Raw genomic sequence first — 56,665 nt, forward strand, 5'->3', positions numbered from 1 at the left:
GAACGGGTCGGCGCTGAACCGCTCGCTCTCCGTGTCGCTGTCATCGAGGCCGTCCAGCTCGGCGTTGCTGGCGCCGTCGGTACTGCCGTCGAGGGTCTCGGTGGGCACGAACATGGGGGTGCGTGAGCGGGCGGATAGGTAGGTGTCGAAGAGGGTGTCCATGATGCCGCGCAGTTCCGGGGTGACCTCGGCCCGCAGCGGGTAGAGCCCGTTGCGCAGCAGCCCGAACGTCAGCGTGCTTTTCGCCTCGGTCACGTCCCAACTGGGGGCGGTGCCGTCGGGGTCGAGGCGGGCCTGCCATTCCATCGCCTGCGCCCGGAGTACGTCGGGCGCGAAGCGGATGCCCGCCCCGGGGAGCCCGGCGGTTTCCGGGGTGATGGCTCCGGTGGCGGTGGCGACGAGGGCGCGCTCAACCCGGTCGAGGTCATCCGGCAGGACCTTTCCCTGCAGAGCGGTGAGGGTGCTGGCGATGATCTCGGCCGATTCCACCCCGAGTTCCCCGCTGGTCAGGCCGTCGGCGATGACCGGGTACCGCGCCGGGACGGGCAGGCCCAGCGGGGTACGTTCCACCGCGGTCTCACCGAGTTTCAGGCGACGTTTGGCTTCGCGGCCCGAGATGCCGGCAAGCTGGGTGATGAACTCGACCCGGTTGCGGCATCCGTTTCGGTACGCCAGCGACCCACTGCCAAGGTCGATTTCGGCGCGCACACCGATGTCGGTGGTGGCGCGTAGCCTGGTCCCATCGACCTTGCGGCCGAGCCCCTCCAACGCCGCGAGAACCGCAACAGCTTCAGCATCGTCGAGGTGACCGAACCGCACATCGTCAAACGCTGCCGCCAGAATGGTACCGGCCTGAGCCACCGCTTCAACGCGAGAACCTTGCGGCATCGAACCGGCTGTGGCGGGCGGGGCGGTGAGGGTCATGGCGTCGGTGCCTCCTTCACCCACAAGTATAGCCGAAATCGATCCCAAAGGCGAGTAAATCTCAGTCAAATACAGACAAAAGTTCAGAAGTTTCTTCCCACCGGCGCGAGCGAGTAAACGGTTGCTTCACGAGCGCCGAAGTAACCGTTCACCCGCTCTCGCGAGGACGGCGCAGACGGTCCTGCCGCGCGCTCTCCGCATGGCCTCCATCGAGGCGCTCAGAGATTACCCGCCCCGTCAAAGAGTTCGGGGTTGGAGGCTCGCAGAGCATCTGCGCTCTGGACGGGGTCGGCCGCGAGCACCAGCGCGACAATCTGGGCATCCGTCGCAACGAACGTGCTCGTTGAGCTGAATCTGAAGATCAGATTCGGCTCGCCTCCGTCTGGCTCTTCGGCGTACACCCGATCCAGACGTACGACGGTGCTCGACGCGCGGGCACCTCCGTCGCGCGCAAGCGGGGCCGGCAGAATGTCGGTGACGACGAAGGCTGCCGGGCCGAGTACGGCACCGTCGTTATCGATCGCATTCTGAAACTTGGGTTGCCAATCGGTGGTGATGTAATCGGAATTCGCCGCAAACCACTCGGCCGGGGCGACGCTGTAGTTGTCGAGCCGACTGCTGTCCAGAACCTCTTCGGTGAGAATGCGCAGGGCGGCCGGCAAGGCTTCCCTGGCATCGTCCTCGGTGAAGCCGAATTCGGCCAGGGTCTCGAAGTCGGTCTTGGTGGAGTCGTAGACGGCTGCCTCAGCGGTGGGGCTGATCGTGGTGTGGCAGTAGGTGCCGAACTCGTCGGTCACGTCTTCCAGGCCGACCACGTCGCCGTAGTCCAGGGCGAGTTCGGAACTGCAGCCTGCGCGTGCGGCGGCAGTCGGCTGCGCGGTCTGCTCAGCAGGTGTGGCATCCGTTTCGTCGTTCGTGACGGCGGCGCACCCGCCGAGTCCGGCCAAGAGAATACCGGACACAGCGATTGCCAGTGCAGACCGGCTGATTCCGCGAACCGTTCTGCCGGATCGTGCTTCGCTGAACTCCTCGTGCATGCTGTACTTATTATTGCGCCCCCCCGAGAGGTCTTTGTCCTACCGTACGGGAAGAGTTCGCCACGATTCGCCGGTACCCCGGTGCTGATCTCGAGGCAGGCCGCAGCGCAAAGTCTCGAGGATTGCTAGATTCAAGTATGCGAGAACTCCAGGCGCGAATCATCGCGGAACTCAACGTCTCACCCACCATCGACCCGGCCGCCGAAGTACGCCGCCGGGTGAAATTCCTCAAGGAATATCTCAAGCACACGGGTGCCCAGGGGCTCGTGCTCGGCATCAGCGGCGGCCAGGACTCTACCTTGGCCGGTCGGCTGTCTGCACTGGCCGTCGACGAACTCACCGCAGAGGGGCATCCGGCCACTTTTGTCGCCGTGCGCCTGCCCTACGCGGTGCAGCGCGACGAAGCGGATGCCCAACTCGCGTTGGAATTCATCCGCCCGCCCTCGCAGGCCACCTTCAACATTGAGCTCGCCGTTGACGGGTTCGAGAGCGAATTTTTGGCGAGCCTCGACGTGGCCATGACCGACTTCACCAAGGGCAACGTCAAGGCCCGCTCCCGCATGATCGCCCAGTATGCGGTGGCCGGCCAGCTCGGCCTGCTCGTGGTCGGAACCGACCATGCGGCAGAGGCCGTCACCGGCTTCTTCACCAAGTACGGCGACGGCGGAACCGACATTCTGCCGCTCACCGGACTCACCAAGCGCCAGGGCCGCGCCCTGCTGATGGAGCTGGGTGCGCCCGAACAGCTCTACCTGAAGGACCCCACCGCTGACCTGCTCGACCACACTCCCGGCCAGACCGACGAGGCCAATCTCGGTCTGCAGTACGAGCACATCGACGATTTCCTGGAGGGTCAGCCCGTCGACGACGAGGTGGCCGAGGCCATCGAGGCGCGCTACCTCAGCACCGAGCACAAGCGACGGGTGCCGGCCTCACTGTTTGATGAGTGGTGGCAGTAGGCCCAACATAAGAAACGAGCCGGTCAGCGCTGGGAAGCGCCGACCGGCTCGTTTCTTGTGTCGCGACTACAGGGTCGGGGCCGCCGAGGAACGCGTGAGTGGGTCGGTGCCGCGAACCTCGAGCTTGTTGACGTCGTCGAGCAGACGCTGGGTTTCCGCCCCGGCGTCCGACGCGGATGCCGGCGTGCGATTGACGGCTGCCGGGGTGAGCGGCGCGACCCGCACGGGCGCCGGTGCCGAATCGGCGGCGTTGTACTGGTCGTGGTGCTGCTGCGCCACCCACGCTTCCTGTTCGGCGAGCAGGCTCTTCTCGGTGGAGGAGTTCTGCGACTTCCAGCGATCGAGATCCCCCTGGAAGATCTTGCGGGCGCGAGCCGGCTTGTTCTGCCACTCGACCAGGCGGTCACGAAACTCGACCAGGGCCGGTTCCAACTGGTAGCCGAAGGTAGCTGAGGTGCGCTTGAGCTCGTAGAGCTCGTGAGCAGCCCAGTTGGCGGCAATTCCCGATCCGCGAATCGGCAGCAACCGCACCTGAATGTCGGCCTGGCCGACCGCCCGGTCGCTCATGACCTGCTCCTGCGGTGTCAGCGAATTCCAGACGGATGCCTCGGTCGCGGCATCGACGAGGGTCGCGATCGCGGCTACTTTGATCTCGCGATCTCGCTGGGTGATGAGCCGTTTGACGGCCCCGCGCGAGATCAACGCGGCCAGCACGCTGGCAATGACGATTGCGCCGATGAACACGACCGCGGTAAAAACCATCGGTTGGGTGCTCACGTCGGTAAACCAGGCTACGAAGTTATTCCACCATTCCATGTGCTGGATTTTATCCGCGCCGACCCCTGTTTTCGGGGATCAGACGCGGCGTGCCCCCAACCCACTCTCTGGAACACGTAGCCTCGTCACCGGAAGCAGTCCACAGCGTCGTCGATGCGACAGAACACACCGAGTTCGCGCGTGCGGGTCGCGAAGACGACGCGCCTGGCGCTGTACCGGTCGCCGTCAGCGCCGCTGATATCAGCACCGCCTTTATCGGCACTGGCCTCGCGTTCGATATAGCCGACGACAGCGCCGACCGGGTCGACGATGCGCCACAGCCCGTCGCGCACGAGGACGAACCGGCGGCCACGCACTGCTGGAAATGCTGAGTGAGTAACGGGTGCGATGAGAGTGGTCATGAGTGCTCCTTACGTACTGGTTCAGCGGTAACCCGGCCGGCCGCGGGTGTTTCTCTTACCGTATGGGCGACCACCGACATGCGCTTTCGGCGAACAGACGGCCAGAGTGCCGGATCAACCTGTGGCTGCGGCGGGGGAGGAGATAGGGTGGACAGGTGCAAACTTTTGTGGTCGCAGGTGGATGTTTCTGGTGTCTCGATGCTGTGTATCGGGTGCTACGTGGAGTGAGCGACGTGGTCTCGGGGTATACCGGCGGCTCGACCGCCAACCCGAGCTACGAAGCGGTCTGCACCGGGCGCACCGGGCATGCCGAAGCCGTTGCCGTGACCTTCGACCCCGACGTCATTCCGGCCAGCGTCATTCTTGACGTGTTCTTCACACTGCATGACCCCACCCAGCTCAACCGTCAGGGCAACGACGTCGGAACCCAGTACCGGTCGGCCATGTTCTACACCGACGACGCGCAGAAGCAGCTGTTTGAAACGGCCCGCGACCGGGCGACCGAATGGTGGGGCTCCGGCATCACGACCACGATCGAGCCACTCGGCGACTACCACGAGGCCGAGGACTACCACCAGGACTTCTTCAACAAGAACCCCGGGCAGGGCTACTGCATGGCCGTCGCCGTGCCGAAGGTCAACAAGATCCGCAAGTCGTACTCCCAATACCTGGTCAGCTAGCCTCTCCTCCCCAATCGGTGAATAGCTGAATTCTCCACGGATTTCCGCGGATTCAGTCGGGTCGTCGTTTCGGGCGGCACACTCACTGTGTGCGACCCGGGTTCAACGAAGACTGGCACGAGTTGTTGTTCCCGGGTCGTGTGCGCCGGCGGTTCGCATGGCGCCGAGAGTGTGCGTGTTCACGCGATCACCGTGCCGGGAGAAACTATGAGCGACAGCATCACAATATCCGGCGTTATTGGCACCGTTCCCCACCTGACCTTCGGCAAGAACGGGACCCCGATCACCTCCTTTCGGCTGGCCTCCCGCCAGAGCCACCGTGACAAGGCCAAAGACGAATGGATCGTCGACGAAAGCTGCTGGTATTCCGTGACGACCTTTCGACAGCTGGCCACGAATGCGGGAAAATCGCTCAGCAAGGGCGAGCACGTTGTCGTCACCGGACGGCTGGTCATTCGCCAATGGAACAACGCCGAAAAATCTGGGACGTCCGTTGAGATCATTGCTGATTCTGTCGGCCACGACCTCGCCTGGTACACCACGACGCCGGTGCGCAGCGGGGTACCGGCCCGTGACGCCGCGGACCAGACCGAGCCGGAACCGGTCGAATCCTTCGCATCGGCCGATTCGGCCACGGCATATGAGACCGATCCTGGCCCCATCGACCGGTCCGGAGACGGGTTTGTCCCCGTCGACACCGATGCCGATCAGGACGCGTATGCCCGTTTAGACTCGTAGCATCGTCCACGCGCGTGGACCGGGGGAGGCAGTTCGTGAGCGTGGCACAATCAGCACGGCAGAATATGACCGTGAGAACAGCGCGGTGGTCTGCACGCCGCCCGCGGTACACACTGGCAGTGGTTGGGGCCGTGCTGCTGGTCGGAGTCAGCCTGACCGCGTGCACCGGTGCCCCGGCCGAACCCCCGACCAGCGGCACGGCGCCGGCCAGTTCCTCAGCGCCGGAGCCGTCGGCAACTCCGGTGCGAGACCCGGTACTGCTGCCCGACGGCACCGCGTCCGAGAACCTCGTCTACTTCAACTTTCTCGCTGCCGCTGTCACCAAGGTCAACCCCAGCGCTGACGGGCGCGCCTACATCGACGCGCTCGTGGCCGGCGGGTTCGACCGAACAGCCATGGAAGTGTCCTTCGATCGAACCCAGGCCGACCTGGCCGCCGACTCGATCCATTTCTCGGTGCGATTCAATGGCGAATGCCTGATTGGGCAGATCGGGCCGGCCAGTGACGGTTTCCACAGCGTGGTCGCACCGATTCTGTCGACTGGTTTGTGTCTCGTCGGGTCCACCCGGCAAATAGACTGGTAAATATTATGGCCGAATTTATTTACTCAATGGTCCGCGCTCGCAAGGCGATCGGCGAAAAGCTGATTCTTGACGACGTCACCATGTCCTTTTTTCCCGGTGCCAAGATCGGTGTGGTCGGCCCGAACGGTGCCGGAAAGTCCACGATCCTCAAGATCATGGCGGGCCTGGACACCCCCAGCAACGGTGAGGCGAGACTCTCGCCGGGCTACACCGTCGGCATCCTCATGCAGGAGCCGCAGCTCGACGAGAGCAAGACCGTGCTGGAGAACGTGCAGGAAGGCGTCGGCCCGATCAAGGCCAAGGTCGATCGCTTCAATGAGATCAGCCTCGCCCTCGGCGAACCCGACGCCGACTTCGATACCCTCCTCGCCGAAATGGGCGTGCTGCAGGAAGCTATCGATGCAGCCGATGCCTGGGACCTCGACTCCCAGCTCGAACAGGCCATGGATGCCCTGCGCACCCCGCCGGGCGACTCCGAGGTCTCCAACCTCTCCGGTGGTGAGAAGCGCCGGGTGGCGCTGACCAAGCTGCTGCTGCAGAAGCCCGACCTGCTCCTTCTCGACGAGCCCACTAACCACCTCGACGCCGAGAGCGTGCTTTGGCTCGAGCAGCACCTCGCCAAGTACCCGGGCGCCGTGCTCGCCGTCACTCACGACCGGTACTTCCTCGACCACGTTGCTGAGTGGATCGCCGAGATCGACCGCGGACACCTGTACCCGTACGAGGGCAACTACTCGACCTACCTCGAGAAGAAGCAGGAGCGTCTGCTCGTGCAGGGCAAGAAAGACGCGAAGCTGTCACGTCGTCTCGCCGACGAGCTTGAGTGGGTGCGTTCCAACGCCAAGGGCCGTCAGGTGAAGTCGAAGGCCCGCCTGGCCCGCTACGAAGAGATGGTCACCGCCGCCGAAAGCACCCGCAAGCTCGACTTCGAAGAAATCGTGATTCCGGTCGGCCCGCGCCTCGGCGCGCAGGTCATCGATGCGAGCAAGTTGGAGAAGGGCTTCGACGGGCGCATGCTCATCGAGAATCTCAGCTTCACGCTGCCGCGCAACGGTATCGTCGGCATCATCGGCCCGAACGGCGTAGGAAAGACCACCCTGTTCAAGACCATCGTCGGCAAGGAACCGCTCGACGGCGGCGAACTGCGAATCGGTGAGACGGTGGATATCTCCTACGTCGACCAGGACCGCGGCGGCATCGACCCGAACAAAACCCTGTGGGAGGTCGTCTCTGACGGCCAGGACTACATCCAGGTCGGCAAGACCGAGATACCCTCGCGCGCCTACGTTTCGACCTTCGGTTTCAAGGGCCCCGACCAGCAGAAGAAGGCCGGTGTGCTCTCCGGTGGTGAGCGCAACCGCCTGAACCTGGCGCTCACCCTCAAGCAGGGCGGCAACCTGCTGCTCCTCGACGAGCCCACTAACGACCTCGACGTCGAAACGCTCGGTTCGCTCGAGAACGCGCTGCTCGAATTTCCCGGTTGCGCCGTGGTGATCACTCACGACCGGTGGTTCCTCGACCGGGTGGCCACGCACATCCTCTCGTACGAGGGCACCGACGACAACCCGGCCAACTGGTACTGGTTCGAGGGCAACTTCGAGTCGTATGAACAGAACAAGATCGAGCGGCTCGGACCGGATGCGGCCAAGCCGCATCGTTCCGCCTACCGCAAGCTCACCCGCGACTAACAAAAAAATAGGGAGACCGTGTGAAGCTGCACGTACCGATTCGCCTGCGGTGGTCCGACCTCGACGCGTACGGTCACGTCAACAATTCTGAGATGCTGCGCCTGCTCGAGGAGGCGCGCATCCTGGCTTTCTGGGTGACCGAAGACGACGGTGCGATCGGCGCGAGCACGGCCGTGCTCGATGGACGCCCGGGTGCGGCAACGCTCACGCTGATCGCACGGCAGGAGATCGAGTATCTGGCGCCCGTGCCGTACCTGCGTCAGCCGCTGGACGTGCGACTCTGGCTGGGCAAACTCGGCGGCGCCAGCCTCGACGTCTGCTACGAGGTGTGCAGCCCCGACGGCGTGACACCCGAGATTCTGTACGCGCGGGCGAACACCACGATTGTGCTCGTTGATGCGGCGAGCGAACGCCCCCGCCGCATCAACGACACCGAACGCGCCGCGTGGACTCCATACCTCGACGCGCCGATCGAGTTCGCCCGACGCTGACAATTCCCCGACTGAGCGGCCCGAGTTGCCGCGAAACCGGGTAGTACTGAACCGAACACGCGTCCGTCGCGTGTTAAGCCGGGGAGGTAGTCATGGCTGATGAGCGTGCCGAACTTCTGCAAGCCCTGCACGACGAACACGCGCCGCTCCTGTGGCGCTATGTTGTGCGGTTGACGCACGATCCGGCCTTTGCCGACGACGTCGTGCAGGAGACGCTCCTGCGCGCCTGGCGACGCCCCCGCCTGCTCGACCAGACCGAGGTGTCAGCTCGGGCCTGGCTGTTCACGGTGGCCCGCAACCTGGTGATCGACGATCGCCGCTCGGCCAGGGCCCGCCACGAGATCCCCACCGATCAGCTGCCCGAGGTACCCACCGACGACCAGACCGATGCCCTGCTCGACGCCTGGCTGGTCGCGGATGCCCTGCACGATCTCTCACCCGACCACCGGGCGGTCATTGTCTGCGCGTACTATCGAGGCCAGTCCGTGGCTGAGACCGCGCGGGACCTGGTTATTCCCGAAGGCACCGTGAAGTCCAGGCTGCACTACGGCCTGCGAGCCCTGCGGCTCGCACTGCAAGAGCGAGGAGTGACGGAGCGATGAACACTCCAGCAGATCTGTACGCCGACTGGGACGGCGCCTACGTGCTCGGCGCCCTGTCACCGGCCGACCGCCGCGACTACGAACGTCACCTCAACGACTGTGTCGCCTGCAGCCAGGCGGTCGCTCATCTCGTGGGTCTTCCGGGGCTGCTGGCCCAGGTGCCGCTCGATCAGGCCCTGCAACTGGACCAGCCCGTTGATTCCCGAGCGGATGCCGCTCCCTCCGCCACCCTGCTGCCTCGCCTCGTGCAGGCGGCCAGGGCGCACACCCGGCGCGCCCGCCTGCTCGCCGCTGGCGCGGTCGTGGCGGCCGCCGCGATCGCGGCATCCGCTGCCCTCGTCCTGCCGGGCTGGCTCGATCAGCCCGGTCAGAGCATCACCGAACCCGCCGTCGCCATGACCGCTGTGGTTCCCAGCCCGCTCACGGCCTCGTTTCGCCTGACCGGCGAGGACTGGGGCACGCGCATCGACGCGAACTGCAGCTATGCGCGCGGCGGCGACGATTTCGGCGCTCAGCCCTACGCCCTGTTCGTGACCGACCGGGACGGCCAGGAGACCATCGTGGCCAGCTGGATCTCCGGTCCCGGCAGCACCATCAGCGCGGCCGGTACCACGAGCGTGTCCGAAAACGACATCGCCAGCGTGGATATTCGTTGGATGCCCGACGAGAAGGTGCTGCTCGAATCCAAACCCAGCTGGTAGCGCTGCTACTCGAGAACGATGGGCACGCGCAGCATGCCCTCCTGCGCTACGGTAGCCAAGAGCAGGCCGTCGCGGCTGAAGATGCTGCCCGTGGCCAGGCCGCGGCCACCCTGCGCGCTCGGTGAATCCTGCACGTAGAGCAGCCACTCGTCGACCCGACCGAACCGGTGCCACCACATGGCGTGATCCAGGCTGGCAACTTTGAGACCGGGAGTCGCCCAGGCCACTCCGTGCCGGCGCATGATCGGTTCCATGATCGAGTAGTCGCTCGCGTAGGCCAGGGCTGAGCGGTGCAGGTCGGGGTCGTCGGGCAGCGGTAAGAACGTCTTCATCCACACGGCCTGGCGCGAGGTGTGCTCACCGTTGACCTTGAGAAAGATTGGCGAGGGAACGTGCCGCATGTCGAAGGGCCGCTCGTTGGCCCAATAACGCGCTACCGAGTGGTCGATGTGGGCCAGCGCTTCGGATGCCGTCGGCAGGCTTTCCGGATCGGGGATATCTTTCGGCATCTCCAGGTGATGCTCCAAGCCCTCATCGGCGTCCTGGAAGGAGGCGATCATCGACAGGATCGGCACGCCGTCTTGATAGCACTGCGTGCGGCGGGTGGAGAAGGAGCGGCCGTCGTGAATGCGTTCGACCGAAAAAGTAATCGGCTGGTTGACATCACCGGGGCGCAGAAAGTAGCCGTGCATCGAGTGCACGTGGCGTTCGTCGGGCACGGTGCGCATCGCAGCGACGAGGGACTGGGCCAGCACCTGCCCGCCGAATACGCGGCCGAGCGGCATCCACTGGGACGGCCCGGTGAAGATGTCCTCGCTGGTGCGTGCACCGGTGTCGGTCAGATCGAGGACGGCCAGAAGGCTTTCCGTGGGCTTGTGCATGCTGTCTCCTCGGGCAAGTTCGCGTTCGCGGCATGCGGTCGTGGCGCATCTTGGTAGTTTAGAAGATGATGAGCCAGTCATTCACTCTTACCGATTCCCAGTCCCTCAGCGATCTGATCGTGTTTCTCTCACGATCCGGCCGCGTTCTCGACGGTTCCGTGCGCCTCATGGCGTCCGACGGCGTTCTGGCGGTGTACACCGCCATTTTCTATCCGCGCGGTTTGCTCGACGCGAGCCCGACCGTGCTCGGCCTGCGCACCTTCGCCCTGACCGAGCCGGTTGACCTCGACAAGGTCGTGCCGGTGCGGTCGCTGCTGGAACGCCTCAAACGCCTGGAGTCCACCGCGCGCGACCTGAGCCTCCCGGTTATCGTGTCCGTCCCGCTCGAGGTGAACACTGTGACCTGGGCTGGCATCTCCCCGCCGAAGGGCGGCTGGGAACCACACGGCCAGACTCCGGCGTCGCACCTTGAAACCGCCGCTCGGGAGGGCATCGACGAGGTTGCCGCCGCCGTGCCGGAGGGCACCGGCGAGCTGATCGTGGAACGCGTGCGCTCCGAAGTGTGGGGCCGTCAGGTTGACGGGCTCGAATTCGTACCGACCGGGGCCGGTTTCGCGGCGTTCAGCCTGGGCTTTCTCTCCGATGACGAACCCGTGCAGCTGTTCGAGTCGGGCCTGTGGACCCGCCTCAGCACGAGTCGTGGCCACGTTCTGGTGCGGCGCAAGCCATGGATGCTCAAGGCCTGACCGGCTTCACAACGGCAGCGTCGGTGGCGAGCAGGGCCGCCCAGACATCCGCTCGAGCCGGAAACGACCCCAGGTCGCGGGCGAGCAGCTGCTCAGCCTGTCGAATGCGGGTGCGCACCGTGTGGCGGTGTACCCCGAGCTGCGCGGCGGCCTCACCGAAGTGTCCGTTGCACACGAGCCACGCCCGCACGGTAGCCAGCAGCTCGCTGCCGTGTGCCTGATCGTGCGCCATCACCGGCGCGAGGGTGGAGAGGCCGACCTCGCGGGCATCCGTTCTGGCCAGCAGGGCCAGTACGCCCTGCCGGGCGACGATACTGAAATCGGTCACGCCCGGTGCGCTCTCCCGTGCCCGGGCCAGCGCCTGATGGGCCTGATCGAGGGCGCGAGGTAGCTGGTGGTAACCCGTCGGCTCCGACAGGCCTGCGTGCAGTTCGAACAGTGCGCACAGATTTAAGAGGATGCCGTTGGCCGCGCGGTCGAGACACAGCACCACGGTGTCGTCTTGGCGGGCGAAGAAGAGCTGCCCGGGGGAATCGTCGACGCGTAGTTCCAGGTACTCGGTGATCGCATCCCGGCGAATGGCCGGCACATCCACGACGGCGACCAGCACCGGTGGGTCAGGGAGCGCGCCCCACATTTGTCTGGAGATCTGGTCGACCAGGGTCTGGTCCCCGGCGAGCAGGGTGTTCAGCAGGCCGGTGCGCAGCAGCCCCTGGGCACGATCCAGGGCATTGTTCTGCTCGAGGGCGAGACCGGCCAGGGCAATCACGCTCGTCACCACCTCAGTGCTGGCCTGGTCCAGGGCGAGTGCGCCACCGAGGGCGAGTACACCGCGCAGGTGGTCGTGGCCGCCGAGGGTCTGCAGGGTAAGGGTTTCACCGCCAGCGTCAACGGTGCTGCTGGACCGCTGACCGCGGGCGAGCAGTCGCCGGGCTTCCTGCTGCACGGTGGCGAGGGCTGTGGGGGCCGCGGCGAACGTGGCGCGGGGAAACACCCGATCCAGGGTTCCGCTCGCATCGAACAGGGCCACCCAATGGCCGAGCTGGGCGGACAGCTCGGCGAGAGTCGCGCTCAGGCCGTCCGGACGCAGGGCGGCGAGCGCGATCGCGCGCTGGGCCTTGAGCGCCCAAGTGGCGCGGGCATACCGATCCTCGGCCACGAGGTCGCCGGCCGCCCGGGCGATGGCGATGAACGGGGTGTGATAGGGCACCTCGAACAACGGCAGCCCAAGCGTTCGGCACGCGGCGATCAGTCCGTCGGGCGTGCCGTCCCGAACGACGTCGGTGCCGAAGCCGAGCGCCGTGATACCCCGCTCGTGCAGGCGCTGCACGTAGGGGTGGTAGTCGGCATCCGCTGCCGGATCACTGCCGAACTGGGTGCCGGTCGTGAGTAGCACGTGGTCGGCGGAGAGGAACGGGGTCGGGTCGATCAGATCGGAGCTGTGTACCCATTCAACCGTGCGGTCGAGCCGTGCCGCCCGCGTGATCGGGTCGGCCGCGCTCGCATCAGCGTCGTCGAGGAGGGTGAGCCCCAAATCTCGATCAGCGAGGAGCAGACGGAGGGTGGGGAGCATGGATCGACTATACAGCGCGGCAAGTACGGGCGACAGTCTTATACAGGGCGGAGATAGTGCTGTCGCCGGGTTGTGCCTAGCATTGCCGCATTGGCACCGTGGCCGCGGTACCGCCCGTCGCATCGATCGGAAACACTCATGACACTCGTAGACACTCCTCGCCTCACCAGCACGCCGCTCGGTGGCCCCACGCTGGCCCAGGAACGCAGACTGGTCACGAGCATCCCCGGGCCGAAATCGCGCCGCTTGAGCGAACGCAAGGCCCAGGCGGTCTCTGCCGGAGTGGGTATCTCCCTCCCCGTGTACGTTGTGGCCGCTGGCGGAGGCGTTCTGGTCGACGTGGATGGCAACTCGCTGATCGACCTGGGGTCGGGCATCGCCGTCACCGGTGTCGGCAACAGCGCCCCGCGGGTGGTCGAGGCCGTCGCCGCCCAGCTGGCCCAGTTCACCCACACCTGTTTCACCGTTGCTCCCTATGACTCCTACATCGAGGTGGCCGAGGCCCTGAACCGTCTCACCCCCGGTGACCACGTCAAGCGCAGCGTGCTGTTCAACTCCGGCGCCGAAGCGGTCGAGAACGCCGTGAAGATCGCCCGCCACTTCACCGGCAAACAGGCCATCGTGGCCTTCGACCACGCCTACCACGGCCGCACCAACCTGACCATGGGCCTGACCGCCAAGAACCAGCCCTACAAGAACGGCTTCGGTCCCTTCGCACCCGAGGTGTACCGGGCATCCATGTCGTACCCGCTGCGCGACGGCGGCCTCGATGGCGTCGTGGCCGCGAACCGTGCCATATCGCAGATCGAGAAGCAGATCGGCGCGAGCAACCTCGCCGCGATCATCATCGAACCCATCCAGGGCGAGGGCGGCTTCATCGTTCCCGCACCCGGCTTTTTGGCCACCCTGCTGGCCTGGTGCCGCGCCAACGAGGTCGTCTTCATCGCCGACGAGATCCAGACCGGCTTCGCCCGCACCGGCGCTATGTTCGCCTGCGAGTACGAGGGCATTGTGCCCGACATGATCTGCACCGCCAAGGGCATCGCCGGCGGCCTGCCGCTGTCGGCCGTCACCGGGCGCGCCGACATCATGGATTCACCCCAGGCCGGCGGCCTCGGCGGAACCTATGGGGGTAACCCGCTCGCCTGTGCTGCCGCGCTCGCCACCATCGACACCTACGAGGCCGAGCACCTGGTCGAACGCGCCGCCGCCATCGGCGCGATCATGGGCGACCGCCTCGGCGCGCTCGCCGCAGCCGATCCGCGCATCGCCGAGGTGCGCGGACGCGGCGCCATGATGGCCATCGAGCTGGTCGATCCCGCCACCGGGGAGCCGGATGCAGCCCTGACCGGCCGCGTCATCGCCGCCTCCCACGAGCAGGGCGTCATCCTGCTCGGCTGCGGAACGTACGGCAACGTCATCCGCTTTCTGCCGCCGCTCAGCATTCCCGACTCCCTGCTACTCGAGGGCCTGCAGGTTTTGGCCGAGGCCCTCGCTGCCGATTCGGCCGCAGTATGAGCACCGTGATCGAAGGCGCCGTGCGCTCCAGCGGTCAGGTCGCACTCCTGGCCCGCGTACCCGACCAGCTCTACATCAACGGTCAGTGGGTGAACGGCACCGGGGAGCCGATCGTGGTGACCGACCCCGCCACCGGTCTGGTGCTGAAAACCATCCAGAACGCATCCGTCGCTGATGGCGCCCGCGCCCTCGACGCGGCCGTCGCGGCCGCGGACTCCTGGGCAGCAACTCCGGCCCGAGTACGCGCCGAGATTCTGCGCCGCGCCTTCGATCTACTCCAGGAGCGTCGGGGCGATTTCGCCACGCTCATGACACTCGAGATGGGCAAACCCATCGCCGAAGCCAACGGCGAAGTGACCTACGGCGGCGAGTTTCTGCGCTGGTTCAGCGAAGAGGCCGTTCGCATCAACGGTCGGTACAGTGCCAACCCGGAGGGCACCGGAACGATGGTCGTCACTCACCGGCCGGTGGGCCCGTGCTACCTGATCACACCGTGGAACTTTCCGCTCGCCATGGCCACCCGCAAGATTGCCCCGGCGCTCGCCGCTGGCTGCACCGTTGTGGTCAAGCCGGCCGAACTGACCCCCCTGACCACCCTGCTGTTCGTGCAGCTGCTGACGGATGCCGGCGTGCCGGCCGGTGTCGTGAACGTCATAACGACCACCGAGTCGCAGGCCGTCTCGGCCCCGATCATCGCCGACCCCCGGCTGCGCAAGCTGAGCTTCACCGGGTCGACCGCGGTGGGTCGAGCCTTGATCGCTCAGGCGGCCCAGAACGTGCTGCGTACCTCGATGGAACTCGGCGGCAACGCCCCCTTTATCGTATTCGCCGACGCAGACCTCGAGAAGGCCGTCAGCGGCGCGATGCTCGCGAAGTTTCGCAACACCGGCCAGGCCTGCACGGCGGCCAACCGGTTCATCGTGCACGCGTCGATCGCCGAGGAATTCGGCCGCCGACTCACCGAGCGGGTGAACGCCCTCGTGCAGGGCCCCGGCATCGACCCCGCGGTGAACTTTGGACCGCTCGTGACGGAGACGGCCGTCGACAACGTTGACGCCCTCGTGCGGGATGCCCTCGCGCGCGGCGCCACGCTGCTCACCGGAGGCACCCGCCCCGACGGACCCGGCTCGTTCTATGCCCCCACCGTGTTGACCGGCGTTCCCGCTGACAGCCGAATGGTGCGGGAAGAGATTTTCGGCCCGGTGGCCGGCATTACAACCTTCGAAACAGACGAAGAGGCCATTGAACTGGCAAATGACACCGAATATGGTCTGATCGGATACGTATTCACCACCGATATCGCACGTTCACACCGTATGATCGACAGTATCGACACCGGAATGATGGGCCTGAATACCGGCCTGGTTTCCAACGCCGCGGCACCGTTCGGCGGCGTCAAGCAGTCCGGGCTCGGTCGTGAGGGTGGCCTGGAAGGCATCAACGAATACCTCTCGACCAAGTACACCCTCATTCCCGCGACCTAACCCCACTCAACACAGGAGCAACCATGACCACGATTGATCGTGACGTCGTCATCATCGGCGCCGGGGCATCCGGTCTCACCGCCGCCACCGCGCTGCAGAAAGCCGGCCTCAGCGTGGCCGTGCTGGAAGCCCGCGACCGCGTCGGCGGGCGCCTGTGGACCGACCAGATCGAGGGCGCCATGCTCGAGATCGGCGGCCAGTGGGTCTCGCCCGACCAGCATGCCCTCAAAGAGACCCTGGCCGAGCTGGGTCTCGCGACCTACCCGCGTTACCGGGCCGGTCGCAACGTCTACATCAATGCTGCCGGCGTGGTGAGCCGGTTCGACGGCGATATTTTTCCGGTCCCGGCCGGCACCGAAGCCCAGATCGTCGGTTTGATTGAGAAGCTCGACGCCCTCGTGGCCGAGATCAACCCGGACAGCCCGTGGGAGCATCCGCTCGCCAAAGAACTCGACGAGGTGTCCTTCAGTCGCTGGCTCGAGACCCAGACCGACGACCAGGAAGCCCGCGACAACATCGGCATGTTCATTGCCGGAGCCATGCTCACCAAGCCCGCGCACGCCTTCTCGGCATTGCAGGCCCTGCTCATGGCGGCCAGCGCTGGTTCCTTCAGCAACCTCGTCGACGCCGATTTCATTCTCGACGAGCGCGTCGTCGGCGGGCTGCAGCAGGTGCCGCTACTTCTCGCCGAGAAGCTCGGCGCTGACGTGTTCCTTGATTCACCGGTGCGCAGCCTGGCCTGGAACGACAGCGGCGTCACCGTCATAGCCGACGGCATCACGGTGACCGCTCGGCATGCCATTGTGGCCGTTCCGCCGCCCCTGATCAGCCGCATCAGCTTCGAACCACCCCTGCCGCGCCGCCAGCAGCAGCTGCACCAGCACCTCTCCATGGGCTTCGTGATCAAGGTGCACGCCGTCTACGAGACTCCGTTCTGGCGCGCCGACGACCTCTCCGGCACCGCGTTCAGCCCGTACGAGCTCGTGCACGAGGCCTACGACAACACCAACTTCGAGGACCCGCGCGGTACCCTGGTGGGCTTCGTCTCCGATGAAGAAGCGGATGCCGTCTTCGCGCTCACCGCAGACGAGCGCAAGACGCGCATCCTGGAATCCCTGTCGCACTACTACGGTGAGCAGGCCCTGCACCCGGTCGTCTATTACGAGAGCGACTGGGGTTCCGAGGAATGGACCCGTGGCGCCTACGCCGCGAGCTTCGACATGGGTGGACTGGCCAGGTATGGCGCCGAACTGCGCAGCCCCGTCGGCCCGATCTCGTTCTCCTGCAGCGATATGGCCGGCAAGGGCTACCAGCACGTCGACGGTGCCATTAGGGTCGGCCAGGAATCCGCTGCGGCGATTATCGCCCAGCGTGTCTTGGCCACCGTGTGAGGTTTCTGGTCGGCTATACCGCCACCTCGGCGGGAGCGGATGCCCTCGCCCTCGGCGTGCGCCTCGCCCGCGCGCCGGGCGCCGAACTCGACATCGTGCTCGTGCTCAATGCGGGGGAGCGTGCGACGCTCACCCCCACCGATCCCGGCTACGACCGGCTGCTGCTCGAAACGGCCGAGGTCTGGCTGGCCGAAGCGCTGACTCTGGTGCCCGAGGGTATTTCCGTGCACACCCACCTCGAACACGCCGACTCCTTCACGCGGGGGCTGCTCAAAGCGGCCGAACGGCTGCAGGCGAACCTGATCGTGGTCGGCGCGGCCACCCACGGCCTGCTGGGGCGCTTCGCCATCGGCAGTGTCGCGGGCGGTCTGCTGCACTCTTCCCACGTTCCCGTTGCTCTCGCCCCGGAGGGCAGCCGCGTGATGGGCACCGACGAACCGATCGGCCGAGTCACCTGCGCGGTCGGGACCAAACCCGGCGCCGACGGACTGCTGACGGCCGGCATCCGTTTGGCCCGTACAGTGGATGCTCCGCTACGGCTGGTCTCCCTCGTCGCGATCGACCGCCCCGGCGCCGACGCCGACGCCCAGACCATCCAGCTCGCCGCCGACCACGCCCAGGCCGTGCTCGACTACGCCACCGAACACCTGATGGACGGGCTCGAGGTCACCGCCAGCGTCGCTTCCGGCGGCAGCATCGAGCATGCCGTGCGCGGCCTGCACTGGGACCCGGCCGAGGTCTGCATCGTCGGCTCCAGCCGGCTGGCGCAACCGCATCGACTCTTTCTGGGTTCGATCGCGGCCAAAATGTTGCGCGAATTGCCGGTGCCGCTCATCGTGGTGCCGCGAGATTTCACCGAGACGGTGGGGAAGTAACCGAAACATGACACTAGAAATCAACGCCAGCGAAGCCGTTGAGAAAACGACCGGGGGAATCTCCAAGAAGGGGCTGAGCGCCGGCTCGGTCGGGCTGGTCGGGGCTGTCGTCATCGGCATCTCGTGCATCGCCCCGGCCTACACGCTCACGGGAGCCCTCGGCCCCACGGTCGCGGAGGTGGGATTACAGCTGCCGGCGATCTTCGTGGCCGGGTTCATCCCCATGCTCCTGGTCGCCCTCGGCTACCGGGAACTGAACAAGGCGATGCCGGACAGCGGTACGAGCTTCACCTGGGCGACCAGGGCCTTCGGCCCGTGGATCGGCTGGATGTCCGGCTGGGGGCTCATCGCCGCCACGGTCGTGGTGCTGAGTAACCTCGCCGGCATCGCGGTCGACTTCTTCTACCTGATGCTCTCGCAGATTTTCGGCAACAGCGCCGAGATCGCTGGCCTCGCCGGCAATCCGTGGATCAACGTGGGAACCTGTCTGGTTTTCATTTTCGCCGCCACCTGGATCAGCTATCGGGACATGCAGACCACCCAGAAGGTGCAGTACTGGCTGGTCGGGTTCCAGCTGATCGTGCTGGTCGGCTTCGGCATCATGGCCTTCGTGCACATTGTCAGCGGAACGGCCTTCGACCCCACACCGGTGTCGCTGTCGTGGTTCAACCCCTTCGCCGTCACCTCGTTCTCCGCCTTCGCGGCCGGACTGAGCCTGTCGATCTTCATCTTCTGGGGCTGGGATGTCACCCTGACCATGTCGGAAGAGACCAAGGGCTCCCGCTCGACCCCCGGCCGGGCCGCGACCCTCACCGTGATCATCGTCATGGTGCTCTACCTGTTCGTCGCCATCGCAGCCATCTCTTTCGCCGGTGTTGGCGGGGTGGGCGTTGGCCTCGGCAACCCGGCGATCCAAGGCAACGTGTTCTTCGCCCTAGCCGGCCCAGCGCTCGGCCCGTTCGCTATTCTCATGTCGATCGCTGTGCTCTCGAGCTCTGCTGCCTCGCTGCAGTCCACGTTCGTTTCGCCGGCCCGCACCCTGCTCGCGATGGGTCACTACGGCGCGTTGCCGCCGGCCTACGCCAAGGTCAGCCCACGATTCTTCACCCCCGGGTATGCCACCATCGCGTCAGCGATCGTCGCTGCCGGGTTCTACACGATCATGCGTTTCGTCAGCGAAGATGTGCTCTGGGACACCATCACCACACTCGGCATGATGATCTGCTTCTACTACGGCCTGACCGCGTTCGCCTGCGTCTGGTACTTTCGCCGCCAGTGGTTCGCCACCGTGCGCAACGCCTTCTTTACCCTCGTGTTTCCCCTGATCGGCGGCATTATTCTGGCGGTGCTGTTCTGCACGACCCTGGTCGACAGCATGGACCCGAACTACGGCAGCGGCTCCGAAATCTTTGGGCTCGGTCTCGTCTTCGTGCTCGGTATGGCCATCCTGCTCATCGGCGTGGTGATTATGATCGCGCAGTCGCGGGTGCGGCCGGCCTTCTTCCGCGGCGAGACGCTCAGCCTGGCCGCGCCGCGGTTCGGCGAGCACGAGGAGTAGTCGGGCTGCGGCATCCGCCCGCACCCGCTCGCCACCGTCGCCGAGGTGTGAGTTTCGGGTCCTTGCAACGTTTCAATCGCGCTGAAACTCACACCTCGGCGAACGCGAGAGAACCCAAAGGCACGACACGAGTGGTTGTGCTCGCTGCACTTAGGCTGTGGGAATGCCCACACTGTTGCACCTCGACTCGTCCGCAGACCTCGTGACCTCGCGTTCGCGCGCGATCACCGCGACTTTCGCGGACACCTGGCGCAGTCTGGGCGGCGACCACACCGTCGTTCACCGCGACCTGCACCGTGAGCCGCTGCCGCACCTGACGGACGCCGCGCTGCACTTTCCGCCCCACCTCCGCCCCGAGGGTGCGAACCCCAGCGCTGAGCAGGAAGCGCTGCAGCAGCTGCTCATCGCGGAACTTCTCGCGGCCGACGTGCTGCTGATCGGTGTTCCGCTCTACAACTACTCGATGCCGTCGACGTTGAAGGCGTGGATCGACTACATCCACCTGCCGGCGGTGACGGCCCCGTTCGACGATCCCGCCCGTCAGCAACCGCTGGCCGGTCGCCCTGCCGTGCTCGTGTCGACCCGCGGTGGCGTCTACGACGCCGGAACGTCCACGGAGTTCGACGACCACGCGCTTCCTGCGCTGACGCTCATTCTGGCCAAGGCCCTGGGCATGACGGTCGAGACGATTGTCGCCACGCGCACACTCAGCGAACGATTCGGTGCCCCCGCCGACGAGGTCGCCAAGCAGCACCGGGAACTGGCCGCCGCGCACGAGTCTGCAGCCCGAGCTGCCCGCCGCCTCGGCTGACGCGCATTCATGACGAAAAATCGCTCATTGCTTCGAGGTCGCAGGTTTCGCGCCGAAACGCTGCGGTAGTGAGAGTGATAGTCCCTGTCTTGTGGAAGTGGCGGTGACATAGACGAAATTGGATGAGTCGGTCAATTTCATTCCCGAAAATACTACTGAGTATCTCTCGCTTTTGTGTTCGATTCGAGGTAGAATCGGTGTGAAGGAGGCAATGGCGCCCATGTTCATGGAAAACCCCAGCGAGGCCAGTTCGAACACCGTCATTGTGGCGGTCGAGCAGGCGCGGGATGCGTTGTTGGCGGCGTTGGGCGGGGTGTCGTTCGGGTCGCTGGGCGATGAAGAATCGCTGAGCATGTTGCTCGCCCTGGAGAGTGTGGGCCGGGTTGTTGATGGTGCCCGGGTGCTCTCGACGACGGATGTGCTGCGCCGCTCCGAATATCTTGATGCGTCCGTTGCCGCGACTGCGGCGGAGGTGACGGCCGATCAGACCGAGCTGGCGGCCGCGGGGGCGGTGTCGCTGGCTCGTCGTCTCGGCTGCCGAAGCGGCCTCGTGCTGGTCTCTACCTTGGCCCGGTTGTCGCGCGGTGAGGTGCGGCAGCGTGCGTCGCTGGGTAAGAATGCCGGTGAGCGGATGCTGCTCGGTCGCCCTCTCGCGCCGACCTACCCCGTGGTCGGGGAGGCATTGCAGGGTGGGAAACTCGGTGTGGAGCAGGCCCGGGTGATCGTGAAGGTTCTCGACGAACTGCGCCCCTCCGTGTTGGTAGATGACCGTGACCGAGTGGAGCGTTCCCTGGTGGCGAGCGGGTCCGGTGCGATCACCCCCGAGACCGAGGGCCTGCCGGGCGCCGGCATCGCGTTTGCGCCGGAGTCGCTGCGACTGCAGGGTATTGCGTGGCAGGCGCGCCTGGCGCCCGACGGGTCGGCGCCGGGCGAGGCCGCGACGGAACGGCGCAGCTGGTTGGCCTTTGGTGGGCTGGCGAACGGCGGCTACAGCCTGAGCGGCTGGCTGACCACTCTCGACCGCGCCATTATCAGCACAGTTTTCGACGCCTACCTCTCCAGCGCGGCGGCGAACCCGGTTCCCGGGGCGGCGCCCCGTGCGAAAGTCGCGTTCCGTGAGACGGACCCCTGCGCCGACGACACCGCGAGTGACGTCGCCACTAGTGGCAGCGCGTCAAGCGACAGCGACACAAATGACAGCAACACCATCCGCCTTGACAGCGACGCAGGCCTCACCGAAAGTGGAGCCTTCGCCGAGCAGGGCGAGCAGGGCGAGCAGGCTGAGCAGGGCAGCGCGACCGTGCAGAACGGCCGGAACGACGACTACGACGAGTCGGCGCGGGGCGAGAACGGCGACCTTCACGGCTCCGACCGGCCCGCCACGCTCAGCCCGTGCCCGCAGGAACCGGCCGACGCCCGCTCCATCAGTGAGAAGCAGGCCGGAATCCTCCGCGCGGTGTTCGAAGCCGCCGCCCGGCAGCCGAGCACCCCAACCATGGGCGGGGCGGCACCGACGGTGCTCGTTCACATCAACATCAACGACCTCCTCGCCGGCCGGGGTGCCGGCTGGATCGACGGCATCGACGGCCCCCTCACTGTGAAATTAGTCGATGAGCTCATCTGTGCCGGCGGCTATCAGCCCGTATTGTTCGGCCACAAAGGTCAGGTCTTGCACCTCGGCAACAGTAACCGGTTCTTTACCGCCCAGCAGCGCCGAGCGTTGGCGGCCCGCGATGGCGGCTGTGTCATCCCCGGCTGCACCGTGCCCCCACACCTGGCACAGGTTCACCACGTCGTCCCCTGGCGTGCCGGTGGCCTCACCGACATCGACAACGCCGTTCTCCTCTGCGACCCGGCGCACGCGAGCATCGAAACATCCGGCTGGGATATCGACATGAGAGACGGCCGCCCCTGGCTACGCGGACCCCTCCTGTTCGACGCTACTCAAACGTGGCGGCCCGGCGGCCAAAACCGCGCTGCCAGTCCCGCCGAGAAACCCAACTGGGAAAAGTAGCGCCTCCGTCGCGATCCTCGCCAGATAGGAGCGGACAGATCAATTCGTCAGCACTTGCCCGGGCAGTCGCGGATACCCTGTGCGCTCAGAGCGAAACCACCGTCTTTTGAGTGGCTGTTGCGCTTGACTGGGTGCCATGACTCGCACACTTATTCTTGGCGGGACGGGCTGGCTCGGTCGCGAGATCGCCGAACAGTTGGTGGCGAACGGCGACGACGTGACGTGCCTTGCTCGAGGTGAGTCAGGAGCTGTCCCCAGTGGCGTGACGTTTATTCGATCCGACCGGCGAACACCTGATGCTTACGTCCTGGTCGCAGGCATCGCTTGGGACGAAATTATCGAGCTCGCCTACGAGGCTGACCTAGTCACCGGGGCTCTCGAGGCTCTGGCCGATTGCGCGCAGCACTGGACACTGGTCTCCTCCGTCTCCGTGTACGCCAGTAACGCTGAAGCGGGAGCCGATGAAGAAGCCGTTGTCGTCGAGGCAGTCGACTTTGATGACTACGCGCAGGCCAAAGTCGCCGCTGAGCGCGTCACCACTGAAGCAGTTGGCGACCACCTACTCATCGCGAGGCCGGGACTTATCGTTGGGCCGGGCGACACGAGCGACCGGTTCAGTTACTGGGTCGCGCGACTGGCCCTGGCGTCGCACGAAGCCGTTCTCCTGCAGGAGGTTCGAGATCGTTCCGTGCAATTCATCGATGTTCGTGACCTGGCTGCGTGGCTGATCGGTGCTGGACATCGAGGCCTCACCGGAATTTACAACGCTGTTGGCAGCGAACGCGATCTCTCCACGGTTCTGCTGGCGGCCGCCCAAGTGGCCGGCCATACGGGCAATCTCATTTCGGTCGATGATGAATGGCTGATCGAACACAACGTCAACTATTGGGCCGGACGTCGTTCGCTGCCGTTGTGGCTTCCCCGAAGTGACTTTGCATTTGCACAACGCAGCCGAGACCGATTCGTTGCCGCTGGAGGAACCGAGCGAAACCTGCACGAGATCCTCGAGGACGTTCTAGCTGACGAACGAAAACGCGGACTCGACCGGGAGCGCAGATCAGGCCTCACTCGAGAGGAAGAGAACCTTCTTCTGGATGAAATCGCCCGGCAGCTGGCGAGTGTCTAGGCCTGCGCTGGTGTTCGGCCGTCACGCCGTCAGCGCGAAACTGGGCGCCGCACCAGTCGATAGACGAGGTAGGACCGAGCGGCGAGACTGGCGATCCCGATTGCCCACGCCCCGGGGACTCCCAGGGATGGTCCGCTGCTACAGGTTCTCGCCGCCCCGGACTCGGCGGTGTAGTCCGTGCACTGGCCCGAGCGAGATCCAAGAAGCACGACGTTGACGGCAATGATCAGGAGGCCCGCGACCACCCATCGAATCCTCGGTTCGGTCGTGCGCGACGTTGTGGACATGCCGAAACTTGGATTCAATTCACTGGGCCAAATAAGTGGAGTCAGTCTTGCTTATCAGACGGCCCCATAAAAGGCCTTGCTGCGGTCGACGTCCGTCGAGGGCAATGGAACCAGTTCAAGTCGCATGACCATGGTGCACTCCTTCGTGCCGCAGACAGGGCGCCTGCACGAGAGTCAAGCTTGCCACGAACCGACGCCGGTCAGGCATCCGTTTAGAGCGCGCCCACGGTCAGCGCGCCCTGGCCGGCGAGTGGTACGAGACCTTCGGCCAACGCTACGGCCTCGATATCTGACTCGGCGGCATGGTCGGCACCGGCGAAATCGCCGGAACTGGCGAAGGGGGTCGAATTCGACCTGATCGTGCTCATCGACCCGGAAAGGTTTGGAACCGGAGTCGAGGGAGCTGTCGACCGCTACGTCGCAATGACCAGGGCGACGCCGTAACTGGTCATGTTCACAACTCCGTGATGCGTGGGAATGAACTAGGCCTGCGAGAAAAGAAAACGCGGCGCGACGATTGTGCTGATCGTGCCTGATCCCTGATCGGATCGGCCAATGACGCCGTAGGCCATGTCGATCCCGGGATCGGCGACGATGCCGGGGAATGACGTGGGCAGGTCGAGCGCCACCGAGCGTACGTCGAACCCGCCCCACGACGTCCCCTCCATCTCGGGGTAATGATTCGAGCCGTCCTGATGATGCGTGGCCTGTGGCTCGCCGAGAATGTCGATGGCGGAAGCGACGGCTCCATCGCCGTTCTCGGAATAGCGGAGTGAGAGCAGCACGTTTCCGCCGTCGTCCACGATGTCGGCGGTCTCAGCTCCGATGAGGATGCGGGCTGGCTCTGGTGCTGGGGCCGCTGTTTCGGACGCTACCGATTCGACGGTCGGTGGTGCTTGGGGTGATGCGGCGGTGCAGGCCGACAAGGCGCCGGCCACAACGATCATGGCGATCACAGCACGTGGTTTACGGATATGAGCCCCCAAAAACAGTCGAGGTGACCAAGCCCGCTTCACCAGACTCCACGCTATCGTGCCCAGAACAGCCCTGGCCAGCTGCGACAAACGGTGAATCACGAGGTCGATGTACGTCGCGAATGCTCCGAACGTCGCGATCGAGCTCGGCTCGCGGGGAGTCGATAGACTGTGTGCGTGAACGTGCTGGAAGGGTTTCATCTCGTCGACCGGGCATTTTTTGCCCGTGAGGTGCTTGATCTCGCACCTGACGTTCTCGGCTGCATCCTTCAACGCACGGATGACGATGGCACTGTGACCATTCGAGTAACCGAGGTCGAGGCGTATGCGGGTGAACGCGACCCTGGCGCGCACTCCTATCGGGGTATGACGAATCGGAATAAGACCATGTTCGGCCCCGCCGGGCGCCTCTACTGTTACTTCACCTACGGAATGCACCACGCGATCAACCTCGTCGCCGGACAACCAGGCCAGCCCTACGGTTGCCTCATCAGAGCAGGAGACGTGCTGGAAGGAGCCGACATCGCCCGCAGCCGGCGAGAAAGTAAGCCACGAAAGGTTCCCCTTCTCGATCGGAGTTTGGCGCGAGGCCCTGGCTGCGTCGCCCAGAGCTTTGGGGCAACCCTGACCAACGATGGTGATGATCTTTTCGGCGGACAGTGGACGTTCTTCGTGCCGGACGGTGGATTGGCGCTGCCGCATCTGACCGGACCACGCGTAGGCGTCAGCGGGCCCGGCGGCAGTGCGACGAACTTCCCCTGGCGATACTGGCTAGCGGATGCCTCGTCGGTCTCGGCCTACAAACCGGGCCGCCCGTAACCTGGCCCAGCATCATTCTTCGGGCGGGTACCAGACGCGGTTGCCGTCGACCTTCGCGAAACTGGTCAGAGTATGCGGCGTGGTGGAGGTCCGGCTCATCACATTGGCAACCTGCAGTCCTCGAGCGAGCAGCGCGTCTCCGATCAGCGATCGGTGACAACGCCAGGGCACGGCCTCTGCGCACATGATCGCCACCGTCTGCGTGCTCGCCAGCGCAATCAACTCGTCGACGCCGTGAACGAATTCGGGGGTTTGCATGTAATCGGCGTAGTCACGAAAGCTCTTGTTGCGCCACGCTCCGTTGATCGTTGCGTCTGCCACTGGGGTGTGCCGTAAGCCGCCGAGCGCACTCAGCCGCTGGTAGTCGATACCGGCGGCAGGCATGCTGGTGAGAAGCTCGCTTTCCCCGAATTGCGGGTTGTGACGAGACCCCGGCACGGTACGCACGTCAATGAGCCGTTCGATACCATTTGCTCTCAACATTCCGACGAACTCATCAAGCGGATGAGTCGAATGCCCGATCGTGTACACACAGGTTCCTGCCATGGTTCCATTAAACGGCATCACGAATTCATGTCGAATCTGTTCCATGACCAAGGTCGTGTCGAAGCGGTGTCGACGGGTGGCGACCACGGCGGATCAGGTGAGCGAAAAGATCAGAGCGACAGCGGCACCGACGGACACGGCCGCACGCGCATAGTTGGCCCGAGACCAGCTCCGGTCGAAGGACTGCCAGGCAACCGTCAGGCCGGATGAACTGGCGTCGGCGCGCACGAGGGCGTTGTTCAATGGCACGTTGCGCACCACGGTGATCACGACGGCGGCCAGGGCGAGAACTGCTCCAAGAATACGGGTGGGTTCGGCAGGAGCCTCTGACGTGAGTTGCAGCACGATCACAACAACGGATGCTGCGGCGCCGCCAAAAAAGACCGTCATGAACGGCGCCCGAACCGCGCTCACGTTTATGCGCTGCATGGCGGCCACTGCGGCGGTATCGGGAAGGGTGCGAAAGGCGGGCAGGACCAAAAAGGAGAAGGCCAGATAGACGCCCGCCGTCAGGCCGGCCCCGAGTGCTGCCGTGATAGTCAGGGCGACTACGACCGCGCTCATCGGATGATCGCTCGGTGGTCGATAGCCTTATGGCACCGAGTGTCCTTCACCGGGCGGGGAAGCGTCACGCAGTACCCATTCCTAATGGGATCTGCGCGACCGCACGGCCAAGCCCCCGATTGGCACGAGAACCAGTCCCACAGCACAGAGGATGGCGATCCACTCGCCGGTCACCAGGCTCACCCACAGACCGATTCCGAGAATCACGACGCTGTACACGATTCCGAAAAACCAGATCCAGTGTTGTGATGGGTTGATCTGTGCCGTTGACATGACTTCAGGCTATCCGGCCGAGACCACGTGCCGACAGCCCCTCCCCGGAAAGGGGTGTCGGTGCTTCCGGCGGCTACTTGGCGGCGAGCAGGCGCGCGACGCGCGGCTTGACCTCGCTGGCCAGCAGCGTGAGAGATTCGAGCAGGTGCTCCTGGGGGAGCCCGCCGAAGTCGCCCTGCAGAAAGTGGCGCATGTGGCCGAGGTGCCCGTGCAGGTCGACGATGCGCTGGGCGATTTCGTCTGGGGCGCCGACGAAATAGGCGCTGGGCGCGTCGACCTGGGCGAGAAAGTCGCGTCGCTGTGGCGCGGGCCAGCCGCGCAGCCGGCCCATCTCAATATTCAAGTTGACCCATCCCGGGTACATCCGGTCGATCGCTTCCTGTTTCGTGGGCGCGACCAGCCCCAGGGTCGCCACCGACACCTTGATGTTGTCGCCGGTGTGCCCGGCCTGCGCCGCCGACTGCCGGTAGAGGTTGGCGAGCGGCGCGAACCGGTGTGGCTGCCCGCCGATGATGCCGTAGGAGAGGGGCAGGCCGAGGCGGCCGGCGCGAGCCGACGACGGCGCGCTGCCGCCGGTGGCGATCCAGATCGGAAGCGATCCGGTGACCGGGCGCGGCACCACGGCCAGTTCGCGAATCGCCGGGCGGGTGCGTCCCGACCAGGTCACCTGCTCGGTCGTGCTGTTGTTCAGCGTTAGGAGCAGGTCGAGCTTCTGGGCGTACAGCTCGTCGTAGTCGTTCAGGTCGTGCCCGAACAGCGGAAACGTCTCGACCGAGGAGCCGCGGCCGGCCGTGATCTCGATGCGACCGCCGCCGGAAATGGCGTCGGCGGTGGCGAACTGCTGGAACACTCGCACCGGGTCATCCGTTGAGATGATGCTGGCCGCGCTGCCGAGCTTGATCTGCGTTGTCGCGGCGGCTGCCGCCGCGATCAGGGCTCCCGGAGAGGATGCCGGCATCGACACTGTGTGGTGTTCGCCGACGCCGAAATAGTCGAGGCCCACTCGGTCGGCGTGCACGATGGCGTCGAACAGGTTCTTGATCGCCTCCGCGGTGGCACGCGTCGTGCCGTCGGGGTTGAGTTGCGTGTCGCCAAAGCTGTAGGCGCCAATTTGCATGGAGTTCTCCATTGTATTTAGGCCGCGTCCGCGAGCGGACGGTTCTTCTGGATGAGGGCGCGAAGCTGGTTCGCAGTGTGGCTGCCGGTGAAAATCTCGGTGGCGGGCTGGAAGGCGCGGCCGGCGGAGAGCGGTCCGGCATCGACCGCGTCGTAGCCGAGGCGGTCGATGAAGCTAGAGACGAATGCCTTGGCGTCGGCGTCGTCACCGGCCAGCGCGAGCGCGCGCCGCGTCGGCACGCCGGCGGCGTCGTCGTCTTCTTCGAGCTCGTGATAACCGATGTGGTTGAGCGACTTCACGACCCGGGCGTGCCGCAGAAACTCTTCGACGACCTCGCTGGAGGTGCGCGGATCGCTCTCGAAGTCGTCGAATACGCCGTCGACCGGCGCCCAATAGTTCATCGCGTCGATGACTATTCGGCCGGCGAGTTCGCTCGGGTGGAGCGTGCGGTACTTGTGCAGCGGAATCGCCAAAACCACCAGATCGGATGCGGCGGCCTGGCTTGATTCCACCGCTACCGCCCCTGGGGTCACAATATCGACCAGCAGGGCGTTCTCCGCCGCGGGTTTAGCAGTCGCGATCAGCACCCGGTATCCGGCTTTAACCGCCTGCCGGGCCAGGGCCGTTCCGACCCGCCCGGCTCCCAGAATGCCGATGGTGGTGTCGTGGTGACTGCTCAAGACATGTTGACCGCTCAAAGCGCTGCTCCCGTCGAAATATGATGCTCTACAGATCATATGTTGAAAAGAATATCTCTGCCACATCACGCTCTCAGGTAAGCTGACCTGCATGACTGCCGAATTACGCCCGACCTCACCGGTGCCCGGTGACCTCGGGTGGAACCTCGCGATGGTTCTGCGCGGTTATCAGCGCCAGCTGGAGACCGCCGTCGAGGGGCTGCCCGGGGGAGTGCGCTGCTATCAGGTGCTCTCCACCGTCATTCACCGCGACCTGCCATCCCAGCAGGCCATCGGGGCGCACCTAGCCATCGATCGCACGGTGTTGACCTACCTGCTCGACGGCATGGTCGACGCCAAGCTGGTCGAACGCATTCCCGACCCGACCGATCGCCGGGCCCGAAAGATTCGCGCCACCGCCGAGGGGGCCAGCGTTCTCACGCGATACGAGGCGCGCGTTGCTGCTGTGGAAGCCGGCATCCTCTCGGGGATACCATCGGATGCCGGCCACCAGCTCGCCGCGCTCCTCGGAACGCTCGCCACGAGCGTGCACCGAGCCGACCCCACGGCCAGCCCCTGCGAGGCCGTCGAGTCGCTCACTCCGTAGGGTTGCCTAATGGTCAGTTCGTTGGCTGGGCGAGCCATTTGGAGCGCACCTGCACGTTGGCGTCCTCGTAGCCGAGGTGCTCGTAAAATCCCAGAACGGAGTCGTTGCCCGCACGTACCATGAGCTGAACCTTCACAACACCGTGCGTGCGCAGCCAGTTTTCTGCGGCAGCCATCATGCGCTTGCCCAACCCGGTTCCGCGCTGGCCCTCGTCAACTGCAAGGTAGTGTGCCCACCCGCGATGGCCATCGTGGCCGACCATGATCGTGCCGACCAGCCGCTCGTCGTCGAATGCGCCCAGAACCGTGGAGGTGTCGCCGTCGAGGGCGCGCTGCGCGTCAAGCTCGGGTGAATTCCACGGCCGGGTCAGCCCGGCCCGGTGCCAGAGCGCAGCCGCCGCGTCGATGTTGCCCGGGGTCAGGTCGCGGATTGTCATGTCTTTAGTATCGGCGGTTCTGACACACGCCGTGGGATTGCGGTTCTGCGGCGATGGGAAGATGGCATCTCGCGGTGGGGGTGGGGGTGGGGGTGTGGGTGTGGGTGTGGGTGTGGGTGTGGGTGTCATCGGCGACACGACATCTTCAGCCCGATGGGTCTGTGCGACCAGCCACCAGACGATTTCAAGGGCTGCAGTAGAGCTACTCCTCGAAGCTGTTCACCATGGCGAAGGCGGCGCGCTCCAGATAATCCCAGAGGATGCCCCGCTGCAACGGCGGCAGGTTGGCCGCGTCCACGGCAACTCTCATGTGGCCAAGCCACCGGTCGCGGGCATCCGGATTGACCTTGAACGGCACGTGCCGCTGGCGCAGACGCGGGTGACCGCGCTGTTCGCTGTAGGTGCCTGGACCACCCCAGAACTGCTCGAGAAACATGACGAGGCGGTGTTCGGCCGGGCCCAGGTCGTCTTCGGGATACATGGGCTTCAGCACCGGGTCGGTGGCCACGCCGACATAGAAGTCGTGCACGAGTTTCTCGAAGAACGGGGTTCCGCCGACCTCGTCGAAGAATGTCGGAACCGCGGCGGGCCCGTTTTCGTTCTCGCGCAGGTGGACGCCGGCGGAAACGGTCGGCTGGTCGGTCGGGTGTCGTTCAGTGGTCACGTGGTGCGGCTTTCTACTGTGTGGTTCTGTGTGCTGTGTCTTTACTTCAGGCTAGTCAATGCCGTCGCCGCGGGTTTCGGGGTCTGGCGTTTTCATCGGAGCCGGAACATCCGTGGGCTTTGCCTTGGCCTTGCGCGGTCCGCGGGGCTTGCGAACCGAGACCGGGCCGGTGCGCACACCGGCAACGACGTCGGGCACGGCGGCCGCGGCCCCTTCGGCTGCGTCAACGGCTCCCTCGATTGGTTCAACGGTCGAGCCGTCAATGGTGCCGTCGCCGGTGGTCATGACCACGCTGTTGAGTGGGGTGAGCGGCACGCCCATGCCGTCGAGGGCCTTCTTCATGTGCAGGCGCAGGTCACGGGCGAAGTCCCACTTGGCCGAGACCCGGGTCTTGACCACGAGCCGGGTGACGAGAGCTTCGGCGCTGATCGACTCCAAGCCCCAGATCTCCGGCTTCTCGAGAATGAATGCGCGCCACTTGCGGCTCGAGGCGAGGGCGCTGGCCACGCGCAGCAGCTCGTCTTGCACGGCCTCCACGTCTGAACTGTACGGAATGGCGAGGTCGATAATGACCCGTGCCCAGCCCTGCGACATATTGCCGACGCGCAAAATCTCACCGTTGCGCACAAACCAGAGCGTGCCGTCGACATCGCGCACCTGCGTGATGCGAATTCCGACCGTCTCGACGACACCGGATGCGAATCCCACGTCGACGATATCGCCCACACCGATCTGGTCTTCAACCACCATGAACAGGCCGTTCAGAATGTCCTTGACGATGTTCTGCGCGCCGAAACCGAGGCCGGCACCGATCGCCGCCGTGAGCAGGGCGAACGAGCCAAGAATGTCGGGGTTTAGGGTGGTGACGATGAGCAGCAGGGCGGTGATCAGAATGAAGACGTTGACGATGTTCGCCAACACGGCGCCGAGGGTGCGGGAGCGCTGCACGACGCGAACGGCGGCCATCGGCGACACGTTCAGCGCCTGCGTGTCATCGACCTTCTGGGTTTTCTTCACGCCGGAGACGATCTGCTGCACGACCCGTCGAATGACGAATTGCAGGGCCCAGCGCACGGCGAAGGCGACGATGATGATCATCGCCACGGAGAAGATCTTTTCGAGGTAAATGGTCCAGGTAATTTGAGCGAAGTAGGCGCCGAGGTCGGCCCAGAAAGTATCCCAATTCATATCCAAGCCAGTCTACCGAGGGGTCTCGGCGGCACCCGGGAACCGGCCACGGTCGCTGGCATTGCGCCCAGGCTGCCGGGGCACTCAGCCGGGCCCGGGCAAGCAGGCAGTGGCATCCCGGCGGTTTGTGTGGAGTTTGCTGTGAACGTGCGGGGTGCTCGGGCGGGCAGACGCGCAAACCCCGCGCCCAGGGCTGGGCGCGGGGTTTGCTGTCGCTGACTACTTAAGCGTCGCGCGCCTGCACCTTCAGGGAACGCTCAACCCCGGCCAAGTTCTCGACCACCAGACGGCGCAGGGCGGCCGGCTCGGGGTTGGCATCGAGCCAGGCCTGCGTCGCGTCGGCGAGGGCCTGGTTGTTCAGCGGCGCCGGGTAAAGGCCGATGACGAGCTTTTCGCCGATCGAAAAGCTGCGTGCCGCCCACACCGACTGCAGCATGTCGAAGTAGTTCGCGACGAACGGCTCGAGGAGTTTCGAGTCGTTCACGCGCAGGAACCCAGCGGCGGTCGTGCGCACGATTGTCGTCGCGGCCGTGTCCACGTCGATCAGTGACGACCAGGCGGCGAGCTTGCCCTCGGCCGTGGGCAGGGCAGCCCGGGCGAGGGCGGCGGACTGGGCGCCGGTGGCGGTGTTGTCGGTTTCGAGCGCCGCATCGATCTCGGTCGCGGTGGCACGGCCCCCGGCCACGAGGGCGGTGAGCAGCTCCCAGGCCAGGTCGGTGTCGACCTCGAGGCCCTCGAGTACCGTCGCGCCGGAACGCAAAGCAGCCACGTTATCGAGCTGCGCGGCGGTGGCTGCGACGGAAGCGAAGAACTTTACGAATTGGAATTGGGCGTCGCTGCCGGCCGCCGCGCCCTGTACGAGCGTCCAGAGTGCGTCGGCGACCTCGGTCGCGACCGCCTCGCGGTGCGGCTCGGCCACGTAGTAGCTGGCGGTGAGCACGACCTGGCCGAGCACCGTGCGCAGCGTGGTCGACTCGGTTTCGGTGGCGACATTGTTCAAGACCAGGCGCACGAAGTCGCGTGCCGTGGTCTCGGCGTCGCGGGTGGCGTCCCAGACCGAACCCCAGACCAGGGCGCGGGCGAGCGGGCTCTCGATCGCGGCGAGGTGCTGGAGCGCGACGGCCTCCGAGGCCGGGTCGAGGCGCACCTTGGCGTAGCTCAGGTCGTCATCGTTGAGCAGAATCAGGTCAGCGCGTTCGCGGCCAACGAGAGCGGGGACATCCGTTCTGGGGCCGTCAACGTCGAGCTCGACCCGGTGGGTGCGCACCAGCTTGCGGGCGTCGTTGAAAGTGTAGAAGCCGATCGCGAGGCGGTGCGGGCGAATGGTGGGCCAGGAGGGCGCCGCGCTCTGCAGCACGGTGAAGGCGGTGATGACGCCGTGGTCGTCAACGATGATCTCGGGGCGGAGGGTGTTGACGCCGGCCGTTTCGAGCCAGAGCGCAGCCCATTCGCCGAGGTCGCGGCCGCTGGCGAGTTCGAGTTCGACCAGCAGGTCGCGCAACTCGGTGTTACCCCATTGGTGCTTCTGAAAGTAGGAGCCGACGCCGGTGAAGAAGGCGTCGATGCCGACCCAGGCGGCGAGCTGCTTGAGCACCGAACCGCCCTTGGCGTAGGTGATGCCGTCGAAGTTCACGAGAACGTCGTCGAGGTCGCGGATAGTCGCGACGACCGGGTGGGTCGAGGGCAGCTGGTCCTGCTTGTAGGCCCAGCTCTTCTCCATCACGGCGAAGGTAGTCCACGCTTCGTGCCACTCGGTGGCCTCGGCCGTGGCAATGGTCGACGCCCACTCGGCGAAGCTCTCGTTGAGCCAGAGGTCGTTCCACCAGGTCATGGTGACCAGGTCGCCGAACCACATGTGGGCCAGCTCGTGCAGAATCGTCACGACGCGGCGTTCCTTGATGGCGTCGGTCACCTTGGAGCGAAAGATGTACGTTTCGGTGAAGGTGACCGCGCCGGCGTTCTCCATGGCGCCGGCGTTGAACTCCGGCACGAACAGCTGGTCGTACTTGTCGAAGGGGTAGGCGTAACCGAACTTCTCCTCGTAGTAGGCGAAGCCCTGGCGGGTCTTCTCCAGGATGTAGTCGGCGTCGAGGTACTCGCTGAGGCTCTTGCGGCTGAATACCCCGAGTGGAATGGTGCGTCCGTCGCTCGACGTGAGCTCGCTGCGCACGACGGCGTACGGGCCGGCGATGAGCGCAGTGATATAGCTCGAGATGGTGTGGGTCGGTTCGAACGCCCAGGTGCTGGCACCATTGCCGGCATCGATCGGGGTGGGCGTGGTGGAGTTGGAGACGACCTGCCACTGGCTGGGCGCCGTCACGGTGAAGGAGAACTTTGCCTTCAGGTCGGGCTGCTCGAACACGGCGAACACGCGGCGGGAGTCGGGTACCTCGAACTGGCTGTACAGGTAGACCTCGTTGTCGACCGGGTCGACGAAACGGTGTAGTCCCTCACCGGTGTTGGTGTACAGCGCGTCGGCGACGACGACGAGCTCATTGTCGGCCTGCAGGCCGTCAAGCGCAATGCGGATGCCGTCACTCACGACGGCCGGGTCGAGCAGGGCGCCGTTGAGGGTGACCGAGTACACCCGCGCCGTGATGGCGTCGATGAAGGTCGAGGCTCCGGGGGTGGCGGTGAAGTGCACGGTGGTGGTGCTGCCGAACGTGCTGGGACCGCTGGTGAGGTCGAGCACAACGTTGTAGCTCGCTACGGTGACCAGCGCAGCGCGCTCGGTCGCTTCAATGCGGGTGAGATTTTCTCCAGGCAACAGATTCTCCAATTCGATTCACGATTGTGAAGCTTTGGCACTCGTGGCGCCATCGCACCCCGCAAGCCTAACCATGATTACGATGTGGGCATGAGAGCAAGCACCGACCCACTGGTCCCCACCGCCGAACGCTACCGAGCTTTCGCTGAAGTGGAAGCTCGCGGAATGAGCGCCTGCTACGAGGCCTGGGCGGCCGGTGTCGCGGCCGATCCCGCTACCGTTGCCCTGATCGACCAACTGCCCGCGGTCAAGCGCCAACCGAACCTGGTGTTCAGCGCGGCACGGCTGCACGGTGCGTCGGTGGGGGAGTACCCCGAGTTCGCGGCCTGGCTGCGTGAGCACTGGACCGACGTGGCCGCGACCTGCCTGACCCACGCCACCCAGACCAACGAGCCCGGTCGGTGCGCCGTGCTGTTGCCGGCCCTGGCGGCGCTCGCCGGGCCGCTCGCGCTGATCGAGGTGGGGGCATCCGCTGGTCTGTGCCTGCACCCAGACCGGTACAGCTACCGGTATCGGTTGGCTGATGGCAGTGAGCGGATGCTGCACCCATTCGACGGTCCGAGCCCGGTCGTTTTGGACTGTGACGTCACCGGCCCGGTTCCGTTGCCCGAGCGGATGCCCGAGATCGTCTGGCGCGCCGGCATCGACCTGCACCCGCTTGACGTGTCGAGCGAGACGGATGTGGCCTGGCTCGACGCGCTCATCTGGCCGGAGCACGATGACCGGCGGGCCCGACTGGGCGCCGCGGTTGCCGTGGCCCGCCGGGAGCCGGCCCCGATCGTGTCGGGTGACCTGGGCGAACAGATCGAAGCACTCGTTGCCCGGGCTCCAGCCGGGGCGACCGTCGTGGTGTTCCACACCGCGGTGCTCGCCTACCTCAACGAGGCTGATCGTAACCGGTTCGCCGAGCAGATGACCCGGCTGCCGGTGCGCTGGCTGTCGAACGAAGGACAGAGCGTGGTGCCCGGGGTGCTGGAGCGACTTGCGGAGGTGCCGGCGCTGTTAGATCACATGCCGGCATCCGCCTTCATTCTTGCGCTGGACGGCGAGCCGATCGCCCTGACCCAGCCGCACGGCCGGTCACTGCACTGGCTCGCGCCGTGGGACGAGTGCCACAACCGCAGGTTTAACCGCACGCTGCTACTCTAAAATCATGGTTCCGCCCACGCAGAATGAAGCCAGGCACGCTGCCCTGGCCAGTGAGCCGCGCCGTCGTGCCCTGGCGCTGCTCACCGAATCCGCCGTGCCGCTGGGCGTTGCCGCCGTGGCCGACGCCCTCGGACTTCACATCACGACGGCACGGTTTCACCTTGAGCACCTCGAGGCGGCCGGGCTCATCGAGCGCCAGGTCGCCCGGGCCGGGCAGCGCGGCCGCCCACACGTGTTGTTCAGCGCGGTCGCGGCGCCGCTGGCAGCCGAGAACGCCCAGCAGCAGCTGATCGAGACTCTCGCCGGGGTCATTGGCGAGGATGCCGACGGCGGCCGCGCCCGTGCGATACGGGCCGGCGAGCGCTGGTCGGCGCAGTACGCGGCCGCGGCCGCTGGGGTGGCGACCGATGGGCCCGCTGCCGACGTGGTTCCTCCGCTGTTGAGTGTGCTCACCGAGATCGGTTTCGAGCCCGAACTTCGAGCTGATGAGGCCGTAATCGCGCTGAAGGCCTGCCCGTTCCGGGCCGAGGCACGATCGAATCCCGATGTGGTCTGTTCGGTGCACCTGGGCCTGATGAAAGGCCTCGCCCGCTCACTTGGCCACGACGCCGAGGACATCAGCCTGGAGCCCTTCGTGCAGCCGACGCTCTGCCTCGTGCACCTGTCCCCACAGCACTCGTGAGCTGATTGAAAGGAATAAAATCCTCTAAACTAGTCACGAGGGTCATTCGACCCGGTGAAAGGGGATTTTCCATGACTGCCGAACCGATCAACCTGTCTGCCAGCCGGCCCGGTGCCGCAGATGTCGACGCTCCCGCCGCGCACGCGTGCGCCTGCGGTCACGACGACACCGAGACCATCGTTCTCGACACTCGCCCCATCCCACACGCCATTCGCCACGCCACGATCTTTGGCGCACTCGGTGTTATTCAGCCCGGCTTCGCCCTCGACCTGGTGGCCTCGCACAACCCGCTGCCGCTGCTCGGACAGCTCGAAGCCAGCCGCCCCGGCGACTTTGCCGTCTCCTACCTCGAGAGCGGACCCGAAACCTGGACCGTGCGCCTCACCCGCACTCACTCGTCCGACAGCCAGGTTGATCTGACCCAACGCCGCTGATGACCACCCTATGAAAGACAAGCTCTGGCACATCGTCTCCGGCAGTTTGGTGCCTGCCTGGCTGGCCGCCGCGGTGATTCTCACTCTGCTGCACCGCCAGGTGCCGTCGTCGAGCTGGCTGCTCGTGCACCTGCTGCTGCTCGGCGCGTTGAGCACGGCAATTCTGATCTGGAGTCAGCACTTCGCCGACACCCTGCTTCGCCACAAGGCCCTCGGGGACCGCCGCTCACTCGGCCTGCGCCTGAGCGTGCACACCGGGGGCTCGATAGCGGTGATGACCGGCATGGTCGCCGAGTGGTACCCGCTCGTGCTGGTCGGAGGCAGCCTGGTCGGACTGAACGCGCTGGTCCACGCCGCGGTGATCGTGAGTCAGACCCGCGGAGCGATGCCGGGTCGGTTCGCCCCGCTGGTGCGCTACTACATTGTCAGCGCAGTGATGCTCTCCGGCGGCGTAACCCTCGGCATTCTGATGGCCAGGCTCGACGGCGGAGGCGAGGCCTACGAACGCCTGTTCATCGGCCATCTCGGCCTCAACCTGCTCGGGTGGGCGGGCCTCACCGTCATCGGTACCGTTGCGTTGCTCTGGCCCACGGTGCTGCATACCCGTGTCGAGGGCGCCACAGTGGCGGCCGGAAGCACCCTTCCGGTATTGGCGGGCGGCCTCGGGCTGCTCCTCGTCGGTTGCCTGGCCGACCAGCGGATGCTCGTGGCGCTCGGCGTTCTGATCTACCTCGTTGCCCTGGGTCGAGTGCTCTGGGAGGGCATCGGGCACCTGCGCCGGGCGCCCGCCGTGACCTTCGCCGCCTGGAGCCTCGGTGCCGCCCAGATCTGGTTTGCCCTCTGTACCGCCGGTTTCGGGTTGCTGGTGGCTCTCGCCCCCAGCTGGGCGGCCGCGGCCGCCGGCGTCGAAACCCTCGTGCCGTACTTCGCGATCGGCTTTGCGGCCCAGATTCTACTCGGGGCCCTCAGCTATCTGGTGCCCGTCGTGCTCGGTGGAGGCCCGGCCGCCCTCAAGGCAACCGCGGCCGAGCTCGACCGTGGCAGCCTCTTTCGGGTCGTGGTCGTCAATGGCGCCCTCGCCCTGTCGTTGCTTCCCGTCTCCAGCACTCTCACGGTGGCATTGTCGGTGCTGATCGTGGCCACCCTGGCCGGTTTTCTGGTGCTGTTCACCAGGGCCCTGCGGGTCAACCGGAGGGTGCGTGCCCTGCCGTTCGTGCGCGTGGTGCCGGGAGAACGAACGGCCGTCGAACGACCGCGTGCCGCCGGGCGGATGCTCGCGGCGGCTAGTGTGCTGCTGCTCACGGTTACCGTCGGCATCGTGCTCGACCCGGCCTCGGCGGGCCTCTGGACGGTGTCGACCCAGGCCGCCGGCTCCTCCGCGGCCGGCGCCGCCGCGACCGGACACACCACCACGGTGGCGGTCGACATGGTGGACACCCGCTTCGTGCCTGACCGCATCGAGGTGCCGGTCGGTGATGAACTAATGATCACTCTGACCAACAGTGACGAGATGGCGCACAACCTCGTCCTGGACACCGGCCTGGTGTCGGGGGCACTCGAACCGGGCGCTACCGAGACCGTGAACGTCGGTGTGATCGGCGCGAGCGTGTCCGGTTGGTGCTCGATAGCCGGACATCGGTTGCTCGGCATGGAGATCAGCATCGTCGCCGTGGGCGCCGCGAGCGGAACCTACTCTGACCACGGTGCGGCCGCAGCCGGGGCATCCGCTGCTGAGGATCTCGACCCGATGGCTGAACCCGACGCCGGTTTCGAGGCGAGGGACGCCGTGCTGCCGCCCGCCTCGTCCGCCAAAGTCCACCGGCAGACCTTGACCGTGCAGAACATCGAGACCGAGGTGGCGCCCGGCGTCACCCAGATGCTCTGGACTTTCAACGGCACCGCGCCAGGGCCCACCCTGCGCGGCACCGTGGGCGACGTATTCGAGATCACGCTGGTGAACGAGGGCACGGTCGGGCACTCGATCGACTTCCACGCCGGCGATATCGCGCCCGACGCCGTGATGCGCACCATCGCACCCGGAGAGTCTCTCGTCTACGCCTTCACCGCCACACGGTCGGGCATCTGGCTCTATCACTGCTCCACCATGCCCATGTCCGTGCACATCGCCAACGGCATGTTCGGCGCGGTGATCATCGACCCGCCGGGCCTGGCGGAGGTGGACCGCGAGTACCTCCTCGTACAGTCCGAGCTGTACCTCGGCGCTCAGGGCGGTGAAGTGGACGCCGCGAAGGTGGCGACGCAGATCCCCGACATCGTGGTCTTCAACGGCTACGCGAACCAATACGCCGCCCGGCCGCTAGAGGCGACGGCGGGCGAGACCGTGCGCGTCTGGGTGCTGGCGGCCGGGCCCAATCTGGGCAGCGCCTTCCATGTCGTGGGCGGTCAGTTCTCCACCGTGTACAAGGAGGGCGACTACCTGTTGAAGGACGGCGGCAGCACCGGTAGCGGCGGCTCCCAGGTGCTCGATCTCGCCGTTGCGCAGGGCGGGTTCGTCGAGCTCAGCTTCACCCAGCCGGGCCACTACCCCTTCGTCAGCCACATCATGTCGGATGCCGAGAAGGGCGCCCACGGTATCTTCGCGGTGCTGCCGTAACCGCCACCGGGCATCCGCTTCAATCCGGCGCTGGACGGTAGGGCGCTGCCCGGGCGGCCATCGTCGTGACGTCTACGAGCGCTGACCGGTCATTGGGGCTCCTCGGTTTGCTCGGGCTCGCCCTCAGCGGCGTCCACTGCTGTGACCGGCTCTGTCGGGCCGCTCCACCCGAAGGAGGCTTCGCGTGTCATCACGGCGGCCTCCTGCATCGAAACGTAGCTGCCGCCATTCGGCCCGTCGCTCGGCTCTTCGTCGGGCTGCCAGCGCAGGGTATCGCCACTGTTCGTGCCGAGGAGCCGCCGGGTCAAGGATTCGCCCGCCGACAACAGATCGTCGAGGGACACCTGCAGGTCGCTGTCGTCGACGGTGCCGGCGCGGAGGGCAGCGCGAAGCACGGCACGACGAATGAGCTCCTTGGCGAAGGATCCGGTCACGCCCTCCGCTCGGCCGGCGGCGGCATCGAGGGCGGCCGGGCTGAACGGCAGCCCGCCCGCATAACGCCGGAACAACCGCTCGCGTTCAGCCAGCGCGGGCAGCGGCACTTCCACGGCGAGATCGACCCGGCCTGGCCGTTCGGCGAGGGCACGTTCGAGTACCTCGACCCGGTTGGTGGTCATGACGAAGGCTACATCGGCGTCGCCGTCGAGCCCATCGAGGGCGTCGAGCACCTCGAATAAGAGTGGCTGCGGAGTCGTGTTGCGTTGCATCGCGACCAGGTCGATGTCTTCGAGCACGACGATGGACGGCGCGAAGGTGCGCGCAATTTCGGCGGCGGCAGCGATGTGCACGATGCTGGTGCCGGTCAGGAGCACGGCGGTGATGCCCGGGGTAACGCTCAGCAGGTGTCGTACGGTGAGGGTTTTGCCGGTACCGGGAGGACCGTAGAGCAATACGCCGCGCTTCAAGTGTTGACCGGCGGCGAGCAGTGCCTGGCGCTGCTCGCCGATTCCGATGACGTGGTCGGTGATCGTGCTGAGGATGCCGTCCGGCAGCACGATGGCGGCCGCCGGAACGACGGGTCGTTCCAGAAAACTGATTCCGGCACCGGCCCCGTATTCGGTCTGCACGAACGAGAGCACCTGCCCGCGCAGCACGCTGTGCTCGATCATGAGCGCGCGCAGGTGCTCGAGAAAGCCGGTGACCGCCTGCGGTGATGTGGCCATGATCTCGAGTTCGGCCGTGTTGCGCCCGAATTGCGGGTTCGCGGCGCGTTGCAGCACCGCAATCGGCTCACCCTCAAAGCGGATGAGCCGCAGGCCGAACGAGACCACCTGACGGGTCGATGTCGGTCCGGTCGCCCGGGCCGAGTAGTCCACCGGCCCGGGAGCGAAACCCTGGAACGGGCTGGCCACCAGTTCGGACAGGCTTGAGTGAAAGCGCTGCTGCCCGCCAGAGACGCCGAGAAGCGCGGCCGGATCGATTCCGGCCAGGGCAGTCAGGGCAATGTCCGCGTCGACCAAGCGATGATCGGCGAGAGTCTCGGATACGACCGGCAGGGTCGATGCGTTCGCGCCGAGAAACTCGGTGATCGCGTCGCCGAGCGGCGACTGGCCCGACGGGTTTTGGGCATCCGCCGTTGCCACGACGCGTTCCATGAATTTCTTGAACGAGCGCATGACGTCGCGGTCGAAAGTATCCTCGGTCATCTCGTGCTCCTGTCGTTGTAGCGCAGTAGGAGGTTAGCGGGCCTGGGCGATGATCGCCTCGGCGACAGCCACAGCCTGGGAGACAGATTCGACCGAGTAGGCCGATTCGCCGAGCGAGAAAATCACGGTGCAGTAACCGGAGGGGTCGGCGCAGACCTGCACGGCGTGCTCACCTTCGACGGCTCCCTCGAGCACGATCGGCGACAATGCGGCCTGACTGTCCGGCTCCGTGATCATCGTGTCGACGATCCCGGAGAGACCGTGGCCGACGTGGATCGAGGTGCCCAAAACGCCGTCGGCGCGCACGTCGCACCGAAACAACCCGGCGGCCTGCGACACGAAGCCGTCGAAGTAGACCGGGTTCATGTTTGACGAGTCGAAGATTTCGTACTCGAGCGAGTCGACGCCGAGGGCCATGGCGATGCCCTGCGGCTTGAGCGCGCCGGTGCAGGCCGGTTCACGCGGGGTCAGGGCGACTGCCGGCCAGGCTACCTGGCTGGGTTCGGCATCCGTCAGAGTGGAATAAACGGATGCCGCGAGCGGCGTCATCTGCGCTACGATCGCGTCGCTCGTCATGCCGTCAAAGCGCACATCGCGGGTACCGAATGAGTTCGTGCTCAGCGTGATTTCGACCCAGGCGTCACCGACGGGTGCCGAGATGAAACACCCGGGGTCGCCGCATCCGGTGGCCGCTTCGATGCCGCCGATGCTGGTGAGCGGGTCGGCCGGACCGGCGCCGGAATCGTTTGGCGCCCAGGAGTCGGCCGCGCCGGGCAGTACCTTGACGCTCATGTAGGCCCAGTCGGAGTCGGATTGGTGATCCATCGGATTGCCCGCCGCCGCGCCGACTCGCCAGGAGCAGGCCAGCCCGCCGAGGGCTGGAACGGCGTACTCGACCAGGAATGTCGACGGCTGCATCGCGGCAACCGGGGTCGGCACGGTGCCGGCGGGATCCGCGAAGACGTTGGCAATGTCGCCCGGGGCCGCGATATCGTCGCAGCTGAGCGGGCTGGTGGCTGCGGCAGGCGTTGCGGTTGGCGAAGTCGTTGACGTGGCCGACGGTTCCGGCACGGGTTCGGGTGCGCATCCGCTGAGAGCGACGAGCGCGAGAAAAACGGTCGGCAGGATCAGGATGCGGCGCAGCATTCGGTCAGCCTAGCAGGGGAGATTTTTGGCCCGTGACCTGTGCTTTCCTCGCTATCGCGCTGCTGCTGCTCGACGTCGCACAGCCTGAGAATCGCATACCAAATCGGGTTCTAGAACGGTATGCTGCAGGTATGAGCCGACAAATTGCGGTGCGCCTCCCAGACGACATCGTTGATTATCTTGACCTCGCCGTAACGGAGGGCCGCGACAGCAGCCGCGCCGCAGTGATCACGCGGGCCCTCGAACGAGAACGTCGTCGCGAGGTTGCACTGCGTGACGTTCGTATTCTCTCCGAGAAGTCGACAGACGTCGAGGACCTGGACGAACTCGCACGCTACGGCGCGACCCTCCCGACTGACGTCCCGTGACGATGCGCGCGATTCATATTGCGCACCTCGACAAGGCACGGCCGGTTCTTGTGCTCACCCGCGAGCTCGTGCGCCCGTACCTCACGCGGGTCACGGTCGCACCGATCACCAGTTCGGTGCGGGGGCTGTCCACCGAAGTGCCGGTCGGCCCGGCGAACGGCCTCGACCAGGACTGCGTCGTGAGTTGCGACAACATCGTGACCATCCCGGTCGAAAGCCTCGGCCGCCACATTGGTTTTCTGCTGCCCAGCCAGGAGCCACAACTCAGCGCCGCCATTCACACGGCGTTCGACCTCGACTGATTACCAGGCGCCGGGCTGGTAGTCCTTGAGGAAGACGCCGTAGAGGTCTTCGCCGGCTTCGCCGCGCACGATCGGGTCGTAGACCCGGGCAGCGCCGTCGACCAGGTCGAGGGGGGCATGAAAACCCTCCTCGGCCAGGCGAACCTTCGTGGGGTGCGGGCGTTCGTCGGTGATCCAGCCGGTGTCGACGCTCGTCATGAGAATTCCGTCTTCGAGCATCTCCTTCGCGCTGGTGCGGGTGAGCATGTTCAGTGCGGCCTTGGCCATGTTGGTGTGCGGGTGGCCCGGCCCTTTGTAGCCGCGACCGAATACACCCTCCATCGCCGACACGTTCACGATGTAGGTGCGCCGGGCAGCGGATGCCGTGAGCGACGCCCGCAGACGGCTCACCAATAAGAATGGTGCCGTCGTGTTGCACAGCTGCACTTCGAGCATCTCGAGCGGATCGACGTCTTCGACGTTGGCGGTCCAGCTATTCACGTCGTGCAGGTCGGGAACGAGGCCGCCGGCGTCGATCGCGGTACCGGCGGCGAGCTTTTCGAGCGAAGAAGACCCGGCTGCGAGGGCCAGCCGGGTGAGGTCATCCGCTGTGAGCGCACCCGCGCCGGAGGCGGCCGCGAGTAGCGGATGCCCCGACACCGACGCCGCCAGGGCCAGCGGATGCGCGTCGTTGGTGTGCCCGAACGACACGATCTCCGGCAGCGGGCCGTCGGGCAGTGGCGATTCCTCGGCCTCGACCAGGGGGGAGTACGAGCCGCGTGATCGACGCACGGTCTGCGCGGCGTTGTTGATGAGAATGTCGAGCGGGCCCTGGGCGGCGACGGAATCGGCCAGGGCGATCACCTGGGCCGGGTCACGCAGGTCGATGCCGACGATGCGCAGGCGGTGCAGCCAGTCCGTGGAGTCGGGCATGGCGGCGAAGCGGCGTACGGCATCGCGCGGAAAGCGGGTGGTGACGGTGGTGTGGGCTCCGTCGCGCAGCAGACGCAACGCGATATACATGCCGATCTTGGCCCGGCCGCCGGTGAGCAGGGCACGCTTGCCGGTCAGGTCGGTGCGGGCGTCGCGCTTGGCGTGGCTCGACAGTGCGCAGCTCGGGCAGAGCTGGTGGTAGAACGCGTCGACCACGGTGTACTTCTGCTTGCAGATGTAGCAGGCGCGGGGAACGAGCAGTTCTCCGGCGGTGGCCGCGCTGGTGCCGAGGGAGAGCTGGGCGCCGCGGGTCTCGTCGTCGATGCGGGTGGGCGCGCCGGTGGCGGTGGCGGCGATGACGCTGCGATCGGCGTCGGCGATGACCGCACGCTTCTCCATGCGGCGCGCCATTTTGACCGACTTGAACATCTTGGCAGTGGCCTGGCGCACGGTCACGAAGTCGGCGCTGTCCGGGTCGACGTTGCTGAGGGAGGCGAGCACCCGCAGGGTTACCGCGAGGTCGTGTGGGTCGATGTCGATGAATTCCGGATCGGATGATTCGAAGTCAGCGGTCGACACGCCCGATTCTTCTGGTGCCGAGCCGGTGGGCGCAGTGGTGGAGGGCGCGGTGGTCATTCCAGGATTCTACGCGGGGTGACTGTGAGCATCCGTTTGTGGGTGCGTGACCGAAAGCCGGCCACGCACGAACAAACGCACGCGCGAACGTTAGATCTTCGCCGGCTCCTGAATGGGGATGGCGTAGGTCGGCGGCTCGAAGGTATGGTCGAACGGCATTTCGTCGGTGTCGAGCAGGGGGTTGTCGTCCTGGGTCTTGACCAGTTCGTGCGCCTCTTCGTGGGTGTTCACACTCGGCATGGAGCCGGGCAGTGGACGGTTGGCCGATTCGCGCAGGAAGAAGATGGCGATCGCCCCGATGAACGAGGTACCCATGAGGTAGAACGCCGGCATCATGTCGTTGCCGGTGCCCACGATGAGCGCCGCGATGATGAACGGCGTGGTACCGCCGAAGATGGCCACCGCGAAGTTGTACGAGATGCCCATGGCGCCATACCGGCTCGCCGTCGGGAACAGGGCCGGTAGGGCCGAGGCGAGGTTCGAGACGTAGAACATGACCGGGAATGCGATGAGCGCCAGGCCGAGCAGGGTCGACCAGATGTCGCCGATACCGATCAGCAGGAAGGCCGGGTACGACAGCACGACCGTGCTGATGGCTCCGATCCAGAGCACCGGGCGACGCCCGATGCGGTCGGAGAGCCGGCCGGCCAGCGGTATGCACAACGCCATGACCACAAGAATCGGAATGGTCAGCGCCGTACCGTGCAATTCGTCGTACCCCTTATTCTCCGTGAGGTAGGTGGGCATATACGAGGTCAGCGCGTAGCCGACGGTGTTCGCGGCGGCGACCAGAATCATCGCGATGATGATGTTGCGCCAGTACGCCTTGAAGATGGCGATCGGGCCCTTGGGCGTCTCGGCCGTGGCTCCGACCGGGTTCTTCTGTGCTTCCTCCTGCGCGTCGAGGGTGGCCTGGAAGGCGGGGGACTCGTCGATCTTCATGCGGAAGTAGATGGCGATCAGGCCGAGCGGTCCGGCGATGAGGAACGGCAGACGCCAGCCCCACGCCTCCATCACGTCCTGGCCGAGGGTGAGCTGCAACACAGAGACGAGTGACGCGCCGATGGCGAAACCGAGGTAGCTGCCCATGTCGAGAAAGCTCGCGAAGTAGCCGCGCTGCTTGTCGGGCGCGTGCTCGCTGACGAAGGTCGTCGCCCCGGCGTACTCGCCACCGGTCGAGAAACCCTGCACGAGCTTGACGAACACCAGCAGCACCGCCGCCCAGACCCCGATCTGCGCGTAGCCGGGCAGCAGCCCGACGGCGAAGGTCGACGTGGCCATCAGAATCAGCGTGGTCGCGAGCACCTTCTGCCGACCGATGCGGTCACCGAGCCAGCCAAAAAACACGCCGCCGAGCGGGCGGGCGAAGAAGGTGGCCGCGAAGGTGCCGAGCAAAAACAGGGTTTGAACGGATGCGTCCGCCTCCGGCAAAAAGACCGGACCCATGGTGGTGATGAGGTAGCCGAAGATTCCCACGTCATACCACTCCATGGTGTTTCCCACGATCGTGCCGCCGAGGGCGCGCTTCATGATGGGCTTGTCGACGACGTTGACGTCGGACACGGCGATACGGCGGCGGCGAAGAGCCTTCAGGGGCTTTGCCCGGGCTGCCGAGGCGCTCCGGGCGCTGGAATTCGGGTTGGATGTGCTTCGGTCAGTGGGCATAAGAATTTCTCCCGTGGAGATATTGTGCTGCGAAGACAGAGCTGTACTGCGTGATCCAGATTTTTTTCAACCCACCCACAATACCCCCTCACGGGGGGCATCGCCCAAATGTTGGGTCTAACTTTCGGGGATGACTCAGGAGTGCTGCTTAGGCTGGGGGCATGACTGATTCTGTAGATTTCTGGTTTGACCCCTCGTGCCCCTGGGCCTGGATGACGTCGCGCTGGGTTGACGAAGTGGCACACCTGCGCGAATTTGACGTGACCTGGCACGTGATGAGCCTCGCCGTTCTCAACGAAGACCAGGACGTCAGCGAGGAATACGCCGCCTTCTTCCCGCGGGCACTCAAGTACACCCGACTCGTGGCCGCGGCCAACGAATTGCACGGCCAGAAGATGGTCAAGGCGCTCTACGACGCGCTCGGCACCCAGATTCACCCTGGCGGCAACCGCAATCCCGACGAGGTCATCCCCGCCGCGCTCGCCGAGGTGGGCCTTCCCGCGAGCTTCGCCGCCTTTGCGGACAGCGACGAGTACGACGCCCAGATGCGCGCCAGCCACTTCGACGGCATCAACCGGGTCGGCCAGGATGTCGGCACCCCGGTCATCGCGGTCAACGGCGTGGCCTTCTTCGGACCCGTCATCTCCCCGGCACCCATGGGCGACGACGCTCTCACACTCTGGGACGGCGTGGTCGCGCTCGCGAGCTACGACGGGTTCTTCGAGCTCAAGCGCAGCCGTACCCGCGACCCAATTTTCGCCGAGGTCGTCGGCACTAAATAGGATGGTGACATGCGCATCCACATCGCCACGGACCATGCCGGTCTCGACCTCAGCCACCACCTGATCACGCACCTGCGTGCGGCGGGCCACGAGGTCATCGACCACGGGCCCCAGGCCTACGACGCCCTCGACGACTACCCCGCGTTCTGCATCAATGCCGCGCAGGCCACCGTCGACGACCTTGAGGGAGGCATTGAAGCGCTCGGTGTCGTGTTCGGCGGCTCCGGCAACGGCGAGCAGATGGCCGCCAACAAGGTGACCGGCGCCCGCGCCGCCCTGGTCTGGAACCTCTCTACGGCAAGGCTCGCCCGAGAACACAACGACGCCAACGTCATCTCGATCGGTGCCCGCGAGCACACGATCGAGGAGGCCACCGGCTTTATCGACGCGTTCATCGCCGAACCGTTCAGCGACGAGGAGCGCCACGTGCGTCGCATCCGTCAGCTGGGTGAATACGAGATCACCGGAACCATTGCCGGCAAGAACGTCGACGGCAAGTGAGCTGAGGTGCCCGAAGGTCATTCCGTTCATCGCATCACCCGACAATTCCAGCGCAACTTCGTCGGGCACCGCGTCACCGTCTCGTCGCCGCAGGGCCGTTTTGTGGTCGGCGCCGCCCAGCTCAGTGGCCACACCATAACGGATGCCCGCGCCGTCGGTAAGCAGATGTTTCTGGAGTTCGACCACGGACTGTGGTTGCGCATCCACTTAGGAATGTACGGCGCCTGGGACTTCAGCGGCGAGATTCTGATGGATGCCACGATGGCCTCGGCCAACGGGAGGATGGGCCAGACCAACCAGCACGGCACCGACCTCGCTACGTATGACTCGGCCGGGGAAAACTCGATCTTCAGCATCGGAGCGCCCCGCCGTACCCGGGTGCGGATGTCCGAGCAGGAGAAGGAGATCGACCTGGCCGATGCCTTTCCGCCTGAGCCGGTCGGACACGTGCGGGTGCGCCTCTTGAGCGACACGGTGTGCGCCGACCTGCGCGGCCCGACCGCTTGTGAGGTTCTCGACCCGGCCCAGGTCGACGCCGTGATCGGCAAGCTCGGCCCCGATCCGGAACAGGGCAACACGCCCGAGGCCGAGGAACGTTTCGTGAGCGTCGTGCGCAAGAAGCCCACGCCGATCGGCCGGCTGCTAATGGACCAGAGCGTGGTCAGCGGCATCGGCAACGTCTACCGCGCCGAGATGCTCTTTCGTGCCGGCCTCAACCCGCACGCCCCCGGCAAGTCGCTCAGCGATGACACCGTGCGCGCGGTCTGGCAGGACTGGGCGCACCTGTTGCACATCGGCGTCGCGACCGGTCAGATGATGACCATGGACAAGCTCGAGGGGGGCGAGTATCGCCTCGCCATGAAGAATCGCGCCGACCGGCACTGGGTCTACAAGCGCGAAGGCCTGCCCTGCCGGGTCTGCGGCACCCACATCGTGCTCGAAGAGATGGCGGCTCGCAAACTGTACTGGTGCCCGCGCTGTCAGGCCTGAGCACCGCCGTGGTGTGACGGCGCCCGGCACACTGCGAAAATAGGGTAATGATCCAGAGTCGACTTGCCCGGCCGCGCCGTCGTGTGGCAACCATCATCAGCGGCACGATCGTGGGCGCTGTGGTACTCGCCGTGGGCCTGACCGCCTGCACCAGCGACACCGGCGCCGGCGTGATCGACACCGTCGGTACCATCGATTTTGTGAACCCGCTCGCTATCCCGCCATTGGCGGAAGCGACCGTGAATGCTGCCGGTGAGCGAGTCTTCGACCTCACGGCCGAGGAGGGCACGACCGAGTTCACTCCCGGCGTCGCCACTGACACCTGGGGTTACAACGGCAGCTATCTCGGCCCGACCCTCGTCGCGAAACGCGGCGACGACGTGCGCATCAATGTTGGCAATGACCTCGATGAGGCCACGACCGTGCACTGGCACGGCATGAACCTGCCCGCCAAAATGGATGGCGGCCCGCACCAGATGGTCGAACCCGGCGCCAGCTGGAGCCCGAACTTCACGATCGACCAGCCCGCAGCGACCCTCTGGTATCACCCGCACCCCACCGAAAAGACCGAACACCAGGTTGAGATGGGGTTGGCCGGCCTGTTCCTGCTGCAGGACGACGAGGAGTCGGCGCTCAACCTGCCGCGCAGCTACGGGGTCGATGACATTCCCGTCGTCGTGCAGGACCGCCGCTTCGACGACAACGGCCAGTTTGTCACCGACGTGCGTGGCTACATCGGGCCGATCGGCGACCAGCTGCTGGTCAACGGCACCCTCGCGCCCTATCTCGACGTGACCAGCGATGTCGTGCGGCTGCGCCTGGTCAACGGGTCCACCGCGCGCCTGTACGACTTCGGGTTCAGCGACGGGCGCTCGTTCGACCTGATCGCAACCGACGGGGGACTCCTCGGCGAGGCGGCACCGATGCACGGCATCCGCTTGTCACCGGGGGAACGTGCTGAAATTCTCGTGAAAATGACCCCGGGCGAGACCGTGAAACTGCAATCCACCCCGCCCGATCTCGGCACGTCGGCCAGCGCAGCGACGCGCAACGCCGGCGACGACACCCTCGACGTCATGGAACTGCGCGCGGCCGACGCGCTCAGCAGCATCGGCGCCACGCCGACTACCCTGGCCAACATCGTGCCACTGGACAAAGCGGATGCCACCACCGACCGTTCCTTCACCCTCAACGGCTACACGATCAACAACCGGCTGATGGACATGACCCGCATCGACGAGACCGTCGAGGCCGGCGCCACCGAGGTGTGGACCGTCGACAACGCCATGCCGCTGCCGCACAACTTTCACGTGCACGCCGTGCAGTTTCAGGTGCTGCGGGTGGGGACCGAGTCGCCGCCAGCCGAACTCTCCGGGTGGAAGGACACGATCTATCTCGAACCCGGCGTTCGCTACGAATTGATCATGCAGTTTGCGGAATATACCGATCCGAACTTTCCGTATATGTTCCACTGCCACATGCTCGCGCACGAAGATGCCGGAATGATGGGCCAGTTCGTGGTCGTCGGGCCGGGCGAGCAGGCCGGAACGCCACCGACCGCTCACGACGCGATCATTTCGCGGGAGAACCTGGCCGTCGGAAATGGCCCGCGCGTGCTGACGCCAGACCACGGGCATTGACGTAACGCAGTCTCTTTCGGACCAATGAGTATGGTCTACGGCCCAGCGCCTGACCAGCCCCAGTTTTGGTATTTGTGAGCAAAACTCGTGTCGAATATATTTCAGCTACCGATCGGCACTCAGGCTGATTTCTCACAGAACGGACTACCCGACATGAAGTTCTTCACCCAGATTTCCGCATTCGTCAACAGCCTGCGTTCAGAAGAAAAGGGTGCTACCGCGGTGGAGTACGGCCTCATGGTCGCGCTGATCGCCGTCGCCATCATCGTCAGCGTCACCCTGCTCGGGACCAACCTTGGCACGCTCTTCACCAGCGTCGCCGGCAAACTGCCCGTCATTAAGTAGCCAGCGATAGAACTCGGCCGGCCGGTCGGTCGACCGAACGGCACAGTGACAGCGGTAAAAGGTGGCGGCTTCCGCAGGGAAGCCGCTGCCGCTCAAGCTGAAGGGACCTCCGATGTTGGGGTTACGTCGACGACTGATGCGCCTGCACTCTGGTGAACGTGGCGCGGCAGCGGTGGAGTTCGCGCTGGTACTGCCAATTCTCATCATTCTTATCTTCTTCATCATCGAGTTCGGTCGGCTGTACAACATCCAGATCTCCATCACCGGAGCCGCCCGCGAGGGTGCCCGGTCGATGGCGATTCACAACGTCGTGGACGACGCGAAGACGGCCACCCTTAATGCCGCCCCGTCAGTTCCACTGACAGCCGGGGAAGTCACAGTCAGCCCGACCACCTGTGCGACCGATTCGACCATTACGGTGACGGTCAAACACACGGTCGATCTCATCTCGGGCTACCTTCCATACACATCAATGGTGCTCACCGGAAAGGGAGTCATGCTGTGCGGTGGCTAAATCATCTGCTCCGCGCCGAGCGCGGCGCCAGCGCCGTCATGGTCGGCATCCTCATGATTCCCCTGCTGGGATTCCTGGCGATCGCGATCGACGTCGGCGCCCTCTACGCCGAAAAAGCGCAACTGCAGAACGGGGCGGATGCAGCAGCCATTGCCATCGCCCGCAACTGCGCCGTCGACGGCCTGTGCAACTCCCCGACCACGGTCGCGAACCAGGCTCAAGACTTTGCGAATGTCAATTCAAACGACGCAAAATCCAATGCCTCAGCGGTCGTGCCCGCGCCGTCACCCGCGCCTCCCAACAGCGTTCAGGTTGTAGCGACTACTTTGGAGGCATCTGGAGCGTCCGCGATTAGGCCGTTCTTCGCCATCGGAGCTGCTCCCACGACAATGAGCGTGGTAGCGCAGGCGGAGTGGGGTTCGCCCGAAGCGGCCAACGTGTTGCCACTCGCTATTTCTTACTGCGAATTTCGGCCGGCTCTCGACGGCAAACTACAGCTCATTCGCTACGATCGGAATCTGGAGTGCGCTGGCCGCGACGGGCATCCTATTCCGGGAGGTTTCGGCTGGATTGACCCGATCGCCGACACCTGCGAAGCTGCCGTCAACCTTACCAGCGAGACCGTACCCAGCGACCCGGGAAACGACCCGCCGACGAGTGACTGCGACACGTACTTCAACGCCATGCTGAACACCACGATCTTGGTGCCCATCTTCGATCGCGCCTACGCCAGCAACGGCAACGACGCCGTGACGGGAGCCGTGGGCAGCTACCACATCTATGCCTTTGCCGCCTTTCGCATCACCGGGTGGAAGTTCAGCGGAAACAATAATCTTCCGATGACCAGCCTCGATCCAGTTGCGCAAGCCTCGCCGGCGACGAAATGCACCGGAAATTGCAGGGGCATTCAGGGATATTTCGACCACTGGGTGTCGGTTGACTCGGCAGAAGTACAAGAGCTCGGCGGACCGAATCTCGGCGCAGAGTTTGTCAGACTGATCAAATAGGAGATCCCATGAAAACCCGACTTATCGGTGCGATCGTCGCGATTATTTTGGCCCTCGTGGGCACCTTCGCGCTCACCGGCTACGTGCGCGGTGCCGATGCCCGAGCGGCAGACGGCGCAGCCTTGGTCTCCGTGTTCGTCGTGACGACTCAGATTCCGCAGGGCACCAAGGCTGAAGACATCACCACGTTCATTGAACAGAAGCAGATTCCTGCGGTGGCCGCCGTTCCGGGTCGGGTGACCAAACTGAGCGCGCTTGCTGGCACGGTAGCGGATGCCGCGCTCGTACCCGGCGAGCAGCTGATCAGTTCTCGTTGGGTCGAAGCGGCCGACCTTGCCGCCCGCGGTGACGTCAAGGTTCCCGACGGCATGCAGGTGCTCACCCTCGCGTTACCGCTGGAACGAGTCGTGGGCGGCGTGCTCAAAGCCGGCGACACCGTGGGAGTGGTGATCACCGCGACCAAAACCGTCGACGGAACGGAAATGCTGCTGAGCAAGCAGGTCTTCCACAAGGTGCTGGTCACGGCCGTGCAGGCCGGCACCACCACGACGCCCGACGCTGGCGCCGATGCCACCCCGGTGAGCGTCATTATGGTCACTCTGGCCCGCACCACCCCCGACATCGAGTCCCTGGTCTGGGGCCAGCAGTTCGGAACGGTCTGGCTCACGATCGAACCCGACAACGCCTCCGAGACGGGCTCCCGAGTCGTTGACGGGTCGGAGATGTTCCGATGAGGCAGATGCAGAGTTTCGGGCCCCTGCCGCAGGCTCGCCCCGGCGGGGCAAACCCCGAACCCGGCCAGGTGATCATCGAAATGCGTGATGAACCGGTCGATCTTGCAGCGACGCGTACCGAGGCAGTGGAACAGAATCTTCTTCCGGCTAGAAACGCACCGCGGCGTCGCATCGTAGCGGTCGTCGCCCCCAAAGGCGGTCTCGGAAAGACCACGGTCGCCACCAACCTGGCCGTCGGCCTGGCGCGGCTCGCCCCGCACTCGGTCGTGCTCATCGATGCCGATGTGCAGTTCGGGGACGTCGCCATGGCGCTTTCCCTGGAGCCGGCGCTGACCCTGCCCGACCTCGTCTTGGGGAGCGCCGTCGACGACCTCATGGTGCTCAAATCGTCGCTGACCGCACATTCGAGCGGCTTCTACACGGTGTGCGGTTCCGACCAGCCGGATGCCGGCGATCGCGTCACCGGCGATCAGCTCGGTCATCTCATCAATCAACTCGCCGACGTCTTTCAGTACATCATCATTGACACCGCGCCGGGGCTCGGCGATCATGCCCTGGCCGCCCTCGAACTGGCCACGGACGCCGTGTTTCTCTGCGATATGACGGTACCCAGCGCTCGCGGGCTGCGCAAGGAACTCGCCGTGCTCGATCGCATTGGCATCATGCCGCCGAAACGCCACGTCGTGCTCAACCTGGCCGATCACCGCAGCGGGCTCAGCGTTCGAGATGTCGAGGCGACCATCGGTGTGCCGGTCGACGTAGCAGTGCCCCGTTCCACCCTGGTCTCGGTGTCGACAAACCGGGGCGTACCGGTGCTGCAGGAGGGCGGACGAAGTCCCGTCGCCCGCGCCCTCGACAGGCTGGTCGCCCGGTTTGACGCCGGTGCCCCCAAGAAAACCTTTCAGCTGCACAAGAGGGTGGATATCTCATGAGACTCAATGAACGAATGGACGCCGCACTGCGCGACGGTCCGCTGGCCCGCGTTGACCGCACCGCACCGCTGCATCCGCTGCCAAGCGTGCCTGACGACGGCGTCGTACCGGCAGCCCGTACCGCCCCGCCAGCTGAGGCGCCGCCGATCGTCGTCGATCCGCTTGCCGACATTAAGGAGCGGGCGGCCCAGGAACTGTTCGAGCGCATCGGGTTTCGCCTGAACGACTCAAGCCTGACCGAGGAACAGCTGCACAGCTACGCCAGAACCGAGCTGGGCAACATCGTCACCGACGAGCAGGTGCCACTCAATTCCGACGAACGGGCGCGCCTGATCAATGAGATCGGCGACGACGTGCTCGGCTATGGTCCGCTGGAATCGCTGCTCGACGACGACACCGTGACCGAGATCATGGTGAACGGCCACGAGCAGATTTGGGTGGAACGCTTCGGCCGGCTGTCCCGCAGCGATACCCACTTCACGAGCGAGGCCCAGCTTCGCCGGGTGATCGAGCGCATCGTGTCCAAGGTCGGTCGCCGCATCGACGAATCGTCTCCGCTCGTCGATGCCCGCCTGGCCGACGGTTCCCGGGTGAACGCCATCATCCCGCCGCTCGCTGTGGACGGCTCCTCCCTGACCATCCGCAAATTCGCCCGGGAACCGTTTACGGTGACCGACCTCATCCGCTTGGGAACGATGAGCATCGAAATGGCACAGGTGCTCGACGCCTGCGTCAAGGCACAACTGAACATCATCGTGTCGGGTGGAACGGGGACTGGTAAAACGACCCTGCTCAACGTACTCTCCGGGTTCATTCCCGAGCGAGAGCGCATCGTGACCATCGAGGATGCCGTCGAGCTGCAACTGCAGCAGGAACACGTCATCCGCCTCGAATCCCGCCCAGCCAACATCGAGGGCAAGGGCGAGGTCACCATTCGTGACCTTGTGCGCAACTCCCTGCGCATGCGGCCGGACCGCATCGTCATCGGTGAGTGCCGCGGTGGCGAGACCCTTGACATGCTTCAGGCCATGAACACCGGGCATGAGGGGTCGATTTCCACGGTGCACTCCAATTCGCCGCGCGATGCGATCGCCCGCATGGAGACACTCGTGCTGATGGCGGGCATGGACCTGCCGGTGCGGGCGATCCGAGAGCAGATCTCTTCCGCCATCGACGTGATCGTGCAGATCAGCCGCATGAAAGACGGCTCTCGGCGCATTACCCATGTCACCGAGGTGCAGACCATGGAGGGGGAGATCGTCACCCTCCAGGAGGTGTTCGTGTTCGATCACCACGCCGGGGTCGATCCTGCGGGAAACCTGCTCGGTCGCGCGATAGCCACTGGCGTTCGGCCACGTTTCGCCGATCGCTTCGCCGACCTCGGTATCGTTTTGGACCCGAGTGTGTTCCAGGCCGACCTGCTGACCCGCAGCGCGAAGGCACCGCGATGAGTACCGCGATCTTTGCGCTCGGTGTGCTGTGCGTTGTTGCCGCACTGCTCGTGGTCGTGCTTCTTGTCATTGCGCCGCCGATGCTTCGCGTGCCGCTGGATCGTCGCCGCGCTCCCGGCGCGGTAGAGGTGTCCGGGCTGACCCGGCTCACCGACCGCACCGTCGGAGCGATCGACCGAGTGATCCGGCGACGCAACGTGGTGCCGTTCACCGCAGCCGAGCTGGAGCAGGCTGGGATCCGAATGCAGCCATCCGCTTTTGTGCTCATGGTGATTTCCGCAGCGACGGTGGCAGCCCTGCTCGGCCTGCTCCTCGGTGACGGCACCGTTTGGATGGTGCCCCTCATGATTTTGTTCGCGGCATTCGCTGTCGTCGGCGCCAAGGTCTGGCTCCGGTTGCGCACAGGGCACCGCCGCGCCAAATTCGCCGATCAGCTTGACGAATCACTCGGGCTGCTGGCCGGCGGACTGCGCGCCGGGCACAGCCTGATGCGGGCAGTGGATGCCGTCAGCCACGAAACCGAACAGCCCACGTCCGATGAATTTGCGCGCATCGTGAACGAAACACGCATCGGCCGTGACCTGAGTGACTCGCTCGAGAGTACGGCAGTGCGCATGCGCAGTGAAGATTTTCGGTGGGTCGCCCAAGCCATCTCGATTAACCGCGAGGTTGGTGGCAACCTCTCAGAGGTGCTCGACCAGGTGGGTCACACCATTCGGGAACGCAATCAGGTTCGGCGTCAGGTCAAATCCCTCGCCGCTGAGGGAAAGCTCTCGGCGTGGGTGCTCGTGCTCCTGCCGATCGGAGTGTTCGCGTTCCTGCTCATCAGCCAGCCCAATTATTTCAACGGGTTCCTCGGCAACATCATCGGAATCATCGCGCTCATCGTGGCCGCCGTTCTGCTGATTGTCGGTTCGCTCTGGATGATGGCCGTCGTCAAAGTGAAATTCTAAGGAGAAGCGGATGCCCCCGATACTCACCTTTTTCGCCGCCCTTGCTGTGGCCGGCGGCCTCGCCGCCATCGTAGCCATTCTGGTCGGAGCCCGCCGAACCGACCCGGTCGCCGACGCGGTCATTGTGCTGCCCGGATTGGGTCGGCCGGGCCTGCTGCCTCGTCGCTCGGGACTGCTCGCGGCCAGTCGTGAGTTGGCACCAAAGGGGTACGTGGGCTTTCTTGACCACCGCCTCGCCCTGGCCGGCCGCCCCGCCGCGTGGACCATCGATAAGATCTTCATCGCCAAACCAGCCCTGGCCGGAGCCGGCCTGCTGCTCGCGGTGCTGTGGATCACCAACGACCCCGTTCCGCTGCGCATCCTGGTCGGAAGCCTGCTCGTGGTGATCTGCTTCTTCGTGCCCGACCTGCTGCTGTACAGCCGTGGTCAGGAACGCCAGGCAGCCATGCAGAACGCGCTCGCCGACACGCTTGACCAGATGACCATTTCGGTCGAGGCCGGCCTCGGCTTTGAGGCGGCGATGAGCAAGGCCGGAACCAATGGGTCCGGGCCGCTGGCTGAGGAGCTCATCCGCACTCTGCAGGACATGAGCATCGGCCGCAGCCGCAAGGATGCCTACCTCGCGCTCGCCGATCGCACCGATTCCGCCGATCTGCGCCGCTTCACACGGTCGGTCATCCAGGCCGACACCTACGGCATCGCAATCGCCGACGTCCTACGGGTGCAGGCGGGGGAGATGCGTCTGCGCCGCCGTCAGCGTGCGGAGGAGCAGGCGATGAAGGTG

The 56,665-nt window shown here is 65.4% G+C and carries 58 protein-coding genes (1 of these 58 cut by a window edge); 37 read left to right on the forward strand and 21 right to left on the reverse strand.

Annotated elements, in window-relative coordinates; genetic code table 11:
• Together E3T35_RS00150 and E3T35_RS00155 are read right to left on the reverse strand one after the other, a co-directional pair.
• Window positions 1–924, reverse strand: a 924-nt coding sequence (locus E3T35_RS00150) for a DUF222 domain-containing protein (protein WP_134377551.1), incomplete at its 3' end; no start/stop codon positions are given.
• 218 nt (window positions 925–1,142) lie between these two features.
• A complete protein-coding gene (locus tag E3T35_RS00155; RefSeq protein ID WP_134377552.1) occupies window positions 1,143–1,886 on the reverse strand; it encodes a hypothetical protein in 744 nt (247 codons plus the stop codon).
• 212 nt (window positions 1,887–2,098) lie between these two features.
• Here E3T35_RS00155 and nadE point away from each other — a divergent pair, with 212 nt between their 5' ends.
• Complete coding sequence (nadE, locus tag E3T35_RS00160; protein WP_134377553.1) at window positions 2,099–2,920, forward strand: ammonia-dependent NAD(+) synthetase; 822 nt, start codon at window positions 2,099–2,101, stop codon at window positions 2,918–2,920.
• 66 nt (window positions 2,921–2,986) lie between these two features.
• Here the strand turns inward: nadE and E3T35_RS00165 are convergent, their stop codons facing one another.
• Window positions 2,987–3,736, reverse strand: a complete 750-nt coding sequence (locus E3T35_RS00165; RefSeq protein WP_105036532.1) for a hypothetical protein — start codon at window positions 3,734–3,736, stop codon at window positions 2,987–2,989.
• 86 nt (window positions 3,737–3,822) lie between these two features.
• A complete protein-coding gene (locus E3T35_RS00170) occupies window positions 3,823–4,098 on the reverse strand; it encodes a DNA mismatch repair protein (protein ID WP_134377554.1) in 276 nt (91 codons plus the stop codon).
• 155 nt (window positions 4,099–4,253) lie between these two features.
• Here E3T35_RS00170 and msrA point away from each other — a divergent pair, with 155 nt between their 5' ends.
• From msrA to E3T35_RS00205, 7 genes are all read left to right on the forward strand, one after another.
• Window positions 4,254–4,778 (forward strand): peptide-methionine (S)-S-oxide reductase MsrA, encoded by a 525-nt coding sequence (gene msrA, locus E3T35_RS00175; protein WP_134344150.1) that lies wholly within the window; start codon window positions 4,254–4,256, stop codon window positions 4,776–4,778.
• A 207-nt stretch (window positions 4,779–4,985) separates the two neighbouring features.
• Entirely contained in the window at window positions 4,986–5,516 is a 531-nt protein-coding gene (locus E3T35_RS00180; protein ID WP_134377555.1) for a single-stranded DNA-binding protein, read from the forward strand.
• Between the two features lie 71 nt (window positions 5,517–5,587).
• Window positions 5,588–6,100 (forward strand): hypothetical protein, encoded by a 513-nt coding sequence (locus tag E3T35_RS00185; RefSeq protein ID WP_241988672.1) that lies wholly within the window; start codon window positions 5,588–5,590, stop codon window positions 6,098–6,100.
• A 5-nt stretch (window positions 6,101–6,105) separates the two neighbouring features.
• Window positions 6,106–7,788: an energy-dependent translational throttle protein EttA gene (gene ettA, locus E3T35_RS00190; RefSeq protein ID WP_092339894.1), complete on the forward strand. Its 1,683-nt coding sequence runs from the start codon at window positions 6,106–6,108 to the stop codon at window positions 7,786–7,788.
• A 20-nt stretch (window positions 7,789–7,808) separates the two neighbouring features.
• Window positions 7,809–8,279, forward strand: a complete 471-nt coding sequence (locus E3T35_RS00195; RefSeq protein WP_134377557.1) for a thioesterase family protein — start codon at window positions 7,809–7,811, stop codon at window positions 8,277–8,279.
• A gap of 92 nt (window positions 8,280–8,371) precedes the next feature.
• Window positions 8,372–8,881: a sigma-70 family RNA polymerase sigma factor gene (locus E3T35_RS00200; protein ID WP_092339896.1), complete on the forward strand. Its 510-nt coding sequence runs from the start codon at window positions 8,372–8,374 to the stop codon at window positions 8,879–8,881.
• The gene (locus E3T35_RS00205; protein WP_134377558.1) at window positions 8,878–9,582 is read left to right on the forward strand and encodes a zf-HC2 domain-containing protein; all 705 of its coding nucleotides are present in this window, start codon (window positions 8,878–8,880) and stop codon (window positions 9,580–9,582) included. Before E3T35_RS00200 ends, E3T35_RS00205 begins: the two co-directional genes overlap by 4 nt.
• Window positions 9,583–9,587: 5 nt before the next feature.
• On the opposite strand, the gene E3T35_RS00210 is transcribed toward E3T35_RS00205, so the two are convergent.
• Window positions 9,588–10,463 carry an acyl-CoA thioesterase II gene (locus E3T35_RS00210; RefSeq protein WP_134377559.1) on the reverse strand — a complete coding sequence of 292 codons (876 nt, stop codon included), beginning with the start codon at window positions 10,461–10,463 and terminating at the stop codon, window positions 9,588–9,590.
• 68 nt (window positions 10,464–10,531) lie between these two features.
• Here E3T35_RS00210 and E3T35_RS00215 point away from each other — a divergent pair, with 68 nt between their 5' ends.
• Entirely contained in the window at window positions 10,532–11,209 is a 678-nt protein-coding gene (locus tag E3T35_RS00215) for a hypothetical protein (RefSeq protein ID WP_134377560.1), read from the forward strand.
• Here E3T35_RS00215 and E3T35_RS00220 read toward each other — a convergent pair.
• Window positions 11,199–12,782: a PucR family transcriptional regulator gene (locus tag E3T35_RS00220; RefSeq protein WP_134377561.1), complete on the reverse strand. Its 1,584-nt coding sequence runs from the start codon at window positions 12,780–12,782 to the stop codon at window positions 11,199–11,201. The two genes, E3T35_RS00215 and E3T35_RS00220, sit on opposite strands and share 11 nt — an antisense overlap.
• Window positions 12,783–12,920: 138 nt before the next feature.
• On the opposite strand from E3T35_RS00220, the gene gabT reads away from it, so the two are divergent.
• The 8 genes from gabT to E3T35_RS00260 all read left to right on the forward strand — a co-directional run bounded on the left by gabT (window position 12,921) and on the right by E3T35_RS00260 (window position 23,559).
• Entirely contained in the window at window positions 12,921–14,300 is a 1,380-nt protein-coding gene (gabT, locus tag E3T35_RS00225) for a 4-aminobutyrate--2-oxoglutarate transaminase (protein WP_134377562.1), read from the forward strand.
• On the forward strand, window positions 14,297–15,784 hold the full coding sequence (locus E3T35_RS00230; protein WP_134377563.1) for an NAD-dependent succinate-semialdehyde dehydrogenase: 1,488 nt from the start codon (window positions 14,297–14,299) through the stop codon (window positions 15,782–15,784). The genes gabT and E3T35_RS00230 overlap by 4 nt, the downstream gene beginning before the upstream one ends.
• 23 nt (window positions 15,785–15,807) lie before the next feature.
• A complete protein-coding gene (locus E3T35_RS00235) occupies window positions 15,808–17,175 on the forward strand; it encodes an NAD(P)/FAD-dependent oxidoreductase (RefSeq protein WP_134377564.1) in 1,368 nt (455 codons plus the stop codon).
• Window positions 17,172–18,050: a universal stress protein gene (locus E3T35_RS00240; protein WP_134377565.1), complete on the forward strand. Its 879-nt coding sequence runs from the start codon at window positions 17,172–17,174 to the stop codon at window positions 18,048–18,050. The genes E3T35_RS00235 and E3T35_RS00240 overlap by 4 nt, the downstream gene beginning before the upstream one ends.
• A 7-nt stretch (window positions 18,051–18,057) precedes the next feature.
• Window positions 18,058–19,608, forward strand: coding sequence for an APC family permease (locus E3T35_RS00245; RefSeq protein WP_134377566.1), 1,551 nt, complete (start codon window positions 18,058–18,060; stop codon window positions 19,606–19,608).
• Window positions 19,609–19,771: 163 nt separating this feature from the next.
• A complete protein-coding gene (locus E3T35_RS00250; protein WP_134377567.1) occupies window positions 19,772–20,419 on the forward strand; it encodes an FMN-dependent NADH-azoreductase in 648 nt (215 codons plus the stop codon).
• A 211-nt stretch (window positions 20,420–20,630) separates the two neighbouring features.
• Entirely contained in the window at window positions 20,631–22,433 is a 1,803-nt protein-coding gene (locus E3T35_RS00255) for an HNH endonuclease signature motif containing protein (protein ID WP_134377568.1), read from the forward strand.
• Window positions 22,434–22,569: 136 nt separating this feature from the next.
• Window positions 22,570–23,559: an NAD-dependent epimerase/dehydratase family protein gene (locus tag E3T35_RS00260; protein ID WP_134377569.1), complete on the forward strand. Its 990-nt coding sequence runs from the start codon at window positions 22,570–22,572 to the stop codon at window positions 23,557–23,559.
• 499 nt (window positions 23,560–24,058) lie between these two features.
• On the opposite strand, the gene E3T35_RS19095 is transcribed toward E3T35_RS00260, so the two are convergent.
• Complete coding sequence (locus tag E3T35_RS19095) at window positions 24,059–24,214, reverse strand: hypothetical protein (protein WP_166789793.1); 156 nt, start codon at window positions 24,212–24,214, stop codon at window positions 24,059–24,061.
• A 114-nt stretch (window positions 24,215–24,328) separates the two neighbouring features.
• A complete protein-coding gene (locus tag E3T35_RS00270) occupies window positions 24,329–24,802 on the reverse strand; it encodes a hypothetical protein (RefSeq protein WP_134377570.1) in 474 nt (157 codons plus the stop codon).
• Window positions 24,803–25,051: 249 nt separating this feature from the next.
• Here E3T35_RS00270 and E3T35_RS00275 point away from each other — a divergent pair, with 249 nt between their 5' ends.
• Window positions 25,052–25,639 (forward strand): DNA-3-methyladenine glycosylase, encoded by a 588-nt coding sequence (locus E3T35_RS00275; protein ID WP_241988695.1) that lies wholly within the window; start codon window positions 25,052–25,054, stop codon window positions 25,637–25,639.
• Window positions 25,640–25,651: 12 nt separating this feature from the next.
• Here the strand turns inward: E3T35_RS00275 and E3T35_RS00280 are convergent, their stop codons facing one another.
• The 5 genes from E3T35_RS00280 to E3T35_RS00300 form a co-directional block, all read right to left on the reverse strand.
• The gene (locus E3T35_RS00280) at window positions 25,652–26,272 is read right to left on the reverse strand and encodes a DUF488 family protein (RefSeq protein ID WP_241988673.1); all 621 of its coding nucleotides are present in this window, start codon (window positions 26,270–26,272) and stop codon (window positions 25,652–25,654) included.
• Between the two features lie 6 nt (window positions 26,273–26,278).
• Complete coding sequence (locus E3T35_RS00285) at window positions 26,279–26,749, reverse strand: DUF1772 domain-containing protein (protein ID WP_134344131.1); 471 nt, start codon at window positions 26,747–26,749, stop codon at window positions 26,279–26,281.
• An 81-nt stretch (window positions 26,750–26,830) separates the two neighbouring features.
• On the reverse strand, window positions 26,831–27,022 hold the full coding sequence (locus E3T35_RS00290; RefSeq protein ID WP_134344130.1) for a hypothetical protein: 192 nt from the start codon (window positions 27,020–27,022) through the stop codon (window positions 26,831–26,833).
• 73 nt (window positions 27,023–27,095) lie between these two features.
• Window positions 27,096–28,139, reverse strand: a complete 1,044-nt coding sequence (locus E3T35_RS00295) for an LLM class flavin-dependent oxidoreductase (RefSeq protein ID WP_134377572.1) — start codon at window positions 28,137–28,139, stop codon at window positions 27,096–27,098.
• Between the two features lie 17 nt (window positions 28,140–28,156).
• Entirely contained in the window at window positions 28,157–28,819 is a 663-nt protein-coding gene (locus tag E3T35_RS00300; protein WP_241988674.1) for an NADPH-dependent F420 reductase, read from the reverse strand.
• A 109-nt stretch (window positions 28,820–28,928) separates the two neighbouring features.
• Between E3T35_RS00300 and E3T35_RS00305 the strand changes: the two genes are divergently transcribed.
• Window positions 28,929–29,423, forward strand: a complete 495-nt coding sequence (locus E3T35_RS00305) for a MarR family winged helix-turn-helix transcriptional regulator (RefSeq protein WP_134377574.1) — start codon at window positions 28,929–28,931, stop codon at window positions 29,421–29,423.
• Between the two features lie 13 nt (window positions 29,424–29,436).
• Here the strand turns inward: E3T35_RS00305 and E3T35_RS00310 are convergent, their stop codons facing one another.
• The 4 genes from E3T35_RS00310 to pepN all read right to left on the reverse strand — a co-directional run bounded on the left by E3T35_RS00310 (window position 29,437) and on the right by pepN (window position 34,478).
• Entirely contained in the window at window positions 29,437–29,859 is a 423-nt protein-coding gene (locus tag E3T35_RS00310) for a GNAT family acetyltransferase (RefSeq protein WP_134377575.1), read from the reverse strand.
• A 202-nt stretch (window positions 29,860–30,061) separates the two neighbouring features.
• Window positions 30,062–30,469 carry a globin gene (locus tag E3T35_RS00315; protein ID WP_134377743.1) on the reverse strand — a complete coding sequence of 136 codons (408 nt, stop codon included), beginning with the start codon at window positions 30,467–30,469 and terminating at the stop codon, window positions 30,062–30,064.
• 105 nt (window positions 30,470–30,574) lie between these two features.
• A complete protein-coding gene (locus tag E3T35_RS00320) occupies window positions 30,575–31,711 on the reverse strand; it encodes a mechanosensitive ion channel family protein (RefSeq protein WP_134377576.1) in 1,137 nt (378 codons plus the stop codon).
• Between the two features lie 223 nt (window positions 31,712–31,934).
• Window positions 31,935–34,478 (reverse strand): aminopeptidase N, encoded by a 2,544-nt coding sequence (gene pepN / locus E3T35_RS00325; protein ID WP_134377577.1) that lies wholly within the window; start codon window positions 34,476–34,478, stop codon window positions 31,935–31,937.
• A 90-nt stretch (window positions 34,479–34,568) separates the two neighbouring features.
• On the opposite strand from pepN, the gene E3T35_RS00330 reads away from it, so the two are divergent.
• The 4 genes from E3T35_RS00330 (at window position 34,569) to E3T35_RS00345 (ending at window position 39,357) form a co-directional block, all read left to right on the forward strand.
• On the forward strand, window positions 34,569–35,627 hold the full coding sequence (locus E3T35_RS00330; protein WP_134377578.1) for a DUF2332 domain-containing protein: 1,059 nt from the start codon (window positions 34,569–34,571) through the stop codon (window positions 35,625–35,627).
• Window positions 35,628–35,631: 4 nt separating this feature from the next.
• On the forward strand, window positions 35,632–36,309 hold the full coding sequence (locus E3T35_RS00335; protein WP_134344122.1) for a metalloregulator ArsR/SmtB family transcription factor: 678 nt from the start codon (window positions 35,632–35,634) through the stop codon (window positions 36,307–36,309).
• Between the two features lie 71 nt (window positions 36,310–36,380).
• Window positions 36,381–36,743, forward strand: a complete 363-nt coding sequence (locus tag E3T35_RS00340) for a DUF2249 domain-containing protein (RefSeq protein WP_134344121.1) — start codon at window positions 36,381–36,383, stop codon at window positions 36,741–36,743.
• A gap of 10 nt (window positions 36,744–36,753) precedes the next feature.
• Window positions 36,754–39,357: a multicopper oxidase domain-containing protein gene (locus E3T35_RS00345; protein WP_134377579.1), complete on the forward strand. Its 2,604-nt coding sequence runs from the start codon at window positions 36,754–36,756 to the stop codon at window positions 39,355–39,357.
• A gap of 89 nt (window positions 39,358–39,446) precedes the next feature.
• Here the strand turns inward: E3T35_RS00345 and E3T35_RS00350 are convergent, their stop codons facing one another.
• Both E3T35_RS00350 and E3T35_RS00355 read right to left on the reverse strand, forming a co-directional pair.
• Window positions 39,447–41,003 (reverse strand): ATP-binding protein, encoded by a 1,557-nt coding sequence (locus E3T35_RS00350; RefSeq protein WP_134377580.1) that lies wholly within the window; start codon window positions 41,001–41,003, stop codon window positions 39,447–39,449.
• Between the two features lie 33 nt (window positions 41,004–41,036).
• On the reverse strand, window positions 41,037–42,149 hold the full coding sequence (locus E3T35_RS00355; protein WP_134377581.1) for a hypothetical protein: 1,113 nt from the start codon (window positions 42,147–42,149) through the stop codon (window positions 41,037–41,039).
• Window positions 42,150–42,280: 131 nt separating this feature from the next.
• On the opposite strand from E3T35_RS00355, the gene E3T35_RS00360 reads away from it, so the two are divergent.
• Complete coding sequence (locus E3T35_RS00360) at window positions 42,281–42,517, forward strand: YlcI/YnfO family protein (protein ID WP_134377582.1); 237 nt, start codon at window positions 42,281–42,283, stop codon at window positions 42,515–42,517.
• Between the two features lie 2 nt (window positions 42,518–42,519).
• Window positions 42,520–42,819 carry a type II toxin-antitoxin system PemK/MazF family toxin gene (locus E3T35_RS00365; protein WP_134344430.1) on the forward strand — a complete coding sequence of 100 codons (300 nt, stop codon included), beginning with the start codon at window positions 42,520–42,522 and terminating at the stop codon, window positions 42,817–42,819.
• Here the strand turns inward: E3T35_RS00365 and E3T35_RS00370 are convergent, their stop codons facing one another.
• Window positions 42,820–44,367, reverse strand: a complete 1,548-nt coding sequence (locus tag E3T35_RS00370) for an SDR family NAD(P)-dependent oxidoreductase (protein WP_134377583.1) — start codon at window positions 44,365–44,367, stop codon at window positions 42,820–42,822.
• A gap of 90 nt (window positions 44,368–44,457) precedes the next feature.
• A complete protein-coding gene (locus E3T35_RS00375) occupies window positions 44,458–46,032 on the reverse strand; it encodes an MFS transporter (RefSeq protein ID WP_134377584.1) in 1,575 nt (524 codons plus the stop codon).
• A gap of 161 nt (window positions 46,033–46,193) precedes the next feature.
• On the opposite strand from E3T35_RS00375, the gene E3T35_RS00380 reads away from it, so the two are divergent.
• The 12 genes from E3T35_RS00380 to E3T35_RS00435 form a co-directional block, all read left to right on the forward strand.
• On the forward strand, window positions 46,194–46,814 hold the full coding sequence (locus tag E3T35_RS00380) for a DsbA family protein (RefSeq protein ID WP_134344115.1): 621 nt from the start codon (window positions 46,194–46,196) through the stop codon (window positions 46,812–46,814).
• Between the two features lie 9 nt (window positions 46,815–46,823).
• Window positions 46,824–47,315 carry a ribose-5-phosphate isomerase gene (locus E3T35_RS00385; RefSeq protein WP_134344114.1) on the forward strand — a complete coding sequence of 164 codons (492 nt, stop codon included), beginning with the start codon at window positions 46,824–46,826 and terminating at the stop codon, window positions 47,313–47,315.
• A 6-nt stretch (window positions 47,316–47,321) separates the two neighbouring features.
• Window positions 47,322–48,305: an Fpg/Nei family DNA glycosylase gene (locus E3T35_RS00390; RefSeq protein WP_134377585.1), complete on the forward strand. Its 984-nt coding sequence runs from the start codon at window positions 47,322–47,324 to the stop codon at window positions 48,303–48,305.
• Between the two features lie 47 nt (window positions 48,306–48,352).
• Entirely contained in the window at window positions 48,353–49,945 is a 1,593-nt protein-coding gene (locus E3T35_RS00395) for a multicopper oxidase family protein (RefSeq protein ID WP_134377586.1), read from the forward strand.
• A gap of 87 nt (window positions 49,946–50,032) precedes the next feature.
• Window positions 50,033–50,290: a Flp family type IVb pilin gene (locus E3T35_RS00400; protein WP_241988675.1), complete on the forward strand. Its 258-nt coding sequence runs from the start codon at window positions 50,033–50,035 to the stop codon at window positions 50,288–50,290.
• Between the two features lie 112 nt (window positions 50,291–50,402).
• A complete protein-coding gene (locus tag E3T35_RS00405) occupies window positions 50,403–50,804 on the forward strand; it encodes a TadE/TadG family type IV pilus assembly protein (RefSeq protein ID WP_241983125.1) in 402 nt (133 codons plus the stop codon).
• Window positions 50,805–50,842: 38 nt separating this feature from the next.
• Window positions 50,843–51,811, forward strand: coding sequence for a pilus assembly protein TadG-related protein (locus tag E3T35_RS00410; protein ID WP_134344111.1), 969 nt, complete (start codon window positions 50,843–50,845; stop codon window positions 51,809–51,811).
• An 8-nt stretch (window positions 51,812–51,819) separates the two neighbouring features.
• Entirely contained in the window at window positions 51,820–52,545 is a 726-nt protein-coding gene (locus E3T35_RS00415; RefSeq protein ID WP_134344110.1) for a Flp pilus assembly protein CpaB, read from the forward strand.
• Window positions 52,542–53,477, forward strand: coding sequence for an AAA family ATPase (locus E3T35_RS00420; protein WP_134344109.1), 936 nt, complete (start codon window positions 52,542–52,544; stop codon window positions 53,475–53,477). The genes E3T35_RS00415 and E3T35_RS00420 overlap by 4 nt, the downstream gene beginning before the upstream one ends.
• On the forward strand, window positions 53,474–54,928 hold the full coding sequence (locus E3T35_RS00425) for a CpaF family protein (RefSeq protein WP_198420983.1): 1,455 nt from the start codon (window positions 53,474–53,476) through the stop codon (window positions 54,926–54,928). The genes E3T35_RS00420 and E3T35_RS00425 overlap by 4 nt, the downstream gene beginning before the upstream one ends.
• The gene (locus tag E3T35_RS00430; RefSeq protein WP_134377587.1) at window positions 54,925–55,881 is read left to right on the forward strand and encodes a type II secretion system F family protein; all 957 of its coding nucleotides are present in this window, start codon (window positions 54,925–54,927) and stop codon (window positions 55,879–55,881) included. Before E3T35_RS00425 ends, E3T35_RS00430 begins: the two co-directional genes overlap by 4 nt.
• A gap of 10 nt (window positions 55,882–55,891) precedes the next feature.
• On the forward strand, window positions 55,892–56,665 hold the 5' portion of the coding sequence (locus tag E3T35_RS00435) for a type II secretion system F family protein (RefSeq protein WP_134377588.1). The gene runs 105 nt beyond the window's last position; only the first 774 of its 879 coding nucleotides appear in the window; it begins with the start codon at window positions 55,892–55,894; its stop codon lies off the right edge, out of view.

The sequence above is a fragment of the Cryobacterium sp. TMT1-2-2 genome (genome assembly GCF_004403505.1).
GTDB classification, from domain to species: domain Bacteria; phylum Actinomycetota; class Actinomycetes; order Actinomycetales; family Microbacteriaceae; genus Cryobacterium; species Cryobacterium flavum.

Bases quoted from the DNA above. Each gene is read 5' to 3' on its own strand.
- E3T35_RS00345 (WP_134377579.1), top strand. From the start codon at position 36,754: ATGAAAGACAAGCTCTGGCACATCGTCTCCGGCAGTTTGGTGCCTGCC.
- E3T35_RS00180 (WP_134377555.1), top strand. From the start codon at position 4,986: ATGAGCGACAGCATCACAATATCCGGCGTTATTGGCACCGTTCCCCAC.
- nadE (WP_134377553.1), top strand. From the start codon at position 2,099: ATGCGAGAACTCCAGGCGCGAATCATCGCGGAACTCAACGTCTCACCC.
- E3T35_RS00170 (WP_134377554.1), bottom strand. From the start codon at position 4,098: ATGACCACTCTCATCGCACCCGTTACTCACTCAGCATTTCCAGCAGTG.
- E3T35_RS00340 (WP_134344121.1), top strand. From the start codon at position 36,381: ATGACTGCCGAACCGATCAACCTGTCTGCCAGCCGGCCCGGTGCCGCA.
- E3T35_RS19095 (WP_166789793.1), bottom strand. From the start codon at position 24,214: ATGAGCACGATCAGGTCGAATTCGACCCCCTTCGCCAGTTCCGGCGAT.
- E3T35_RS00290 (WP_134344130.1), bottom strand. From the start codon at position 27,022: ATGTCAACGGCACAGATCAACCCATCACAACACTGGATCTGGTTTTTC.
- E3T35_RS00395 (WP_134377586.1), top strand. From the start codon at position 48,353: ATGATCCAGAGTCGACTTGCCCGGCCGCGCCGTCGTGTGGCAACCATC.
- E3T35_RS00220 (WP_134377561.1), bottom strand. From the start codon at position 12,782: ATGCTCCCCACCCTCCGTCTGCTCCTCGCTGATCGAGATTTGGGGCTC.
- E3T35_RS00430 (WP_134377587.1), top strand. From the start codon at position 54,925: ATGAGTACCGCGATCTTTGCGCTCGGTGTGCTGTGCGTTGTTGCCGCA.
- E3T35_RS00360 (WP_134377582.1), top strand. From the start codon at position 42,281: ATGAGCCGACAAATTGCGGTGCGCCTCCCAGACGACATCGTTGATTAT.
- E3T35_RS00350 (WP_134377580.1), bottom strand. From the start codon at position 41,003: ATGACCGAGGATACTTTCGACCGCGACGTCATGCGCTCGTTCAAGAAA.
- E3T35_RS00310 (WP_134377575.1), bottom strand. From the start codon at position 29,859: ATGACAATCCGCGACCTGACCCCGGGCAACATCGACGCGGCGGCTGCG.
- E3T35_RS00330 (WP_134377578.1), top strand. From the start codon at position 34,569: ATGAGAGCAAGCACCGACCCACTGGTCCCCACCGCCGAACGCTACCGA.
- E3T35_RS00410 (WP_134344111.1), top strand. From the start codon at position 50,843: ATGGTCGGCATCCTCATGATTCCCCTGCTGGGATTCCTGGCGATCGCG.
- E3T35_RS00285 (WP_134344131.1), bottom strand. From the start codon at position 26,749: ATGAGCGCGGTCGTAGTCGCCCTGACTATCACGGCAGCACTCGGGGCC.
- E3T35_RS00255 (WP_134377568.1), top strand. From the start codon at position 20,631: ATGGCGCCCATGTTCATGGAAAACCCCAGCGAGGCCAGTTCGAACACC.
- gabT (WP_134377562.1), top strand. From the start codon at position 12,921: ATGACACTCGTAGACACTCCTCGCCTCACCAGCACGCCGCTCGGTGGC.
- E3T35_RS00425 (WP_198420983.1), top strand. From the start codon at position 53,474: ATGAGACTCAATGAACGAATGGACGCCGCACTGCGCGACGGTCCGCTG.
- E3T35_RS00205 (WP_134377558.1), top strand. From the start codon at position 8,878: ATGAACACTCCAGCAGATCTGTACGCCGACTGGGACGGCGCCTACGTG.
- E3T35_RS00235 (WP_134377564.1), top strand. From the start codon at position 15,808: ATGACCACGATTGATCGTGACGTCGTCATCATCGGCGCCGGGGCATCC.
- E3T35_RS00375 (WP_134377584.1), bottom strand. From the start codon at position 46,032: ATGCCCACTGACCGAAGCACATCCAACCCGAATTCCAGCGCCCGGAGC.
- E3T35_RS00405 (WP_241983125.1), top strand. From the start codon at position 50,403: ATGTTGGGGTTACGTCGACGACTGATGCGCCTGCACTCTGGTGAACGT.
- E3T35_RS00420 (WP_134344109.1), top strand. From the start codon at position 52,542: ATGAGGCAGATGCAGAGTTTCGGGCCCCTGCCGCAGGCTCGCCCCGGC.
- E3T35_RS00370 (WP_134377583.1), bottom strand. From the start codon at position 44,367: ATGACCACCGCGCCCTCCACCACTGCGCCCACCGGCTCGGCACCAGAA.
- E3T35_RS00230 (WP_134377563.1), top strand. From the start codon at position 14,297: ATGAGCACCGTGATCGAAGGCGCCGTGCGCTCCAGCGGTCAGGTCGCA.
- E3T35_RS00335 (WP_134344122.1), top strand. From the start codon at position 35,632: ATGGTTCCGCCCACGCAGAATGAAGCCAGGCACGCTGCCCTGGCCAGT.
- E3T35_RS00305 (WP_134377574.1), top strand. From the start codon at position 28,929: ATGACTGCCGAATTACGCCCGACCTCACCGGTGCCCGGTGACCTCGGG.
- E3T35_RS00245 (WP_134377566.1), top strand. From the start codon at position 18,058: ATGACACTAGAAATCAACGCCAGCGAAGCCGTTGAGAAAACGACCGGG.
- E3T35_RS00415 (WP_134344110.1), top strand. From the start codon at position 51,820: ATGAAAACCCGACTTATCGGTGCGATCGTCGCGATTATTTTGGCCCTC.
- E3T35_RS00355 (WP_134377581.1), bottom strand. From the start codon at position 42,149: ATGCTGCGCCGCATCCTGATCCTGCCGACCGTTTTTCTCGCGCTCGTC.
- E3T35_RS00365 (WP_134344430.1), top strand. From the start codon at position 42,520: ATGCGCGCGATTCATATTGCGCACCTCGACAAGGCACGGCCGGTTCTT.
- E3T35_RS00380 (WP_134344115.1), top strand. From the start codon at position 46,194: ATGACTGATTCTGTAGATTTCTGGTTTGACCCCTCGTGCCCCTGGGCC.
- E3T35_RS00320 (WP_134377576.1), bottom strand. From the start codon at position 31,711: ATGAATTGGGATACTTTCTGGGCCGACCTCGGCGCCTACTTCGCTCAA.
- E3T35_RS00385 (WP_134344114.1), top strand. From the start codon at position 46,824: ATGCGCATCCACATCGCCACGGACCATGCCGGTCTCGACCTCAGCCAC.
- E3T35_RS00250 (WP_134377567.1), top strand. From the start codon at position 19,772: ATGCCCACACTGTTGCACCTCGACTCGTCCGCAGACCTCGTGACCTCG.
- E3T35_RS00165 (WP_105036532.1), bottom strand. From the start codon at position 3,736: ATGGAATGGTGGAATAACTTCGTAGCCTGGTTTACCGACGTGAGCACC.
- E3T35_RS00295 (WP_134377572.1), bottom strand. From the start codon at position 28,139: ATGCAAATTGGCGCCTACAGCTTTGGCGACACGCAACTCAACCCCGAC.
- E3T35_RS00215 (WP_134377560.1), top strand. From the start codon at position 10,532: ATGAGCCAGTCATTCACTCTTACCGATTCCCAGTCCCTCAGCGATCTG.
- E3T35_RS00260 (WP_134377569.1), top strand. From the start codon at position 22,570: ATGACTCGCACACTTATTCTTGGCGGGACGGGCTGGCTCGGTCGCGAG.
- E3T35_RS00200 (WP_092339896.1), top strand. From the start codon at position 8,372: ATGGCTGATGAGCGTGCCGAACTTCTGCAAGCCCTGCACGACGAACAC.
- ettA (WP_092339894.1), top strand. From the start codon at position 6,106: ATGGCCGAATTTATTTACTCAATGGTCCGCGCTCGCAAGGCGATCGGC.
- E3T35_RS00210 (WP_134377559.1), bottom strand. From the start codon at position 10,463: ATGCACAAGCCCACGGAAAGCCTTCTGGCCGTCCTCGATCTGACCGAC.